At 46.2% G+C, this 57671-nt stretch carries 37 protein-coding genes (1 of these 37 running past the window's edge); 27 read left to right on the top strand and 10 right to left on the bottom strand.

Annotation, left to right across the window (positions count from 1 at the left end; genetic code table 11):
• A protein-coding gene (locus ABW391_RS08505; protein WP_353481421.1) for a T9SS type B sorting domain-containing protein crosses the window boundary here: on the top strand, window positions 1-2532 show its 3' portion. It extends 3141 nt beyond the left edge of the window; the window shows 2532 of its 5673 coding nt (coding positions 3142-5673); its start codon lies beyond the left edge, outside the window; the stop codon is at window positions 2530-2532.
• A gap of 100 nt (window positions 2533-2632) precedes the next feature.
• On the opposite strand, the gene ABW391_RS08500 is transcribed toward ABW391_RS08505, so the two are convergent.
• The 5 genes from ABW391_RS08500 to ABW391_RS08480 all read right to left on the bottom strand — a co-directional run bounded on the left by ABW391_RS08500 (window position 2633) and on the right by ABW391_RS08480 (window position 7345).
• The gene (locus ABW391_RS08500) at window positions 2633-3421 is read right to left on the bottom strand and encodes a LytR/AlgR family response regulator transcription factor (RefSeq protein ID WP_353481420.1); all 789 of its coding nucleotides are present in this window, start codon (window positions 3419-3421) and stop codon (window positions 2633-2635) included.
• 106 nt (window positions 3422-3527) lie between these two features.
• On the bottom strand, window positions 3528-4166 hold the full coding sequence (locus tag ABW391_RS08495) for a hypothetical protein (protein ID WP_353481419.1): 639 nt from the start codon (window positions 4164-4166) through the stop codon (window positions 3528-3530).
• Between the two features lie 81 nt (window positions 4167-4247).
• The gene (locus ABW391_RS08490; protein WP_353481418.1) at window positions 4248-5177 is read right to left on the bottom strand and encodes an alpha/beta hydrolase; all 930 of its coding nucleotides are present in this window, start codon (window positions 5175-5177) and stop codon (window positions 4248-4250) included.
• 44 nt (window positions 5178-5221) lie between these two features.
• Window positions 5222-6148: an AraC family transcriptional regulator gene (locus ABW391_RS08485; protein ID WP_353481417.1), complete on the bottom strand. Its 927-nt coding sequence runs from the start codon at window positions 6146-6148 to the stop codon at window positions 5222-5224.
• A gap of 285 nt (window positions 6149-6433) precedes the next feature.
• On the bottom strand, window positions 6434-7345 hold the full coding sequence (locus ABW391_RS08480) for a hypothetical protein (protein ID WP_353481416.1): 912 nt from the start codon (window positions 7343-7345) through the stop codon (window positions 6434-6436).
• Between the two features lie 314 nt (window positions 7346-7659).
• Here ABW391_RS08480 and ABW391_RS08475 point away from each other — a divergent pair, with 314 nt between their 5' ends.
• The 9 genes from ABW391_RS08475 (at window position 7660) to ABW391_RS08435 (ending at window position 27578) form a co-directional block, all read left to right on the top strand.
• On the top strand, window positions 7660-8148 hold the full coding sequence (locus tag ABW391_RS08475; protein ID WP_353481415.1) for a cytochrome P460 family protein: 489 nt from the start codon (window positions 7660-7662) through the stop codon (window positions 8146-8148).
• A 262-nt stretch (window positions 8149-8410) separates the two neighbouring features.
• A complete protein-coding gene (locus ABW391_RS08470) occupies window positions 8411-8989 on the top strand; it encodes a YceI family protein (RefSeq protein WP_353481414.1) in 579 nt (192 codons plus the stop codon).
• Between the two features lie 4 nt (window positions 8990-8993).
• Window positions 8994-9914 carry a DUF5777 family beta-barrel protein gene (locus ABW391_RS08465; RefSeq protein ID WP_353481413.1) on the top strand — a complete coding sequence of 307 codons (921 nt, stop codon included), beginning with the start codon at window positions 8994-8996 and terminating at the stop codon, window positions 9912-9914.
• A 700-nt stretch (window positions 9915-10614) separates the two neighbouring features.
• Window positions 10615-13791: a TonB-dependent receptor gene (locus tag ABW391_RS08460; RefSeq protein ID WP_353481412.1), complete on the top strand. Its 3177-nt coding sequence runs from the start codon at window positions 10615-10617 to the stop codon at window positions 13789-13791.
• 185 nt (window positions 13792-13976) lie between these two features.
• Window positions 13977-16730, top strand: coding sequence for a ligand-binding sensor domain-containing protein (locus ABW391_RS08455; protein ID WP_353481411.1), 2754 nt, complete (start codon window positions 13977-13979; stop codon window positions 16728-16730).
• Between the two features lie 144 nt (window positions 16731-16874).
• Window positions 16875-19298, top strand: a complete 2424-nt coding sequence (locus tag ABW391_RS08450; protein ID WP_353481410.1) for a glucoamylase family protein — start codon at window positions 16875-16877, stop codon at window positions 19296-19298.
• 30 nt (window positions 19299-19328) lie between these two features.
• The gene (locus ABW391_RS08445) at window positions 19329-22988 is read left to right on the top strand and encodes a T9SS type A sorting domain-containing protein (protein ID WP_353481409.1); all 3660 of its coding nucleotides are present in this window, start codon (window positions 19329-19331) and stop codon (window positions 22986-22988) included.
• A 120-nt stretch (window positions 22989-23108) separates the two neighbouring features.
• Entirely contained in the window at window positions 23109-26072 is a 2964-nt protein-coding gene (locus ABW391_RS08440) for a SusC/RagA family TonB-linked outer membrane protein (protein ID WP_353481408.1), read from the top strand.
• A gap of 12 nt (window positions 26073-26084) precedes the next feature.
• Window positions 26085-27578 (top strand): RagB/SusD family nutrient uptake outer membrane protein, encoded by a 1494-nt coding sequence (locus ABW391_RS08435; RefSeq protein WP_353481407.1) that lies wholly within the window; start codon window positions 26085-26087, stop codon window positions 27576-27578.
• Between the two features lie 49 nt (window positions 27579-27627).
• Here the strand turns inward: ABW391_RS08435 and ABW391_RS08430 are convergent, their stop codons facing one another.
• Window positions 27628-28725, bottom strand: coding sequence for a DUF3298 and DUF4163 domain-containing protein (locus ABW391_RS08430; RefSeq protein WP_353481406.1), 1098 nt, complete (start codon window positions 28723-28725; stop codon window positions 27628-27630).
• Window positions 28726-28854: 129 nt separating this feature from the next.
• Here ABW391_RS08430 and ABW391_RS08425 point away from each other — a divergent pair, with 129 nt between their 5' ends.
• The 14 genes from ABW391_RS08425 (at window position 28855) to ABW391_RS08360 (ending at window position 49312) form a co-directional block, all read left to right on the top strand.
• On the top strand, window positions 28855-29715 hold the full coding sequence (locus tag ABW391_RS08425) for an FKBP-type peptidyl-prolyl cis-trans isomerase (protein ID WP_353481405.1): 861 nt from the start codon (window positions 28855-28857) through the stop codon (window positions 29713-29715).
• Window positions 29716-29887: 172 nt separating this feature from the next.
• A complete protein-coding gene (locus ABW391_RS08420) occupies window positions 29888-30370 on the top strand; it encodes a pyridoxamine 5'-phosphate oxidase family protein (protein WP_353481404.1) in 483 nt (160 codons plus the stop codon).
• A gap of 197 nt (window positions 30371-30567) precedes the next feature.
• Window positions 30568-34338, top strand: coding sequence for a ThuA domain-containing protein (locus ABW391_RS08415; RefSeq protein ID WP_353481403.1), 3771 nt, complete (start codon window positions 30568-30570; stop codon window positions 34336-34338).
• 159 nt (window positions 34339-34497) lie between these two features.
• The gene (locus ABW391_RS08410; RefSeq protein WP_353481402.1) at window positions 34498-36027 is read left to right on the top strand and encodes a flavin monoamine oxidase family protein; all 1530 of its coding nucleotides are present in this window, start codon (window positions 34498-34500) and stop codon (window positions 36025-36027) included.
• Between the two features lie 18 nt (window positions 36028-36045).
• A complete protein-coding gene (locus tag ABW391_RS08405; RefSeq protein ID WP_353481401.1) occupies window positions 36046-39123 on the top strand; it encodes a SusC/RagA family TonB-linked outer membrane protein in 3078 nt (1025 codons plus the stop codon).
• Window positions 39124-39142: 19 nt separating this feature from the next.
• The gene (locus ABW391_RS08400) at window positions 39143-40522 is read left to right on the top strand and encodes a RagB/SusD family nutrient uptake outer membrane protein (protein ID WP_353481400.1); all 1380 of its coding nucleotides are present in this window, start codon (window positions 39143-39145) and stop codon (window positions 40520-40522) included.
• A gap of 90 nt (window positions 40523-40612) precedes the next feature.
• Window positions 40613-41890, top strand: coding sequence for an agmatine deiminase family protein (locus tag ABW391_RS08395; RefSeq protein ID WP_353481399.1), 1278 nt, complete (start codon window positions 40613-40615; stop codon window positions 41888-41890).
• Window positions 41890-43044, top strand: coding sequence for an MFS transporter (locus tag ABW391_RS08390; protein WP_353481398.1), 1155 nt, complete (start codon window positions 41890-41892; stop codon window positions 43042-43044). Before ABW391_RS08395 ends, ABW391_RS08390 begins: the two co-directional genes overlap by 1 nt.
• A 165-nt stretch (window positions 43045-43209) precedes the next feature.
• Window positions 43210-44775: a SulP family inorganic anion transporter gene (locus ABW391_RS08385; protein ID WP_353481397.1), complete on the top strand. Its 1566-nt coding sequence runs from the start codon at window positions 43210-43212 to the stop codon at window positions 44773-44775.
• 2 nt (window positions 44776-44777) lie between these two features.
• On the top strand, window positions 44778-45410 hold the full coding sequence (gene can, locus ABW391_RS08380; protein ID WP_353481396.1) for a carbonate dehydratase: 633 nt from the start codon (window positions 44778-44780) through the stop codon (window positions 45408-45410).
• 182 nt (window positions 45411-45592) lie between these two features.
• Window positions 45593-46591, top strand: a complete 999-nt coding sequence (locus tag ABW391_RS08375) for a phytanoyl-CoA dioxygenase family protein (protein WP_353481395.1) — start codon at window positions 45593-45595, stop codon at window positions 46589-46591.
• Entirely contained in the window at window positions 46582-47427 is an 846-nt protein-coding gene (locus tag ABW391_RS08370) for an aldo/keto reductase (protein WP_353481394.1), read from the top strand. The genes ABW391_RS08375 and ABW391_RS08370 overlap by 10 nt, the downstream gene beginning before the upstream one ends.
• A gap of 69 nt (window positions 47428-47496) precedes the next feature.
• The gene (locus tag ABW391_RS08365) at window positions 47497-47889 is read left to right on the top strand and encodes a Dabb family protein (protein WP_502916318.1); all 393 of its coding nucleotides are present in this window, start codon (window positions 47497-47499) and stop codon (window positions 47887-47889) included.
• A gap of 7 nt (window positions 47890-47896) precedes the next feature.
• Window positions 47897-49312, top strand: coding sequence for an MFS transporter (locus ABW391_RS08360; RefSeq protein ID WP_353481393.1), 1416 nt, complete (start codon window positions 47897-47899; stop codon window positions 49310-49312).
• Between the two features lie 108 nt (window positions 49313-49420).
• Here ABW391_RS08360 and ABW391_RS08355 read toward each other — a convergent pair whose 3' ends face one another.
• Window positions 49421-50632: a hypothetical protein gene (locus ABW391_RS08355; protein ID WP_353481392.1), complete on the bottom strand. Its 1212-nt coding sequence runs from the start codon at window positions 50630-50632 to the stop codon at window positions 49421-49423.
• A 144-nt stretch (window positions 50633-50776) separates the two neighbouring features.
• Here ABW391_RS08355 and hpf point away from each other — a divergent pair, with 144 nt between their 5' ends.
• Window positions 50777-51070 (top strand): ribosome hibernation-promoting factor, HPF/YfiA family, encoded by a 294-nt coding sequence (gene hpf, locus ABW391_RS08350; protein WP_353481391.1) that lies wholly within the window; start codon window positions 50777-50779, stop codon window positions 51068-51070.
• Window positions 51071-51121: 51 nt separating this feature from the next.
• Here the strand turns inward: hpf and ABW391_RS08345 are convergent, their stop codons facing one another.
• Window positions 51122-51904: an enoyl-CoA hydratase/isomerase family protein gene (locus ABW391_RS08345; RefSeq protein ID WP_353481390.1), complete on the bottom strand. Its 783-nt coding sequence runs from the start codon at window positions 51902-51904 to the stop codon at window positions 51122-51124.
• Window positions 51905-52031: 127 nt separating this feature from the next.
• Here ABW391_RS08345 and ABW391_RS08340 point away from each other — a divergent pair, with 127 nt between their 5' ends.
• A complete protein-coding gene (locus ABW391_RS08340; protein WP_353481389.1) occupies window positions 52032-52610 on the top strand; it encodes a Uma2 family endonuclease in 579 nt (192 codons plus the stop codon).
• 53 nt (window positions 52611-52663) lie between these two features.
• Here ABW391_RS08340 and ABW391_RS08335 read toward each other — a convergent pair whose 3' ends face one another.
• The gene (locus tag ABW391_RS08335) at window positions 52664-55426 is read right to left on the bottom strand and encodes a glycoside hydrolase family 2 protein (protein WP_353481388.1); all 2763 of its coding nucleotides are present in this window, start codon (window positions 55424-55426) and stop codon (window positions 52664-52666) included.
• A 129-nt stretch (window positions 55427-55555) separates the two neighbouring features.
• Entirely contained in the window at window positions 55556-57178 is a 1623-nt protein-coding gene (locus tag ABW391_RS08330; protein WP_353481387.1) for an ABC-F family ATP-binding cassette domain-containing protein, read from the bottom strand.
• Window positions 57179-57366: 188 nt separating this feature from the next.
• Between ABW391_RS08330 and ABW391_RS08325 the strand changes: the two genes are divergently transcribed.
• A complete protein-coding gene (locus ABW391_RS08325) occupies window positions 57367-57603 on the top strand; it encodes a hypothetical protein (RefSeq protein ID WP_353481386.1) in 237 nt (78 codons plus the stop codon).
• Window positions 57604-57671 lie beyond the last annotated feature (68 nt).

Below are 57671 nucleotides of genomic sequence, written 5' to 3'. Positions count from 1 at the left end.
GTCACGCTTGATGCAACCAAGTCTAAGAACAATTCTCCTGCTGTGATTTACGAATGGTTGGATTCAAAGAATACCATCATTAGTCGGGCACAGAAATTTGACGTAAAGGATTTGGGAACTTATGTTTTGCGCATTGTTGATGAAGCGAATGGCTGTTTGGATTTGGATACGGTACTGGTGAAACCAAGTTTGGATTATCCAACCATCAAAGGATCAAAAGATGTAGACATCTCCTGCAAAACCGACAAACCAATCCTCACCACCAGTGTAAGCAATGCAGCCAAATTCAAGGCCAGATGGACTACAACTGGTGGACAATTTCAAGCCGGAACAGATACCATCCTGAATGCTGTGGTAACAGCGCCAGGTACCTTTGTTCTCGCTGTTACCAATACGGTGAGTAGTTGTGTGTCCAGAGATACAGTGGTTGTAAAAATCAATAAAACAACTCCTACCGTAGATGTAAGTGCGGGTGGAACATTGACCTGTAAAGCGCCTAGCCTGTCTTTAACCAGTACATCCGGAGGAAGTCAAAACCTAGTGCGGACTTGGTCAAGAGCGGGTCAGGTAGTTGCCAAGGATTCTACCAAACTTCGAATCACTAATGCAGGTACGTATCGTTTGGTGGCATTGGATACCCTTAGCGGATGTTCAGCTGTTGATTCTGCTGTGATTTTGCAGGATGCCAACTTACCTCAGGTCATCATCAACAATACCGCAAAGATCAGTTGTAAGGCACCAGATCTAACCCTAACTGGAACGGTTACACCTGCAAGCAATAGCTACACATTTGCCTGGACGACCACTGGAGGAAATATTGTGGGCAACAACGCCGCAATTAGTTCCAAAGTGAATAAGGCGGGTTCTTATTCCTTAAAAGTCACCAATCCAACTTCGGGTTGTGTGGGCGAAGGTTTGGCACAGATTGTGGCGGATACCATTAAGCCAATTGCTCAAGCAGGACCTGATCAGACCTTGACCTGTAAAGCCGATACATTGACCTTAAATGGTACTGGGTCTGGCACGGGTTCAAAAATTACCTACCTGTGGACTGCAAAAGGCGGGGGAATTACACCATCTCCTGCAAATGCCATCAATGCAAAAATTACCCAGGCAGGAATTTATGTTTTAACGGTAAGAGATACATCCAATGGATGTTTCCGGGCAGATAGTGCAAGCATCAAAGCGGATAAAGCCGCTCCTACGGCGTCAATCGCTCAAGCTCCCGCCCTCACTTGTAAAACACCTTCCGTTCAGATAACCGCTACGGGTTCGCAAGGAGCAAACTTCCAAATCAGTTGGAAAGGCCCAGATGGGCCTTTGACTGCGGGCACAAATCCTTTGCAGGTTACGGCAACCAAGAGCGGCAGCTACGAGTTGACCATTTTGAATACAACCAATAGTTGTTCTATCAAGTCAACCACCACCATTGCCGACAATTCTCAAAAGCCAACCGTAAGTGCTGTTACTCCGGTGCCCATCGCTTGTGCTGGAGTAAAAGTATCGCTAAATGGTGCAGGCACGGCTACTGGAGCTGGAATCACCTACAAGTGGACAGTGGGCACGGGCAACGGTGCCATTACCTCAGACAATACACTTACTCCTCAAATAAATGCGCCTGGAACATACAAATTGGTAGTAACCAATACCGAAAACGGTTGTGCAAATGAAGCTTCTGTAACCGTTTCACTGGATAACTCATTGGCTCGCGCTTCTGCTGGAAAAGATACTTCCACTTGTAACGACGAAGCACCACTAATTGGAAACCTTCCAAAGGGTACTACCGGTCAATGGACAAGTGCGGCTGGAATCACCATTGAAATGGCTAACCTGGCAAACACCATGGCGATGGGTTTGAAAGATGGAGACAACCGCTTTATTTGGTCGCTTTCAACTACTGATTGTGCCAATTACAGTAGGGATACACTGAAAATTGTTCGGGAGTCTGCTCCGGTAGCCAACAATGACAAGCTGGATAATTTTACGGCAAGTTCAAGCAAACCCACCGCTACAATCAATGTTGTTTCCAATGACGAAAAACTCAGTAAAACTGCAGGTTTTGTCGTGAGCATCGCCAAAGATCCCACCTTGGGATTGATTGATGGAATCAACGGAGGCAATGTAGTTTACCGTGGATTACCTGGACGCGCTGGCGTAGATGAATTCAAATACAAAGTCTGCAATAAGGTCTGCGTAGACCTTTGTGATACAGCAACAGTGAAAATCCAGGTTAAATCTGACAATTCTTTCCAGTTTGCCGTACCGACAGGGATAACCCCCAACGGAGATGGAGCAAACGATGAAATGCGCTTTGAAATTCTGGAAGTTCAACCAGAGCAATACAAAGACAATGAAATGATCATTTTCAACCGTTGGGGAGATATCGTGTACCGCGCTAAACCTTACCTCAACAATTGGAAAGGAACCAATGCAACCGGACAAGATCTACCAACTGGAACTTACTACTACATTTTGCGCTTGGACATCCCCAATGGTGTCATCATTAAAGGGGACATCACCATCGTAAAATAAGAAATCGTTGGAGAAATACCGCCGATAAAAAAGACCCGCAAGAGATGGAATGCTCTTGTGGGTCTTCTTTTTTTAGGGACAGAAATAAAATTAGGTGATCCTATACAAATCCTAAAACTTTGGCTACTTCACTTTTGTAACTGCGTCCAATGGGCAATTCCTGACTATTGATTTCGACATGATTGGGTGAAAAGGCGTGGATTTTGTTTAACGCCACTAAAAACGAACGATGAATGCGTAAGAATTTCCCGTCGGGTAATTTTTGTTCCAGATAACTGATCTTTTGTTTGGTCACTATTCTTCGGCCTCCTACATGAATGATTACATAATCCTTGAGACTTTCAATGTATTGAATGTCATCCAAAGGCACCTTGATCATTTTTTTATCCGCTCTTACAATGATGCTGTCTGCCGTTTGAAGGGGAAGCGGTTCTTCCGTTAGCGTAGAAAGGTTAGTCATCCCTGGAGCAATGATAATAGAAGTACCCAATCCATTTTGAGGAGATTCTGAAGCAGCATTCGATGCTGTTTGTTGAAATTGAGAATATGCCTTGCTCAATGCTTTTAAGAACCGGCTGAATGGAATCGGTTTCAACAAATAATCCACCGCATCCATTTCGAAGGCTTCTATGGCGTAGTCGCGGTAAGCCGTAGTAAAAATAATTTTTGGCCTTTGTTGCAGGGTTTTCAGAAATTCAATGCCATCCAGTTTGGGCATTTGAATATCCAAAAAGAGCAGATCTATGCTCTGTTCTTGCATTAATGAAAAAGCTTGCAATGCATTTTCGCAGCGTCCAACCAGTTCCAGGCCTTCAATACGGGTGATGTAGGCATTGAGTACATCCAGCGCTAAAGGTTCATCATCAACAATCAAACATCTTATTCTCATTTTTCAATGGCTTATGGATATACGAATAACATGCGCATCTGCGGAAAATTAACCACGAGACAGCACAAAACAATTTGACAGAATACTGGACAAAAAAAATTATATTCTAAAGTCGTACATTGATCACCTTCACAACAATCTTTTTCGCATCTATTTCAGGAGCCAAAGATGAAATTTCTCGTTCTCCCAACAACGATTCTGGCGTATTCCTGCGGGTATCGTCGAGTACAATCATCAATCCGGGATCAATTTTTCCTCCATTCCAATTGCTGACGGCTCCACCGTAATCCCAACCAAAGCCCCAAAAAGTAATTGGTTTTCCATTGATGCGAACCAATTCTTCCAGCGTGGTACCAACCGTAATTCCATGTTTCGACTCCCAGTCCGTACCTTCTTCACTAATGCGGAGCAGTGCCGGGCGGTCTTTAACAATGCTGGTATCGTAATACACTTCCACAGCATTGCGGGTATCTCCAAAAATCACAAACCCCGGTGCGGCATTTCCCTCTCCTAAATAGATTTCCTGGCGTTTTACATTTTGAGCGCCGAAGGTCTGCACCAAATCATTTTCCAGGCTGTGTTGGGCATAAAGCGGACCAATCCTTTCTCCAGGCACCAGCAGAAAATCGCCACCTGCTTTTTGGCGCCCATCAATTAGCGCTTCTGCATGGGGAGATTTGCCGGCTGGCTTACAAGCACCACACAACACAGACAACAGCACAATTGAAAGACATGAAAACTTCATCGATATAGACATTGACCCAGTTCGAGCACTAAATTTAGAAAAGTTTGTCTTCATCGTTCTAAAGAGCCGGTTTAATTATTTTCAAACCCATCTCCAACGTTCCTCAACCTGACGAAATGCCTGAAGCTTTTCCTCATTTTCCATAAAATCTGCAATGCGATCAAGGTGATCAAACATGGGTTTGTCGGCCCAACCATGTCCACCAACCGTACCTGTGATGAGAATGTATGGTTTATTGAAAATTTTGAGCCGTTGAGCGATTGCTCCCGCACCGTACAAAGGCAAATAACCTGGTTGATCAGGGGTACAATGGTGATGGGAGGCTTCGGCATATGGCACCAATGGATCATTTTCGCCATGAAACATCATGGTCGGCAGAGCATTCTCGGAAGAAATCCAATTGATGTCCAAAATTGCTCCCGCCATCATCAATAGACCAGCATATCGAAACCCTATCGGAAGATCACGTTTTATTACGCCCAAATCTCCCTCTTTCCAGTAGGCAGCGTTGACCACCGCTTCTGCACCAGCGCTGCTACCGGCCAAAATAATTCGGGAAGGAGAAACCCCCAACTCATCTGCGTGATCGAGAACATACTGGGTGGCCGACCATACATCCTCGGCAGCACTGCGAAATGCTGCAATTTTGACCGATTGTGCCTGGTCACAGCTCATTGAGCGCCCACGCATGGTGAGGCGATAGGCGCAGGGAATGGCCACCAAACCCAAACGAGCCAGCTTTTCGGCAAACTGAACATATCGCGCTTCATTGCGGCTGCCTTCCGAAAAACCGCCGCCGTGAAAGTACAATACAGCTGCCCGACCTTTAAGGTTGACCTCTTCAGCCAGTTGATAGACATCCAGTTTTAGGGTTTGCTTGTCTTTTTCAGCATAAGAATAAGTTACCTGGTGCAACACCTGACCAGCAGCTTTTGACTTCGGGTTGTTTTTTCTCGAAAAAACCTCAGAAACACGTCGCCAAGTTTTATTGATCCAGTTTGGGTTGGCCATTGGTTATTTGAAGATTTGCTGGGAGCGAAGGTAGGAAAGCTGAATTAGAAAACAAAAAACAAGGTTATCCACCAACTAAGGAACGGAAACAAAACAATGACGTGAAATGCAACAAGTTTTTCTCTAAAATGAGCAGGGCTAACCCCGGTTGCATTTTTGAAATACCGGCTAAAATGGTATTCATCGTCAAAACCGACCTCCGCTCCGATCTGTTTAACGGATTTTTCAGTAAGATACAGCTCTCGTTGGGCCTCGATGATGATGCGTTCGGAGATGAGTCCAGTAAGGGTTTTATTGCAATACATTTTGGTGATTCTCCCAAGGGTTTTAGCCGTGATATTGAGCATCAAAGCATAATCCCTTGGCGAGTGTTTTTCTCTAAAGTGGACTTCAATTAATTCTTTAAAGGTTTGCAAAACAGAAGGATGATTGTCCACTAAAGGTTGCTTTTCATGCTCTTTTTCCTGCTTCTTTTTGAGGCGTGCAGCATGGATGAGAAAAATTTTAAGGTAAGCAACCAGCATTTCTTGTTTGGAAGAATCAAAAGTGTTCATTTCAGCTTTAATCTTTTCAAGCAGCCTTAAAAATTCATTACTATATCCGGCATTTTCGATAAAAACAAAAGGAGGGTTGAACAGGTTGTTAAATAGTAATCCATTACAATTTGTTTCTTTATCGTGTTTGTAAATGCAAAAAAAATCAGCCTGGAATTGAATTAATTCACCAACTATTTCAGTGGAAGAACTCAAGATAAATGGCTGATAAGGAGAAAAAAACATCATAGTCTCCTGCCTCAATTCATATTCATTACAATTTGTTTTGAGCGTTGCACTACCTTTTTTAAGCCAAAGAATAGAATAGTGATATTGCCTTTGTATTTGACTAAATGAATCTTGATTAAACGGCTTGATCAGTAACGCAGCAGCTGTATTGTTCTCGAAAATATGGGTATGTTGTCCAGTTGGAGCCATGGTTAAGCAAGCTTTTGGGTTGAGGGTATCACCTTTTACTCCGTCAAATTTTGGGCATAGTGTCAACTCCTACAGGAGCTTAGTTGGAGCGTACTGTCATGCACAAAGCTAGGAATAGCAGAGTATACCTTAATAATTCAAAATTAGTCTTTGTACTTGAACAGTATTCATTTGTGTTGGCTTGCTGACGGACAGTTTCGCGTTTTGGCCATTATTTTCAAACATAAAAAATGCGCTGCCTATACAATAAGCAACGCATCCAATTAAAAATAAATTTCACAGGTTCTATTGTTGGCTAACCACCGGACAGTTTACGTTTGCTACGCCGGCACCAAGAATTTTGGCAGCTTTTGCCGTAGCCAAATTGCTGACTTTGTTAAAATCAGCATTGTCAAAAACATTCACCAGCCACAAAGGGGAGTAACTCGCGTCTGCGGGAAGAGTTGCTAGTACGTTGTGGGTCAGTCCAGCTCCATTGTCAATAAACCCAGATGAAGGTCCACCACCTGGTTTGTCCGGGTTGATTTTGAAAGAAACATAAATAGGAGAAAGGGGGACAGTACTTCCGGTAAGGGCCTTTTCTTCAAAAGTAAAATAAAATACAATTTTGCCTTTGTACCAACCACGTACGAGGCCTTTTCCTCCACTACCCAATCGTTTCGTTGCGGTAGAGCCTTCAGGTACGACCGGGCAATTGACCAAATTAGTAGTGGGTTTGACCGTATACCCTTTGGCCTTAATATCTGCCAATGAAGTAACACTATTGGCAACAAAATCCGTAGGCACTTCAACTGCGTTGACCACCCAAAAGTCATTGTATCCTGCATCACCTGGGATTTGTTCAATGATGTTTAATTGCCCATCAATGGTTTTGCCATTGTTCATCGGAACATAAATTGGGGCAGGGACGGTCGATTGTACATCAAAATTGTAGTAGTCTACGATGTTGCCTGATGGGCCAAAACCCTTGGTAATAAATGGAGTCTTGTCAAAATCAATTGCAGCGTTCGCCGCCGGTAGGCCATTGGTAGCACTTCTTACCATTAGCATTCCTGCACTAGCTGAAAAACGATCTACTGCTTGTTTTGCGGCAGTATCAGGATTGACGCCAGTGGGTTTTGCGTTATCATCATCACAACTTGTAAAGATAATTGCCACTGAAAGCAGCAGTAAATTCAGGAAAAAATTAGATTTCATGTGATTCGTTGATTTAAAGTAAACAATTAATTAAAGCAAAGATCAACGAATAGAGTGCTCTTGATAATGGATGAAAAGGGCAATATAATGGACGATTTTCCTAAAAAAAAAGAATGCAAAACCAAGACAAATATTAGAGATAATTTTTTAAAATAGATGGAAATCACTAAGGCACTATCTATATGATTTCCAAAACATTATAGCTTTTGATGAAATCAGTTAAAATGCAATTCTAATGACATTTTCATTAACACAACATGTCTTTTCACGGACAGCTCTGTACCAAACCTCTTTGTTTTTTTGTAAAAAAAATCATGGCAAAACCAATGTTTTTCATTTGTTCCATTCTGCTTGGTATACTGGTATTTTTCAACTCATGTGGAAATGAGAAAGAAGACAGCAATACGCCGCCAACGTCGACCGTAGAAGAATTCATCGCGAAGGACGCTGACTTCGATGGTTTTAGAAACTGGGAAGTAGTTGCAATTTTGGACAAAGCACTTTCTGCCGAAGGTAGAGCTCATACCGATGCAGCAAGAACCATCTGGATCAAACCACCAAATACCAAACGGGGTACCAATGGGCAATACCCAATTGGTACGATCCTTATCAAAGAAGTAAAAGGAGGCTACGGGATTGTTGCCATGGTAAAACGTGGCGGCTCATTCAATCCGGCTCACAATGGTTGGGAATGGTTCCAAATCGATGCAGCTAGTAAAATAACTTCTCGCAGCGCTTCAAATACCTGCAACAACTGTCACTCATTGGTTAAAAATCAAGACTATGCTTTTTCGAAAAATTAGTCTACAATAGCATCCTCAGGGGCGATAAAAATATAATTGTTCATTTTGCCAAAGAATTAGATAATTAAACGGTTCATTTTAAGTACTTTCTCTAATCCTTTGGCTCAGAGAAATGAACACTTATTCTTGCCTCACTACTCAGCGTTGGAGCTCGTTTAAATAATTTTGCCTTAAACTAAAAAAAATATTTAGACCAGTTCCTATACCCTGAATGGGTAAATCACATTCCGGTTTCTCTTCATTTCCAATCAAAAACTTTATCATGAATACATCACGCATGTATCTCCTGCTGACAGCATTGTTGAGCGTCAGTGGACTCGTCCAAGGGCAATCAAAATACTATTCCAAATCAGGTTCAGTCATCTTTGATGCAGAAGGCAAACTTGATGACGTCGAGGATATTAAGGCTCAAAACAATAGCGCTTTCTGCGTAATTGATTCAAATACAGGGCAAATGGAATGGTCAGTAAACATCAACAAGTTTGTCTTTAGGAATTCATTGATGCAGAAACATTTTAATGAAAACTACTTGGAAAGCGAAAAATATCCCAAAGCCACCTTTAAGGGCAAGATTAATGAAATCAGTAAGGTTGATTTCACAAAAGATGGTACCTACCCAGTTAATGTAACGGGTATGCTGAGCTTACATGGTGTAGTAAAGGAATCAAATTTCAAAGGGGTCATCACCATCGAGAAAGGTAAAGTTCGGGTAAATTCTAGCTTTGAAGTTTTGTTGAAGGACTATAAAATTGATATCCCAACCGTGGTCTTTTTAAAAGTTGCTGAAAGTGCCAAAGTTACAGTCAGTACCCAGCTTGAAATTTTAAACACAAAAAAATAACACGATGAAACAAAGTTATCGATTTTTCATAAGCTCGATCATGCTTCTCGGTATGTCCTGGCAAGCAATTATGGCCCAAGAGGATAACCTTATTGGCTTATTGGGTGAAGAAACAGAAAAAGAGCAAGTAGTGAATGCCTTCAAATCTCCTCGAGTTGTCAACAGCCATAGTATTGAAATGCTGGGGGCAGGAGCCCTTGATTTTCGCATATTGCACCGATTCGGTAAAATTAGCGATGGCTTTTACAATCTTTTTGGCCTTGATAATGCCTCCATGCGAATGAGTTTTGATTATGGTATCTCTTCTAATTTAAGCATAGGGATTGGACGGAGTACCAATCGAAAAGAAATGGATGGATTTGCTAAATACCGCTTACTCTCACAAACCAGAGGGAGTAAACCTATACCCATTTCCCTTGTTTTGGTTGGAGGAGCTGCCTACAATGGTTTGCGGGCCCCGTTCAGCAACCCTGAAATTGAGCCTACGTTTAAACGCAGGTTGGCTTACTACACGCAGCTCATTATTGGTCGAAAGTTCAATGAAAAAATTTCCTTGCAATTGGCACCAACCTGGCTTCATCGGAATATTGTTGAGCAACAACAAATTGACAACGACTTAATGGCAATCGAGCTCGGCGCTCGTTACAAACTTGTCAAACGAGTCGCATTGATTATCGACTATTCCTATATCCTGAATCCACCGTTTCCCAATTCAGGTCACAATCCACTTTCGATTGGTTTTGATATTGATACTGGCGGGCATGTTTTTCAATTGCACTTCTCTAATGCCGTTGGTATGAATGAAAGAGCATTGTTGAGCGAAGCTAATGGAGATTGGCTAAACGGAGACATCCAATTTGGGTTTAACCTATCGCGGGTTTTTCAATTAAAAAAAATAAAGAAGGCTGATCAACTAGTGCATTAAATAATTCACGGAATCGGTCTTTATACTAAATTTGAAATCCGGCTGGCCGATGGTCCATCCGGGTTTCTTTTGCATCACGATATTTTAAAGCAGTTTTTGCCCCTTTGTATTAAATTTGTTACTCAAAGCATAAATTTGGGACAGGCGTATGAAAATCATCTATTTTTTTACTGTTATTTGTATGTTCAAGCTTTAATACGAAAGCCGCCGACGTCCATTTGATCCTCAATTTTCCTGCAAAAACTTACCAGGCCTCCAATCAAATTTGGTCCATTACCCAGGATCAACACGGGATCAACTATGCAGGCAACAAAGATGGCCTACTGGTATTTGACGGAGCCAACTGGGAGCTGCACCCCTTGCGCAGGAGCGGATGATCTCGAATTGCCTCTTCGAGAAAACACCTTAGAAACGCGTTGCCAAGATGAGTTGATCCAGTTTGAGTTGATCCAGTTTGGGTTGGCCATTGGTTATTTGAAGATTTGCTGGGAGCGAAGGTAGGAAAGCTGACGTAGAAAACAAAAATGCAGCATCGCCATTCGTTCTTTTACCTGGGTTTCATCGTTCCTAAGCGTGTGTTTGAATGAAATTAATCTTGTGCTAAAAACTTGTTGTATTGTTAACCTTGAGCTAAACTGCATTTAATCTCTCTCCAATATTTTCGCACTAATAAATTTTACATTCACTCAATTACCCAAACATGAATCGTTCTTATTGTTTTTTATGGACAGTGCTTGCGCTGTCCCTGGCTTTGCCGTGCATATTGCTAAGTCAAGCCACCAATGCCTCTTTCAAAGGCTTAATCAGCGATACCAAAGGGGAAGCCCTGGTAGGCGCTACCGTGCAAGTGCGCAATGAATCTACAGGATTTTACACGGGTACCACAACCCAATTGGATGGCCGTTATCAGTTGCGGCAGTTGCCATTGGGCGGTCCGTACACATTGACTATTTCTTACACTGGCTATGCAGAGCAACAACTCAAGGGCTACAACCTGAATCAAGGAGATGTTATAAGTGTTGACATCAAATTGCAGGAGCAAACCCTGGAATTGGAAGCAGTAGAGATTTCAGCCAACAAGTTGATCAACGATGTGAACAGTTTCGGTGCAGGAACATCGGTATCAGCCAACCAAATCAAGGCATTACCCCTCGAAGGTCGCAACTTCAGCGGTCTAGTAGCCTTGTCTCCCCTACAAGGAAACGGCGCGGCCAACATCGGTGGCCATCGCTCTGGTTCTACCAACATTACCATCGATGGAGGTAACTTTCGCAGTCCACTTTGGGCCGGTGCAAGTGGTGGAGGTCCACAGCAAATTTCACAGGAAGCCATCCGTGAGTTTGAAGTATCCACCAATGACTACGGGGTAAACCAAGGTCGTCAGGGTGGTGGCGCGGTAAACGCAGTGACCAAAAACGGTACCAACGAGCTAAAAGGAACGCTGTTCTTCTACAACCGTGCCGATGAGTTGGCTAGCAAGAACGACATCCGTGGGCAGAAACGCGTACTGGATTTCACAACCAACCAGTGGGGCTTTAGTTTGGGTGGACCCATCATCAAAGACAAGTTACACTTCTTTGTGGCCATCGACCGTCAGAACCAAACCGAACCGGTCAACAACTCCGACATTCAAACTGCCGATGATGAAATTAGGATTGGTATCCGCAAAGACACTTTGAACAAATTCATTGACATTGCTCGCCGTGTGTATGGGGTAGGTTCTGGCCCTCAGGTAGGTATTTTTGAACGCCAAACAGTGTCGAACGTTATTTTCGCTCGTTTTGATTATACCTTGAATGCCAAGCACAAGCTTACTTTCCGCAACAACTTTACAACCTGGAATAACCCGCTGAACTCCAACGATAACTCCAACATCAACCTGCGTGAGGTATGGAACAAACAGGAATCTCGCTCTTACACCGGTTTGGTGTCATTGCGTTCCAACTTCAGCTCTAATTTCTTGAATGAACTGAAGGTACAATTCCAATCTGAATACACTGCTCAAGTGCCTAGTGATGAAATTCCAGCCTTGAACATTCCACGCGCCATCGTCAACGTTCGTTCTCCTATCCCCACTGCTACCAATCCCAACGCAGTTTCTACTCGTACTGTACAGTTAGGTGGACAACGTTTTACGCCTGAAAAAACCATTTACAACCAAATTCATCTGGTCAACACTTCTTATGTTTCTGCGGGGAAATATGATTTCACCTTCGGAACCGACAATTTCTTCACTCGCTTGGAAGATGTGTTTACTTCTGAGTTGAATGGCCGTTTCTTTTTCAACTCGATGCAAGATTTTGAATTACAGCGCCCCTCTCGCTATGTGCGCGAGGTATACCTTGGTGAAGGCGAGCCTTGGGTGCGTTACAACGTAATCGATGCTTCACTTTTTGCTCAAGTTGATTTTGAATTGGCTAAAAACATTGACGCGATGGTTGGGGTACGTTGGGATGGTACTGCTTTTTTGACTAAGCCTGCACCAAATGCCAAAGCTGCCGAAAGTTTGAAAATTTATACAGATACTGCACCGGTGGATTTTGACAACTTCCAACCACGTTTCCAATTGACCTGGAATGTAGGCGGCAAAAACAAAAACATCGTCAAGTTAGGGGGAGGTGGTTTTTCCAACATGGCGATGTACTACAACCTGGCCAACAACATGCTCTTCGACGGCAACAAGGTGGCTTCGATTGACGTATCTACGGGTGTCCCTTTCCCAGATTTCAAAGCTTACCGCGAAGATCCTACCAAAGCCCCGGGTGTACAACCAGGCCAGCCAGTGGTTTCTACCATCAACTCGATCGGACGCGAGTTCGAAATTCCATTTACCTGGAAAGCCAACCTGAGCTATAACCGCTTGTTGCTCAACGACAAACTTCGAGTAGGTGTTAACTTTCTTTTGGCCCATACCTACAACAACTACGTATACCAGGAAGTCAACTTGGTGGATCAGCCTTACTTCCGTTTGGCCAATGAAGACAATCGGGGTGTATTTGTACCTGCTGACAAAATTGGTACCAATGGTGTACTCAGATGGCAAGATAGCCGCAAAGATCCCAACATCGGACGGGTACTGGAATTGAACCCTGACGGCATTTTGGATCAAACTGCGGTAATCGTTGATGCAGAACTACGCATCGGTAAAGGTGGTTATGTGTCTGCGAGCTACACCAACAACAGCACCAAAGACAACTCTTCCTACAACTGTTGTGTAGCCAATACGTCTACCTTTCTCCCTGTTAAAGATGACCCACGGGCACTAAACTACGGCTACTCTGAATCTCAATTCCGTCACAAAGTACTGGTCAGTGGAGCAACTCCGGTAATCGCCGGTTTCCAGTTGGGTGCAACCTTCAACGGTCAGGGCGGATATCCGTTCTCTTTTCACGCTTATCGTGCCGGTACCAGTCTCAATGGGGACTTCAACGAGCAGAATGACCTGGCCTACTTGTTCGACCCAAATAATCCCAAAACTGACCCGGCACTGGCAACTGCCATCAAAGCTTGGTTGGACAATCCATTGGTTGCCGATGCAGCCAAGGAATACTACCGCGACAACATGGGTAAAATTGCGCCACGCAACGAAGGTAAAAACCCCTTCTTCTATACCATCGACCTGCGTTTGACCAAACAAATCAAAACCTTTGGCAAACAATCTCTGGAACTGAGTGCGGACTTGTTCAACTTTGTAAACCTTTTAGACAAAAACAAAGGGAATAACGTCAACCTGGCGCGCGAATCTCGTTTGTTGAATATTTCTGGCTTTGACAAAACCAAGCAGGAATACAAGTATACCCTTAATGCCAACACCGGTGTTGGTGTTCTGGGCGGTACTCCTTGGCGCTTGCAGCTAGGGCTGAGATACAATTTCTAATTAGCCGTTTCATACATTATTTTTGCCCAGTTGACGATGTTGTCAACTGGGCATTTTTATGCCCAAAATTCACTTCACACCACAAATAAAAACCCAAAAACCCTGTTTAATTTCTATTTTTTCTTTCAGTACCTTTATCCCTTGAAACGCATACTTAAGCCAGCTCTTTACCTAACCACTTGCATGTGGAGAACAAAATCACGGTATTGGTTTTATTGCTCTATTTGAGTATTCAAGCCCTTGCAGCCGACAGCCCCTTGTTGCTCAATTTCACCTCCAGCCAATACCAGGCTGCCAATCAAAATTGGTCGATCTCCCAGGATCAAAATGGTATCTTGTATTTTGGCAACCACAATGGCCTCTTGGAATACGACGGCAGCAATTGGGAATTGCATCCCTTACCCAATGGCCAGGTTGCCCGTTCCGTTGCTGTTGATCAAAAAGGACGAATCTATTGCGGCAGCTACGGCGAATTTGGATACTGGCAACGCGACCTGCTCGGTAAATTGAATTACACTTCGCTCAGCAAGCAAATTGCAAAAAAAGTGATCGGCAAAGAAGAGTTTTGGCATATCCTGGTCAGCAAGCAGGGCGTGTACTTCCAATCATTTGGATTGATGTTTCACTTCGATGGAAAATCGGTCAAACGAGTACCCTCCTACTTTCCGCTGATGTTTTTGAAAGAAATCAATGGCCGATTGCTGCTTCCCTCCATTCAGGGTCCCATTTATGAGATCGACCAACACAACAAAATCTCGGTACTCAAAGGCAGTGAATTTTTTGAAGGTTTCACCATTACCGCCATCCTCCCAGACCCCAAAGGTATCCTGGTAGGTACAAGTAATCAGGGAATGTTCCGGCAAAAAGGGAATCAGTTTGTGCCCTGGGAACACCCCGCCAACGCCGATTTAAAACGATTTCAACTCAACAAAGCCATCCGTTTGAAAGATGGCCGCCTGGCATTGGGTACCATTCTAAGTGGTGTTTTTATCACCAAAGGTTCAAAGACCCTGTACCACCTCAGCAAGAACAATGGTTTACAAAACAATACTACACTTTCTCTTTTTGAAGACAAAGATCAAAACTTGTGGATGGGGCTGGACAATGGAATTGACCTCGTGGCACTTCACGATCCCATGCTGTACTACACCGATCGGGAAGGGGTGACTGGTGCTGTTTTTGCGGCAGCTGTTCACGCCAATCGCTTGTTTATTGGCACCAATCAGGGCGTTTTTTTTCGTTCCTGGCCACTTAAAAAAGATGAAGCTTTCCAATTATTGCCGGGCTCGCAGGGACAAGTTTGGCAATTGGCTGTTTTTGACAATCAATTGATTTGTGGCCACAATGAAGGAACATTTTTGATTGAAGGCAATCAATTTCAGCAGATTTCCAAGATTACTGGTGGCTGGTACTTTAAAAAGTTTCCCCAAAATCCCGATTACCTGCTGGAGGGAACCTACACTGGATTTGTCGTTTTTAAACGATCCTCGGATGGCAAATGGAAATTTAGTCACTCGATTGAAGGTTTCAAAGAACCCATTCAAAAATTTGTTTTCGAATCGAAAAATCGACTTTGGGCTGTAAATCCTTACGAGAACATCTACTGCTTTGATTTGGATTCCACTTTCCAAAAGGTTGTGTCCGTTGATACCATCAACGCTGTTGATGGGCTGCTCAGCAATTTCAATCTGGATGTTTTCATCAAAAACAAACAAGTCAGAATTTGGTCAAGTGGCAAACAATTCGCCTATCACCCCGACAAAAAACGCTGCTTACCCTTAAAATTGGAAGGAGATGTGCATCCAAAATTTTTGGTTACCTCTTATGGGGATGAATTGGAAATTAAGCCCCAGCAGATTCGCTTTCATCGCTTAAACCAACCTAAACCTTTGGTTAAAATTTCTTTAGCCAATCGTTTTGAACCCATTATCGCACTGCAAAAAGATACTTACCTGCTTTGTCTTGAAAATGGATACGCCCTATTGAATGACCTGAAAACCCTCAAAAAAGACCGAGAACCCAAATTGATGGTGAAATGGATTGAATGTCTCAATTTCAAAAATAGGGATAAAATTTATCAAAAAAACGCAACCCTCTATTTTCCCTCAGGCAGCAATCACCTGCGTTTTGTCTTTGCCTTGACCTCATTTACCCGCTCTAAACAGTTCCGTTACCGCCTCAATGGCATCCAAAATCAATGGTCACCCTGGAGCAGAATTGCCGAACACGAATTCAGCAATTTATCTCCAGGAGCATACAAGCTGGAATTGCAAAGTGATGAAGCAAACAACATCATTACTCGCTCATTTTATATCGCCCCACATTGGTACCAAAGTGTCTGGATGAATCTCGTTTACGCATTGGGGTTTCTTGGATTTTTTGGATTGTTAAACACTATCCACCAAAAAAGACTTGAAACCCAACGACGCAAACTCTTACTGGAAAAAGAGCGGGAACTCCACCAACAACGCATTCAAACCCGCAATATTCAGCTTCAGGACGATGTACTCAACAAATCCAAAGAACTGGCCAGCTCTACCTTTCACCTGATTCGAAAAAATGAAGCCCTTTTACAAATTAAAGAAGAACTGATTCGATTTAAAGCAGAAAATGCCGACCGTCCTGCGGCCAAGCACTACCAAAAAATGTTGCGTCTGGTAGATGAACATCTGGGGAACGAACAAGATTGGCAAGTTTTTGAAGACAATTTTAATCAGGTGCACGATGAGTTTTTTAAAAAACTCAAAACAATGTTCCCCACCATTACACCCGGTGATTTGAGACTGGCCGCCTACCTGCGCATGAACCTTAGTTCAAAAGAAATAGCTCCCCTACTCCACCTCTCTATCCGGGGTATCGAAAACAAAAGGTATCGCTTGCGCCGAAAATTGGAATTAGATGGCGATGACAACCTGGTAGAATTCCTGATGGGACTTTAATTCATTTAACCACCTGATTTTTAACTACAAAAAGAATACGCAGACGGTGACTTTTACCCATGGAGTAGTAATGGTGAGGTATCAATACTAGACTTTATCCTAAAAATAAGGTTAGATTGCATAACAATATTTTAGATCGCAAGCATGAAGCAACTTTACCTCCTATTTCTAGCATTTACATTTTTATTACTCTTGGCCTTTTCTCCCCTGCAATGCCAAGAGGTTTCCTTTTTTAGCGATAGCAACAATCCAGGCTATTACGATACAGGGCTGGCCTTCAAGTCAGGCAACAGTTTCCTAGAACAAACGGGCAGTAGTGGAGACAAGATCCCCACCGATGCAACTGCATTCCAAGGACGCAACAGTTTACGCTTGCGTTGGATTTCACGCAGTGGAGGAGATTGGTCAGCTTTGGTGATTGCACCTGGTTTTCCATTTTTGGACATCAGCAACACAGATACACTTGCATTTTGGGCTTACGCGCCCAATGGGTTAAACAAAAGCGATTGGCCAAATTTATTTTTGGAGGGTGCTCCCGGAGCCACCAAATCCAGAAAATACAACCTGGCTACTTTCGCTCCAGGATTGGAGGCCAAAGTATGGACACAAATCAAGATGCCGCTCAGCATTTTCTTTAATGATCCAAACCAAACGGGGATTAATTTTAAACAAATCAAGGCCATTATTTTTGGTCAAAATGGAGCAGATGCACAAGAGCATACACTATTGATTGACGAAGTACGCACGTTCAAAGCTTCCAGTACAAGCACTTTGCTAGCGCCTGAGTTGTTTCGTGTAAAGGGTTATGATAGCCATATTGAACTGAATTGGAAAAATACGGGTAATTCAGGAGGTACCGCATTTCGGGTTTACCGTTCATTGGATGAAGGCAAGACCTTTAGTTTGATTGGCCAGGCGGGCAAGAATGACAGCACTTATCTCGATTTTGTGCGGCCACTGGGGCTCAATGTCAAGGCGAGTTACCGCATCACTACAGCCACAGGCAGTGGTCAGGAGAGTCAGCCTAGTGCCATTGCGAGTACCGCAAGTTTCCCCATGAGCGATGACCAATTGCTCGACATGGTGCAATCCTATACGTTTCGCTATTTTTGGGATTTTGCCCACCCCAGTTCAGGGCTGATCCGCGAGCGCAACACATCTGGCGACATCGTGACCATCGGTGGCACTGGATTTGGGGTTATGGCTCTTTTGGTAGGAATCAAGCGTGGTTTCATCACCAGAGATCAAGGCCGTGAACGTTTATTGAAAATGATTGTTTTCCTGGAAAAAGCAGATCGATTTAAAGGAGTTTTCCCGCATTGGATGAACGGGGTTACCGGAAAAACCATTCCATTCAGTACCCGCGATGATGGTGGAGATTTGGTGGAAACCTCCTTTTTATTTGAAGGCCTGCTTACTGCTCGCGAGTATTTCTCTGGAAGAGGAACCATTGAGGAGAAACAATTGCGCGACAAAATAACCGGGCTTTGGGAAGCCATTGAATGGGATTGGTACCGTCAATATTACCAAAATTTTCTGTTTTGGCACTGGTCCCCAAATTACCAGTTTGCCATGAATTTCCCGGTAAGGGGCTGGAACGAAGGCATGATGGTGTATTTGCTAGGCATCGCCTCCCCTACCCACGGTGTTCCTGAAGGGCTTTATGAAAAAGGATGGGCTGGCAACAGCAATTACGTCAATAAGAATCAGTATTACAGTGTTCTATTACCCTTGGGGCCCGTATTGGGCGGGCCCCTGTTTTTTGCCCATTACTCCTTTATGGGTTTCGATCCTCGTAACATCATTGATAGGTACACCAATTATTTTCGTCAAAACCGCAACCATACCCTGATCAACCGGGCGTATTGCATTGCCAACCCCAAGGGATTCAAGGGATACGGTGAAAACTGTTGGGGGCTGACCGCCAGTGACGATCCCATCCAGGGTTATTTGGCGCATGAGCCCAACTCTGGGCCGCAAGACAATGGCACCATTGCTCCTACCGCAGCACTGGGCTCATTTCCCTACACGCCTACTGAATCGTTGGCAGCACTGAAACATTTTTACCGCCAGTATGGGGCTGAATTGTGGGGACCAATGGGATTTTACGATGCCTTCAACCCTCAACTCAATTGGTATGCCGACAGCTACCTTGCCATCGACCAAGGCCCCATTATCAACATGATTGAGAACCAACGCAGTGGCCTGTTATGGCAGCATTTCATGTATAACCCAGAAATCCTAACAGCTTTGAGTAAAATGGGTTTTTCGCGGGATGTGAGCAGTGTCCGTACGTTAAATCCAACTGCATTAAAAATAAACATTCACCCTAATCCGGTAAGAAATAACATAAATCTGGATTTTATCCAACCTGCTTCAGAAAACGTAACGATTGATTTATCCGACTCGGCTGGCCGGGTTGTACATCGATTATTGAGACCTACCCGTCTAAGTCCCGGGCTACAAAATAAACAGTTTTCGCTACCTGTGCTCCCAGGGGGCACTTACTTTCTGCAAATCAGTTCACCAACGTATAAGACTGCTTATCCACTGGTCATTTCGCAATAGGTTCTAAACATGAACCCAAAATCTAAAAAAATGAAAAAACATCTGCTCTTTTTCACAATGCTTTTGCTACCCCTCTTGGGTATGACACAGGTAGTACTCGAAGATTTCGAGGGCGGCGCCAAGTTGCCCTGGAATGCCCTCGATGGTCAATTCTCTGTCGTTAACAACGCTCCTGGAGGTGACATCCTGAAAGTCAACAGCAGTGCCAAAGCCGGATCTTACACCAAAAAGGCGGGATCTGCTTACAGTCTGTTCCTCGCAGAATTGCCAACTGCATTGGATTTAACTACCAATAACCAGTTCAAAATCCAGGTAAAAGCCACCGTACCCTCAGCCTTTATTTTGAAACTGGAAGGCACCAGCGGTAACATCGAAATAACGAAAAACATCGCCGTTACGGGGCAATGGATTGAGTACTCCTTTGATTTCAGCAAAGCTGCAGCTACACCTAACCTGAAAAAAATCATCCTATTCTTCGATCCAGGGGTAGATGCCAGCGCAGACACGTACTTGTTTGACAATTTGACTGTAAGCGCCGCAGGCCCTTGTGCTGGGGTTGCACCCAGCGCCAAAATCCTAGATGATTTTGAATGTCAGCGCAACATTACTTACGGACTTCCAGGGCTTGACGAAGTCTCTGTTGTTGATAATCCAGACAAAACTGGCATCAACACCAGTACAAAAGTTGCCCGTTACAAAGACAGCGGCAGCGAATACAATGCCATTGTGTTGGATTGGGGCGGCGCAATTCCTTTGAAAGACCGCAACATATTCAAAATCAAGGTTTGGGCTCCTGTTGCAGGCAATCTATTGGTTAAACTGGAAGGTGGAACTTCCCCCTTTAAAGAAATCCCAGTTCCAATAACCGAACTGAACAAATGGGTGGAGTACACAGTAAATTTTAGTGATCAAGCTACTACCAACCAGACCAGGTTGGTGTTGTTCTTTAATGCAGGTGTTTTGCCCGGCGCAAACGACATCTACTATTTTGACGACATTGCCCTTGATCCAGCGCCAACATCTTTCGTTTACGAAGATTTTCAAGGGGGTGCCAAATTGACTTGGAAGCCCCTCGATGGGTCATTTGTGGTGGTGCCCAACCCTCCTGGTGGAGATACGCTGAAAATCAATGGCAGTACCCAAGTGGGTGCTTATACCAAAAAAGCAGGGGCTGGATATAGCCTTTTTCTGACTGAATTAGCGAAACCCATCGATTTGTCGATCTACAACGTATTCAAAATCCAGGTAAAAACTGCGGCTCCCACTGCTTTTATCCTGAAATTGGAAGGCCCCAATGGCGCAGTTGAAGAACTTAAAAACATTGCCGTAAAAGATCAATGGGTAGAATATACTTTCAACTTCAGCAAATCTGCGGCATTGAAAGGGTTGAATAAAATCATCCTGTTCTTTGATCCAGGGGTAGACGCTAGCTCGGATACCTATTTGTTTGACAACCTCGTTGCGGTTCCCGCAGGTGCTTGTTTAGCAGTAGAAAAAGATCCCAAAATTCTGGACGATTTTGAATGCCAGCGCAACGCTGCTTATGGCCAGCCTGGTTTTGACGACATCACTGCGGTAGACAACCCCGATAAATTCGGTGCCAACCTCAGCGCCAAAGTAGGTCGTTACAAAGATACAGGTGGGGAATTCCACGCCTTGGTGATCGATTGGGGCGGAAGCATTCCACTCAAAGACCGCAACCAATTGAAATTGAAAGTATGGGCGCCAGTTGCTGGCAATTTGTTGCTCAAATTGGAAGGCGGCACATCTGGTGGCATTGAAATCCCTGTTGCCGTTACCCAATTGAACAAATGGGTGGAATACACTGCCGATTTTAAGAGTCAGGAAAACGCCAACCATACCAAAATTGTCATTTTCTTCAACGCAGGCAAATTGCCAGGCGCAAATGACATTTACTACGTAGACGACATTAGCCTGGTTGCCCCTGAAAAGAGCAGCGCTCTGGAAGATTTCGAAGGTGGCGCCAAATTGGGTTGGGAGTCTCTAGGTGCCGTAGGTGTATTTGGCAAGTACAATGGTGAAATTGCCAACCCGGATAAGGTAGGCAACCCTTCTGCTACCATTGGTTCCTATACCAAAGGCAGTTCCAAACTGGGTGGTTTGAAAGCGCTTTTGCCACAAGGCTTTACGCTGGCTGCTTTCCCTCAAGTCAACCTGCAAGTATGGGCACCTGCTGGAGCTAAGAACCTGACCCTGCGTTTGGTTTCTACTACCGCAGGCCTGAAAGAAATCACTCGCCCCATTGCGGAAACGGGCAAATGGCAAGACCTGAATTTCAACTTCAGCAACTTCAAAACCGTTATCGATTTTGAACGCGTAGAAATTGTCTTTGATGCCGATTTGGCTTCTACTGCAACCTGGTACTACGACAACCTGACCCAAACCATTTCTACGGTCAATGTTTGTGAAGGCGTCGTTGCCGTTACTGGTCAAGTAGATGATTTTGAATGCCAGCGCAACTACACCAAAGTATCTACTACGGGTGGCGACTTCCTCAAGGTGATCAACAACCCTGATCCAAGTGGCATCAATTCTTCAGCCAGCGATAAAGTTGGGGAGTACACAGATCCCAAGGATGAATATTCTGCGATTGTTTACGAGTTCAGTAAAGCCATCGATTTGTCGGTATTGAATCAATTGCAGATTAAAATCTGGTCACCCAAAGCAGTGCCACTTTTGTTCAAACTCGAAGGAGGCACAGGTCAAGCACCTGAAATATTTTCTGAGGTGACTGCCGCCAATACCCGCAAGTGGGTACAATACTCCATCGACTTCAGTGCTGCTGCCGGCAAAGGCCATACCAAATTGGTCATTTTCTTCAATGTAGCCAAATTGCCCACGGAAAATGATGTGTACTACATCGATGATGTTGAATTGCGCAGAGCACCTTATACTTCTTGCATCTCCAACTTTGAAACTGCACTGGACGACCTGGGTGGCTGGCAGTATTTTGCCAACGGAAGTTTGGATGGCAAAAAATCTGGCATCGTCATCGACAACCCTAAGAAGAGCGGCATCAACACCAGCAACAAGGTAGCCGAATTCATCGAACGTCCAGGTGGTGAGGTTTTCGCCGGGTACTTCAACGATGCTCTTCCTGCTCAGGTTTCATTGGGCAAGAATAAGAAAGTCAGCATGAAAGTGCTGATGGATCACGAAGCCAACGTGGTATTCAAGTTGGAGCGCAGCCCCAATGGAGCACCAAATACCGGCGATACCAAGGTGAAGTACACGACGCCAAACCAGTGGCAAGAGCTTACCTGGGATTTCACTACCTTGAACATTCCAGATGGAGCTATTTACAGCACCTTGTCCATGATCATGGATTTTGATGCAGTTCCTACTGCTGAAAAGCGCTACTACTTTGACGACCTTTCCATCGGCGACAAATCTTGTAGTGCCACTTCGGTAGGGGTACGCGATCTGGCTTTGGCCAACCTCAAGGTGTATCCAAACCCGGTAACGACTGAATTGATCATTGAAAATGGCGATGAGCTGTACGGCTTTGATGTATTCAACACCGTAGGGCAAAAAGTGTACACGATCCGCACCAGCGGTCAAAATTTTGTAAATTTGAATACTGCCAACTTCGGTCCAGGCATGTACATCCTGGCTGGTTACGATAAGAACGGCTTGATGAAAGCCAAAACGAAGTTTGTAAAACAGTAATTTTTGATTTTCAAGGTTTTAAGTTTTAGGGTTTTGAGTTTTAAGTTCATCCAATTTTAACCACATACTTGATTTTGTGTGAACTTAAAACTCAAACCCTAAACCTTTAAAATAATCGATATGCGTTTCCTATCCACTCTGCTCCTCTTGGGCGCGGCTTGCTTTACTTCACTATCCGCCCAGGTTACGATCACCGGAAAAGTGACCGATGAAAAAAAAGAGGCGCTAATCGGCGTCAACATTCAAATAAAGAACTCCACTCAGGGAGGGATTACCGATCTGGAAGGCAATTACGCGTTGGAAATCCCAGATGCAGAAGCAATTCTGGTTTTTTCCTATACTGGTTTTCAAACCCAAGAAATTTCAGTCAAAGGCCGTACTACCGTTGACGTAGTAATGAGCGACGCCACTTTGATGATCAACGAAGTAGTAGTGGTAGGCTATGGTACCCAACGCAAAAGCGACTTGACAGGCTCGGTGGGTTCCATTAAATCCACGGAACTCCAAAAAGTAGCCGCCTCCAACGTAACCCAGGCACTGCAAGGTAAAATTGCAGGGGTAAATGTAAGTTCTGCCTCAGGCCGACCTGGCGAAGGCCCGGTCATCCGCATCCGGGGTACAGGCACTTTGAACAATGCCAACCCCATCTACGTTGTCGACGGCCTCATTCTCGACAACATTGACTTTCTCAATTCCAGCGACATCGAGAACATCGAAGTCCTTAAAGATGCGTCCTCGGCTGCTATTTATGGTACTCGGGGTGCCAATGGCGTGGTGCTGATCACCACCCGCAAAGGAATTCGTGGCCAAAAAGCCCGCTTTAGTTTCAACGCCTACAATGGCATTCAGCAGGTTGCAAAAAAAATCGATTTGTCCACCGGTGCGGAATATGCACGCTTGGTCAATGAATTTTACACCAATTCTGGTGGCAAGCCGCCTTACGCCAATCCCGACGCTTTTGGCACCGGTACCGATTGGCAGAATGAAATATTTCGCGATGCGAGCATCCAAAATTACAACCTCAACGTAAGTGGCGGTTCTGAAGCTATGACCTACAGCATCAGTGGCGATGCCTTTTTGCAAAACGGGATCATCAAATCCTCTTATTTCAACCGTTATTCCTTGAGGGTAAACAACGAGTACAACCTCATCAAAGGGGTAAAACTGGGACACAACCTATCCTTCATCTCCAGCAACAACAACCGCGAACCCGGCGGGATTGTATTTAACTCCTACGCTGCCGATCCTACTGTGATTGCCATCAATGAAAATGGAAAATTTGGAAGTACTTCCACCAATTCCAACGTGAGCAACCCCGCAGCCCAATTGCGCTACAACAGTTACAACCGGGGTTACGGCCAGCAAATCAACGGCAATGCATACGTAGAGATCTACCCCATCAAAAACCTGACCGCACGCAGCAGTTTTGGTTTCAACAGCATCAACAGCCGGGGCAAAAGTTATGAGCCTCAATTTGAAGTAGACGACAAACAACGCAACCCCCAAAGCCGCATCAACGCTGAGTTTTCGCGTTACAACGACTGGCAATGGGAAAACACCCTCAATTACTCTCGTCAGGTTGGCGTACATCGTTTCAGTATTTTGGCGGGTTATACCCAACAAGCTCGTGGTGGCGAGCGCATTGGCGGTTCTCGCCAGCGCCTGATTGGCGATACCGAAGAGTTTTTTTATCTCGATGCTGGCGACGTAGAAACCGCAACCAATTACAACATCGGCAACAACCCGGAACGCTACCAATCGTACCTGTTTCGCGCCAATTACAACTTCAAAGAGCGTTACCTTTTCACCGCTACTTTCCGCCGTGATGGGTCTTCTAAATTCGGATCAGAAAGGCGGTATGGAAATTTCCCAGCCTTTGCCGTGGCCTGGCGGGTGAAAGAAGAACCCTTTTTGAAAAAAGTAGAATTCATCGACAACCTCAAACTGCGCGCCAGCTGGGGGCGTTTGGGCAATGACAAATTTCCTTCTGACGCAGCCATTCCTACCGTTACCAATAACTTGAGTGCAGTATTTGGTGGCACTGAAACCTTGAATTTTGGGGCGTCGCTCATTTCCTTGGCCAACCCATTTTTGCAATGGGAACAAACCTCCAGCACCGATTTAGGTGCGGAATTGGGGTTCATCGACAATCGTTTGACCCTGGAAGTGGAGTATTACTCCCGCAATACCAATAAGATCCTCGTTCCTGTACCGATTCCAGATTATGTTGGTTCTGCCTCCAATCCTTACGTAAACGCAGCCAATGTGCGCAACTCGGGTTTGGATCTCACTTTGAATTACCGCAGTACCATAGGCAAATTCAATTACCATGTTGGTGTTTTGGGGTCTACCCTCAAAAACGAAGTGCGCTCCCTAGGCACTGGCAATGAAGCCTTGTTTGCCACCGCTACCCGCACCACGGTTGGCCGCCCCATCGGTTCATTCTATGGATACAAAGTTGTCGGCGTATACCAAAATGCTGAAGAAATTGCCCAGCATCCTGCCCGAGAAGCGGTTGTACCTGGCGATCTTCGTTTTGAAGACACCAACGGAGACGGCATCATCGACTCACAGGATCGTACCTGGCTGGGTAGCCCGATCCCCAATTTGGTGTATGGCTTCAATCTAGGGTTTGATGCATACGGGTTCGATTTCTCTGTAGATTTCAACGGCGTGAGTGGCAACAAAATTTACAATGGCAAACGCGCTGCTCGGGGATTCGGCATTCCCAACTATGAAGCTTCTTTTTTGAACCGTTGGACGGGGCCAGGCACTTCCAATACTGAACCAAGAATCACCAATGGTGGTTATAACTACCAAATATCCGATCGCTTTTTGGAAAATGGCTCCTATTTCCGCCTGCGGAGTGCAGTGTTGGGTTTTAGTCTTCCCAAAAAACTTTTGGAACACATCAAATTGAACAGTTTACGGGTTTACGCCAGCGGCAACAACATTTTCACCTGGACAAAATACAGTGGGTTTACCCCCGAAATTTCCAGTGAAAACGTTTTGCAAGTAGGCATCGATGGTGGCGTTTATCCACTGTCCCGCACCTGGTTGGCTGGCATAAACATCACCTTCTAAACAACTCGAATCATGCGCAATCAAGACCTTTTTCGGATAACGGCAAGCGTGATGCTGGTTTTCATGCTCGGCAATTCCTGCCAAAACGGGAATTTTCTGGATGTAAAGCCTCAGGGCGTCATCAACGCCAACAACTATTTTCAGACCAAAGATCACGGCGTTTGGGCGGTAAATGCGGTCTACAATTCCTTGCGGGATTGGAACCTGACCTCTTTCCCGTGGTTGGCCATGACTGATATCGTTAGCGACGATGCGGTCAAAGGCAGTTTTCCTGCCGATGCCCAACGCCTGACGGCTTTTGATGATTTCACCTGGGATCCCGGATTTCCTGAAGACACCCGTGGCTCCTGGCGGGGCCATTACCAGGGCATTTTCCGCGCCAATGTGGCGATTGATGGCATTCCAAAAATTCCGTTAATGGATGAAACGTTGCGCAAGCGCTTGATTGGCGAAGCCAAGTTCCTGCGGGCTTATTTCTACTTCAACCTGGTGCGCTGGTTTGGCGATTTGCCGTTGATTACGCGGCCACTTACCCAAGCGGAGTTTTACACCCAAACGCGGGCTTCTAGTGGCGAAATTTACAAGCTCATCGCGAGCGACCTTACTGAGGCCATCGCCAATTTGCCCGAAAAATCAGCTTATGCCCCCGAAGATTTGGGAAGGGCAACCAAGGGTTCTGCGCGTGGTCTTTTAGCAAAGGTTTACTTGACGGTGAAAGATTACCCCAATGCCGAAAAATTCGCCTTGGAAGTCATCAATTCCAAGGAATATGCCCTACTAGCTGACTTCAGCAAAATCTTTTTGCCAGAAGGCGAAAACTCCAGTGAGTCGGTTTTTGAAGTACAAGCTACCGCCTTGGAAGCATCTTATGCCGGTGCAACGCCCTGGAACATGGTTCAAGGCGTACGCGGAACACCCAACCTGGGCTGGGGCTTCAATCTGCCTTCGGACGACCTGGTTAAAGCGTTTGAATTTGGTGATCCTCGCCGCGATGCCACGGTATTGTTGGTTGGCGAAGCACTTCCCGACGGTTCAGCAGTAATTGAAGACAATCTACAAATTGACAACGAGCGCTACAACCAAAAAGCTTGGACCCCGTCTCATGCGCTTTTGCAAGACAATGGGCCCAGCAATATCCGCATGTTGCGCTATGCAGATGTATTGCTTATTGCTGCCGAGGCTTTGAATGAAAATGGCAAGGCACAACAAGCCCTCCCCTACCTGAACGCCGTGCGTGCACGCGCTCGGGGTACACGCAAGAACATCCTGCCCGACGTAACCGTAACCGACAAAGACGCCCTGCGCCAACGCATCTGGCAAGAACGCCGCGTAGAATTGGCCATGGAACAACAGCGTTGGTTTGATTTACTGCGCACGGGGCAAGCGGAAGCAAAAATGAAAGCCCTGGGCAAAAAATTCATCAAAGGGCGGCACGAATTGTTCCCGATCCCTCAAACGGAGATCGACTTGAGTGGTGGAAATGTGAAGCAGAATCAGGGGTATTAACAATTTTTGGGTTCACACAATTTGAAATGAATTGTGTGAACCCAAATACTTACTTCAAAACCCCTTTCAACTCCGCAAACGGCACAAAAATCCTTTGTTCTCCTTGCGCATAAGACGCAATTTCATAAGGCGTGTAATTGAAGCAGATGCCTTTTCCTGTCACGAAAAAATTCCCGTTGGGTTCTACCTTGTCCACAAACAGCACCTCATCCAACTTTTTTACGCCGTATTTTTTCCTGGCAGCTGCATTGAGCGCATCTGTCAAAGTCTTTTCATAACCTGGTTTAAAAAGGTCTTCGAGCGTGATTTTCTTTTGTTTGGTCAAATCAAAAGAAGCACAGGAGGAGCCGTAATTGCCGTGGGCGCCACCACTGTAGCTGTAATCCACTACGGCAATGCTCAACAGGTTGTCTTGATTGAACAGGACATCCATGCTCTTTTCGGATTCATAATTCAAAAAGCTAGGGTTGAAATCCGAATCTTCGCCAATTTGAGCTTTAGCTTCTTCCAGATAGGAATCAAAGAAGGGCTTTTGCTCCTGAATATAAGCATTCTCAATGGTTTTGTAAACCTGAGCCAGCGAATCGCCTACCACTTCACCCAAGAGCACGAATCGTAACCAATCCTGCTTAGGTTTCACGAATTCGTAGCGGAAAGTTGCTTTGGGAGAGTCTTTCAGCTTTTCATCTGCTTTTTTGGAAACTTCTACCCGCACCGTGGTAAACTTCAAGCTGCCTTCCGGATAAGAAAAATCAAGCGCAAAGGGCAATTCTTTCCCTTCCTTGCTCGTAAAGGTTCCGGTGAAAGAACCATCGGTTAATTTGCCCTTAAACTCGCCAACTTTATCATCGGGGGTTCCCATTTCATCCAGGATCAAAAGGTCTTGGCCAGTAGTATCGCTTATGGTGTAAATACCAATGGGTTCCTGGATGTCATCTATGGTATAACTTCCATTGTACCAAGGCTTTCCATCGTAATCTTGATCCTGAATAAGGTTCATGTGTAGGGGCGCATCACCAAGTTTGCCCACCAAATGCAGGTATCCAAATGCTTTGGCATCTGGCAATTTTTCTTTGGAGTTTGTTTCTTTGGGCTTACAAGCCATAACAGTTGAAAGTACCAACAGACAGATAATTGTGTTTTTCATAAAAGCTAATTTAACCGTTTAACAGATGTACGACCAAAATAAAGGAATAATTGCCTTATTTTTCGCCCCAAATGAATAGTTGTTGAGTACAACAGACCCTATTTGGGTTTTTGATTAAAACAAAGCACGATGAGACAAAGAATTTTAAGCTTTTTTCTACTCCTGGGTTTGATCCTAACCAGTGCCTGCGTCAATCTGAATTCCAAAGAGGAAGACCGATTGAACGATCAGATTGCGACCATTGAGAAGTACGTGAGTGACAAGGGGCTTAAAGCAACGAAGGATGCTTCAGGTCTATTTTACGCCAGTACGGTAGAAGGCACAGGAAGATCCATTCGTTTCGATTCAACCCGATTAGTGACCTTTAACTATAGAGGGTACTTTCTGGACGGTACAGAATTTGACAAATCAGAAGTGGGTAAACCTATTACCGCTCCTTTGCTTAACCTGATTCCAGGATTTCAGATTGGCATTGGCAAGATGAAAAAAGGAGGCAAAGCCACCATTATTATTCCTTCTTCTCTGGCCTACGGAAATACTGCTCAAAACGGAATTCCGGCCAATTCCATTCTTGTTTTCGACATTGAATTGGTAGATTTTGGCACCCAGGAAGAATACGATGACGCAACGATTCAGAAATACCTGAAAGACAACAACCTGAAAGCCGACAAGCATTCCTCAGGCATGTACTATGTGATCGTTGAACCAGGAACTGGCGACAACCCAAGTTCCAGCTCTACCGTTACCGTAAAATACAAGGGTTACTTGACCGACAAAAAAGTGTTTGACCAAACCAAAGTGGATGAAACCAGACAGTTTGCTTTATCCAATTTGATTGAAGGCTGGAAAATTGCAATTCCACTCTTGAAAAAAGGAGGCAAGGGCATCTTTTTATTGCCTTCAAAATTGGGCTATGGCAGCACAGGGAGTCAGGGTGGCGTACCTGCCAATACCGTGATTATTTTTGATATTGAGTTGGTGAGTTTTTAGGATACCTCCGCAGTATACGTTTAAAATTTCGCCATCTTCAAAACTGTGAGATGGCGAAATTTTTATGCAAAAATATGTTTCTTGCTTTCCCAAAAATTTCCGGAAATGTTTCCTAAGCTAACCTTCCCCAAAACCAATACCCCCCTACCTTGTTTCCTCCAAAAACACCCTCATGCCTTCACCCATCAACTCTGAAAATTGGCCAATCATCCGCCAAAACTTCCGCCACGGTTTTGCTACCAACCTGCACGTTTCCATTGCAACAGTGGATGCCGAGGGGCAACCCAACGTCACGCCCATCGGTTCGTTCTTTCTCAATCGGGACGATTTTTCGGGATTTTACTTTGAAATTTTCACCCAAAACATCCCCCGCAATGCCGGAACCAACCCCAAAGTGTGCATCATGGCCGTGAATAGCGGAAAGTGGTACTGGCTGAGCAGCCTGTTTTTCGGCAAGTTCAGAACGCCACCAATGACCAAAATCTATGGCACAATCGGTGAACGCAGAGTACCCACCCCAGCCGAAATAGAACGGGGAAACCGGAGACTCGGTCGCATGAAAGCCCTGCCTGGAGGCAAAAAATTGTTCGGCAATATGGGCTTTGTACGGGACTTGCATTTTCATGCTTTCGAAGTAGCGAAAATACCGATGTGAGGGATTTGAACAAGACTCCAAAGTAAAAAACCATAATCAACAATTCTAAATCATTCCACCCCACAAAGTCAACCCAACCATCCAATTATTTTCCCCATCCGTCGAATTCCCTCTGTCAGAATTTTGTAAAAACCTGCCAATTCCTTATCATTGTGTAATTTTAACACAATGAACTTTTGATTTCTTAAACCTACATCATGCACCCAACTATATTGTCCTTCTTCCAACGGACAACTGCACTTTTGATGCTGTTGCTTATCGGAGGGTTTCTTTTTGCACAAACACCACGTATTTTGGTGTTTAGCAAAACAACTGTATATCGCCACTCTTCCATCGATCCTGGCAAAACTGCCCTCATCAAGATGGGCCAAAGCAAAGGCTTTGCCGTAGACACCACCGAAAATTCCGCCAAATTCAACGAAGCGAACCTGAAGCAATATGCTGCGGTAGTGTTTCTTTGTACCACTGGTGACGTACTCGACGCAACTCAGCAAAATGCTTTTGAGCGCTACATCCAGGCGGGTGGTGGCTACGTAGGCATCCACTCGGCCACCGATACCGAATACGACTGGCCCTGGTACGGCAAATTAGCTGGCGGGTACTTTACCAGTCACCCCAGCACGCCCAGCAACGTCCAAAAAGGAATTTTCCACGTGGAGGACAAGACTCATGCTTCAACCTCATTCCTGCCCGATCCTTGGGAGCGCACCGATGAATTTTACGATTTCCGCGACATCAACCCGGAAGCTAAAGTTTTGGTTAGCATCGATGAAAAATCTTACTCGGGTGCCAAAATGGGCTCATCCAAGCACCCCATGAGCTGGTACCACGATTATGACGGTGGTCGTGCTTTTTACACCGCAATGGGCCACACCAACGAGAGTTTTTCTGAAGACCTGTTCCTGCGCCACCTGAGCGAAGGATTAAAATACGCCATAGGCACCAAACCACTGGATTATTCCAAGGTACACTCCAAGATGATGCCAGAAGAAAACCGCTTCACCAAAGTTGTATTGGAAGAAAAACTAGAAGAACCCGTCGAACTGACCATGCTCGACAACAACCGGGTGCTGTTCATCCAGCGTAGAGGTACAGTGAAACTGTACGACCCTAAAGTCGGCAAATCTAAAACCATTGCCACTATTCCGGTGAGCACCAAATACCTGCCCGATGCCAAAGGCAACCAGGCCGAGGCAGAAGATGGCCTTTTGGGTCTGGCTAAGGATCCTAACTTTGCTCAAAACCACTGGATTTACTTGTATTACTCCCCTGCCGGAAACGAACCCAAAAACATCCTGACCCGCTACGAATTGCGCGGCGAGGAATTGGTGATGGATTCTAAAAAAGTACTGCTGGAAATCCCCGTTCAACGCGATCAATGTTGCCACACCGGCGGATCTATTGCTTTTGATGCCAAAGGCAATCTCTTCCTTTCCACCGGCGACAATACCAATCCGCACGGCTCAGACGGGATGAACCCTATCGACGAGCGTCCAGGACGTGGCCCTTGGGATGCCCAGAAATCTTCTGGCAATACCAATGACCTCCGGGGCAAAATCATCCGCATCAAGCCACAGCCAGATGGTACGTATACCATTCCAGAAGGCAACCTGTTTGCGCCTGGAACACCCAAAACGCGCCCAGAGATCTATACCATGGGCCACCGCAACCCTTACCGCATTTCCGTTGACCCAAAGACTGGATTCGTGTACTGGGGCGATGTTGGTCCTGACGGCAACAAGCCTCTGGAAAACCGCGGTCCTGAGGGATTTGACGAGGTTGGACAGGCGCGTAAAGCGGGCAACTTTGGTTGGCCTTACTTCATTGGCGACAACAAACCTTACTACTACTACGATTTTGAGGCGAAAAAATCAGGGCCACTTTACGATGTAAATGCGCCCATCAACAAATCGCCCAACAATACCGGTTTGACTCAATTGCCACCCGCTCAAAAAGCTTTTGTGTGGTATCCTTATGCCGAATCCAAAGACTTCCCACTGCTAGGAACTGGTGGCAGAAATGCCATGGCCGGCCCTGTTTATTACGCCAGCGATTTCAAAAATGCCAAGCGGGCATTCCCGGATTATTACGACGGTAAATTCCTGGAGTACGAATGGATGCGCGGCTGGATCATGGCCGTTACTATGGACAAAGAAGGCAATTTTGTGTCAATGGAACGCTTTATGCCCAGTCATAAATTCAGCAATCCGATCGACATGGAATTCAATTCCGATGGCGATTTGTACATGCTGGAATACGGTACAGGCTGGTTTCAAGGCAACGACGATGCACGCCTGATCCGCATCGAATACAATGGCGGCAACCGCAAACCAGTAGTCGAAGTAGTGGCAGACAAACCTGCTGGCGCAAAACCATTGACCGTTCAGCTTTCTTCCGCAGGTACCAAAGATTACGACAGCGATCCACTTACCTATGAGTGGAAAGTAGCCCTCAAAGCAGGTGGCGGCACTCCATTGCTGTTCAAAGAAGCCAACCCTAAGCTGACCCTCAAAACAGCTGGGGTTTACACTGCAACCTTGACGGTAAAAGACGGCAAAGGGGAAAGCGCAACCCGCTCGCTGGACTTGGTTGTGGGCAACGAACCACCGAAACTCGATTTCACCTTGACCAAAGGAAACAAGACTTTCTTTTTCCCCAATAAGGACATCGCCTACAACGTAGCTGTAACCGACAAAGAAGACGGAAGCATTGCCAATGGTAAGATTGATCCAACCGAAGTGGCGGTAAGCATCGATTACTTGCCCGAAGGCTACGACAAAGTAGCCATTGCACAAGGCCACCGCAGCGCCGACCAGAACAGCCGTTTTGCCCGCGCCATCAAATTGATTGACGGTACCGATTGCAAAGCTTGCCACAAAAGTGCCGAAAAATCTATCGGCCCAAGCTTCCGCGATATTGCCTTGCGTTACCGCGGTCAGGCCGATGCAGTTGGCGTTTTGGCTACTCGGGTCATCAACGGCAGCAGCGGAATTTGGGGACAAACGGCCATGGCTGCCCACCCTGCCCTGAGCAAAGACGACGCAGAAGTGATCGTACGCTACATCCTGCGCCACGAAGACGCTTCTGCTGTGCCACTGAGCTTGCCCGCTGAAGGTACTTTTACTACTACGGTTCCATCTCGTGGAGACAAAGGAGTGGGGGTATACATCCTGCGCGCTGCCTACAAAGACCATGGCGTAAAAGGCTTACCCGCCTTGAGTTCTGAGCAAACCTACGTACTGCGCAACCCCAATGTGGACATGGCAGATATCGACGACATGAAAGGGGTGATGAAAATGAAATTTGGCGGCAATAACCTGGCCATCGTGCAAGAAAGCGGCGCTCATGTAGGTTTTAAACAAGTTGACCTGACCGGAATCGTCGAAATTAGCGTGCGCGCCTCTGCTCCAGTGCAAATGAACGCTGCCGGAGGATTCATCGAAATTCACCTGGACAGTCCAACGGGTGCCTTGTTGGGAACTTCAACGAACATTGGAACAGGCGAAGCGTCAAGCTCTGGATTTGCTCCCCCCCCACCATTGGCCGTTAAGATTACGCCGACTAGCGGAGTTCACGACTTGTACTTGGTAGCCAAAAACCCTAAAGCAGAAGTGGGGAAAGCCTTGTTTGTAATTCTGGGGTTGAGTTACAATGCGGAACTCACTCCTGCTGCTGCAACCAAAACCATTGCGGCACCTGCTGCGGGCAATGCACTGGATCAGTATGCTGGCAAATACAAAATGACTGGCTTGCCGTTCGAAAACATCGAAATCAGTGTAAAAGAAGGCAAACTACAGATTACCGCGGGCGATCAATCTGGGGAAATTACCGCTTTGCCAGAACCGGACAAGTTTGATGCGGCTGGACAAGCTACCATTCAGTTTGTACGAGACACCCAGGGTAAAGTAACCCAGGTCAAGCTTATCGCCTCAGGCTTTAGTTTTGATGGACAAAAAATCATGCCATAAGGAATTTGATATTTGTTGAAAAATAGGTTGCAGGGTTGCAAAGGTGAGTTTCACTTTTGCAACCCTTTTTCAATTTTATTTCCCTTGAGAAAAAAGATTTTATATTTTTAGTGGCAGAGGGCATTTGACACAATATCTCTATTACACTAACTGCCGTAAATGAAACCACACCTGACCAAAATGCTTCAGCGCAGCTTTAGCAATGCTTTACGCCGTGCCGACCCTGAATACTACCACCTTCGCAGATCATTCATGCGACAATTCGCAGGCTTGTCTGCCGGAGTGTTCATGGGGCAATCGCTACTGCCAGCTTCTCTGTCCAAATCCAAAACCATCATTGTAGGCGCTGGTATTGCGGGGCTGAGTGCAGCCCATCATTTGAAAAAAGCAGGTATCAATGCCCCCATTTACGAAGCATCCAACCGCTACGGCGGGCGCATGATGACGCTGCGCAATTTTTTTGGCCCCGGCCTGACCACCGAAGTGGGCGGTGAATTCATCGATGCCAATCATACCGACATGCTGGATCTGGCCAAAGCTTACCATCTGGACATATACGACCTCCGCAAAGACGATTCTCAATTGCAGGAATCCCTCTATTTTGATGGTTACAACCGCAGCGACGAAGAGCTGACCGAAGCCATTCGTCCCTTTATTCCCAAATTTCGGGCAAGTCTAGAGCAATTGCCCCAGGATCTGGAGCAGCTTTCCTACCGTGATTGCGCAAGCTGGAAAGACATTGACCAATTGTCCATTCCCGAATACCTCGACAGCATTGGCATGCAGGGATGGCTGAAAAAATTTTACCACAGCAACATGTCGGGGTACTACACCATGGATGCATCGGAGCAGTCGGCGATTAATTTGTTTTTGTTACTGGGATTGCCAGAGCCAGGGGAGGAACCCGCAGAGCAGGAAGATTTGACCGAAATCTTCAAAATCCAGGGGGGCAGTCAGGCGCTGACCGATGCCATGGGCAAAACAATGGAAGCTCAAATCAGCCTGGGTTACGCCTTAACCGAAATCATCAAACACCCCAAAGGCAAGTATTCCGCAGTGTTTGAACACCTGGGAAAATTCAAAACCGTTCAGGCAGATCAACTGATCCTCACTCTACCCTTCACCAAATTGCGGGAAGTAAAAACCACGGGATTCAGCTGGACGCCAGCCAAAGGCCAATGCATTCGAGAATTGGGCTACGGCAATGGCGGTAAAATCTTGTTTGGCCTCAACGAGCGGATCTGGCGCAAGCACGGCTCACACGGTGGTTTCAATACCGATTTTCCAGCATACAGCGGTTGGGACAGCAGTCGCTTGCAAGCGGGCGATTTGGCCAGCCTCACTGTATTCGGCGGCGGCAATATCGGGCATGATGCGGCACAGTTGAGCATGGAGGAAATCCGGGAAAAATACCTGCCCGGCCTTGAAACCCTCTGGCCCGGCTTCAAAGCAGCGACCAATGGCAAACTGCACAAATTCTCCTGGGAAACCTACCTGTTCAATCTGGGATCCTACACGGCTTATAAAACGGGGCAATGGTCGGCGTTTGGGGGCGTGGAGAAAGAACCCGAGGGCAATATCTACTTTGCTGGTGAGCATTGCAGTGTGATTTTTCAGGGGTATATGAATGGGGGCGCGTACTCAGGTCGGGTTGCAGCGGAGCAAGTCGTCCAGAAATTGAAGAATTAATACTGAAATACCACAAATATGCAAAAACAGCGACTTAAGAATGTACTCCTCTGGATTTGGGCCTTCATTCCTTTTGGTTTGTTGAGCGCCCAAACCACCATCAAAGGGAAAGTAAGCGACACCAACCAAGAACCACTGATTGGCGCTACCATTTTGATTAAAGGAACCACCAAAGGAACAGTAACCGACTTTAGCGGCGATTTTTCCATGGAAGTTCGCCCCAATACCACACTCGAAGTGTCCTATACCGGATTTAAACAACTAGAGGTAGTAGTTGGGAACCAAACCCAACTGGACATCACCCTGGAGGCAGAAAATCAACGCCTCGATGAAGTGGTAGTGGTGGGTTATGGCTCTCAACGCAAAAGTCAGATCACTGGCGCCATTTCATCCATCAATGCCAGCGAGATCAAGGATCAGCCCGTATCCAATTTGGCCAATAGCATGCAAGGGCGCGTAGCCGGACTCAATGTGATGAGTACCTCGGGAACTCCCGGGGCAGGGCTTTTGGTCAACGTGCGGGGCAACAATGCTCCTTTGTATGTCGTGGACGGCATTCCCTTACTCAGCGAGAACAACTCGGCACTGTCTACCTCCTTCAACCTGCAAGGACAAAACGTGGGCTCGGGCCAGTCCCTCAGTTCTATTTCCGACATTAACCCCAACGACATCGAGTCCATTGAAGTACTAAAAGATGCTTCTGCCGCGTCGATTTATGGTGCCAGAGCGGCCAATGGGGTCATTCTGGTGACCACTAAACGCGGCAAAAAAGGCGCACAAGAGGCCAATTTCAATGTATACACCGGGCTGCAAAGCATTGCTCGCCCAATTGAATTTATGAATTCTGGCGAAATGGTCGATTTGATCGAAGAAGCCCGCAAAAACGATCTGGCTGTTTATGAGCGAGATCCCAATGCCTTTGGTGCCGATTTTGATCCCTCAGTTTTGACCGATCCTTTGGAAAACTTTGACCTTTCAACCGGTCAAAATACCAACTGGCTCGATGAGGTTTCGCGCACTGCCCCCATCCGCAACTACGAACTGTCTTTCCGGGCGGGCAATGACAAAACCCGCTATTTCACCAGTTTGGGCTATTTTGATCAGCAAGGGGTGATCATTGAAAACTTTTACAAGCGCTTCAATTTTCGCCTCAACCTGGACCAGACCATCAACAGTCGGTTCAATGTGGGTGTAACCCTCAATACCTCGGTGACCCGCAACCGCCGCAGTTTCAACGACAATACCTATACCGGCATCATCACCAATGCACTGGGTGCCTCCCCCCTGATGCCTGTATATGAAGACGACGGTACCTATGCAAGCTTTGAAGATTATCAGGCCAACTGGCTGTCCGACAATCCGGTAAAATCTGCCAAAGAAATCCGTGCCTTCACGAATGGATTCCGCGCCCTGGGTACCATTTATGGAGAGTACAAACTCAGCAGCAAACTGAGCCTGCGCACTGCCTGGTCGGGAGATGTCAGTTTCATGTTCGACAATCAGTTCAAATCCCCGCTTACCGCCGATGCAGAAGCGTTTGGGGGAGAAGCGTTTGAGGGCAATTTTCGCAACACGACCTGGCTGAATGAAAACACCCTCAATTACACCCATGCTACTGGAAAGAGTACCTTCAGCGTGCTGGGTGGCGTTACCCTGCAACGTACCCTGATTGAACGCGCGGGTGCTACTGGCCAAGGTTTTCCTCCCGGAAAACTGGAGCGCTTGTCGAGTGCGGCCAACATCATTCGGGCAACTTCAGAAGGGACTTCCTTCTCGATTCTATCGTTTTTGAGTCGAATCAATTACGACTATAAAAACCGTTTCTTGTTTACCCTCACCGCTCGGGCCGATGGTTCGTCCCGCTTTTCCAAAGACAACCGGTTTGGCTTTTTTCCATCGGGTGCTGTGGCTTGGCGCATGACCAGTGAAAAGTTTTTCAACGGGCTTAAACAAGTCTTCAGTGATTTGAAAGTACGGGTAAGCTACGGGCTGACTGGTGACCAGGAAATTGGCGATTTTGAAAACGTTACCTTTTATACCGCATCTCGGTACGCCGGGCGAGCAGGCATTCAATTGCGTAATTTGGCCGACCCGAAATTGAGCTGGCAAACCAACCGCATGTTCAACCTGGGACTGGATTACGAAATCAATGGTGGGCGTTTCAATGGATCAGTTGAGTTTTTCAATTCCGTTAAATCTCGCCTTTTAAGTCAGGACATCATCCCTGCTACCACTGGTTTCTCTACCGTTACCCGCAACGGCGGCGAAGTACAAAACCTGGGACTGGAGTTCAACCTCAACGCGGCAGTGCTGCGTTCAGAAAAACTGCGCTGGAACATCAATTTCAATACCACCTGGATTCACAACGAGATCAAAAGCCTGACCAGCGACGGCGTATACCTCAATGCTTATGACGATCTCGAAGCTACCCATATCCTGCAAGTTGGCCAACCCTTGGGGTCTTTCATCGGTTTGCGCTATACTGGTGTAGACCCACAAACTGGAGATGTGCAGTTTGAAGATACCAATGGTGATGGCATCATCGACTACGACGATGCTCAAATCATCGGTAAAGCCATGCCCGATTTATTCGGAGGTCTGACCAATACCTTCAACTTTGGTCGTTTCGATCTGAGTATTTTCACGCGCTTTTCGGTAGGCAACAAGGTGTACAACCTCATTCGGGGTACAACTGAAAACCTGGGTTGGAGCAACGACGGAGGCCTGAGCTCCATTTACGCCAACAATACCACCAATGTGCGCAACCGCTGGCGCAAACCTGGTGATCAAGCCGAATACGGACGTGCCTCTTTCATCAACTTGAATTTGGCGCTGAATTCTTCGCAAATGGTAGAAGATGGCGCTTTTGTCAAGGTCCAAAACGTGAATTTGGGCTACACTTTCCCTAAAGTTGGCAAATTCAAAGGCCTGCGGGTGTATGCAGAAGGCCAAAACCTGCTGATTTTCTCCAAATACAAAGGTTTTGATCCCGAAGTTTCTTCCAATGGAGGTCTGGCCGATCGCACCGCAGGAGTCGACTATGGTGCCTATCCATCCGCCCGTACCATTTTGCTGGGCGCCAATTTGAAGTTTTGATCAGGAAAAAAAGCAAACCATGAAAAAAATCAGCATACTCTTCTTTATATCTTTATTGATGTTGGCAAGCTCTTGTCAATTTCTGGATGAAAGTTCACCCAACAACATTGCCGCCGATGAAGCCATCAACGATGCGGCAAGTGCTGAAGCGGCGGTATTGGGACTCTACAGTGCCATGCAGCAGCCTGGCTATTACGGAGAATCGTACCTCCTGGCCAGTGAGGGGCATACCGACAACGGGGTAACAGGTGGCTACCAAAGCTTGTCGCTGACGCAATTGGGCGATCGGGCAGTAACGGGAGCCAACGTCATTACTGGCGACATCTGGACTGCCATCTTCCGGGTCATTGCCAATTCCAATTACCTCCTGGAGGGTTTAAAACAAGTTACGGACTTGACAACTGAGCAAAAGAATCAGTTGGAAGGACAGGCACGGGCAATTCGGGCAATGGCGCATTTTGATTTGTTGCGTTACTTTGGCGAACACTGGAACAACAATTCAGCTTTTGGCATTCCCCTCATCCAATCGGTACAAAGTATTACCGATCGTCCCAATCGCGCAACCGTTGCTGCCACTTATCAGTTCATCATCGATGAATTGACCAAAGCAGCAACCCAACTGGATGCCAATGAAAAAGACATCCAGTTTGTGAACCTAAACACAGTCAACGCGCTGCTGGCCAGGGTATACCTGTACCGCAAGGATCTGAGTAAAGCTACAACTTTTGCAAGCAAGGTAATTGATTCCAGAGATTTCGCCCTGCTAAGTGCCGATGCTTACGGAGAGGTATTTCAAACCCGACTCAGTGCAGAATCTATTTTTGAACTGGCCTTCGACAATCAAAACCGCAGTGGTTACAATGGTGCAACCTATAGTCGGGACGATGCCATTCGGTCAGAATTAAGTTACCTGGCAGCCAAAGACTTGCAAGATTTTTTTGCTGCCCGTCCGGGCGATGTACGCAGCAACTTGCTGAATTTTGACCCCGGCGAAAATGACCCCACGATCATACCCAATGGGCGTACCCAAAAATACCGAGGGGAAGAATCCCGCGACAATCCGGCGTATGTGTTGCGCCTGGCTGAAATGTACCTGATCCGGGCGGAGGCACTAGGCCGAAGCAATGGCCTGGCAGACCTGAATACGCTCCGTACCCAAAGAGGCTTGGCCGCGATAAGTCCGGCTGAATTGCCCAACGATGCAGCTTACCGCCAAGCCATCCTGGGTGAACGGCGGGCTGAATTCAATTTTGAAGGCCACCGCTATTTTGACCTGGCCCGAACCCAACAAATCAAGGCGGTACTGGGCGTAGACGAATTTCACGGGATCATGCCCATTCCGAACCGCGAACTGACCGTTAATACTGGTTTGAAGCAAAATCCAGGGTATGTGAATTGAGTACCCAATGATGCGATTGATGGGCAAACTGTTCGTCATTCGCATCTAACAACTTATCCTCACAATAATGTATTTTTCGCAAAATTCGCCATGCAAAAGTTCATCTTTCTTATTGCACTCTTCGCCTTTGAGGCTTGCCAGCAGGCCAAGCCATCTGAGCAGGTTTCGCACTACCATCAAGCCGCAGAGTTTGAACCCAGTGAAGCCATCTGGCTATTGTGGTCCAACTACAACCACCGGGCCGACCTGCCCAATGAGCAGGCTACGCTTGACATCATCAATGCCCTGGTGCCGCACGTGAAAGTCAAGTTGATAGTGGCCAATGATTCGGTGTATCAATATGCCCGGCAGAAAATCCGACCCGATTTATTGGAAAAACAGCAAGTCAGCATTTTCAAATTGCCTTATCAGGAATTTTGGGCAAGGGACATGGGGCCTTCTTTTGTGCTGAACCAGGCTGGACAACTCGCTATGGCCGATTTTAATTTCAATGCCTGGGGCACGGGCAGCCTGCAAGATGCAGTGGTAAAGATGGACGAAACCCTGGACGAAAGAGTGGCAAAATTGATGAAACTGCCCATCATTTCAACCCCCTTGGTCACTGAAGGAGGCAACCATGAAGTAAACGGGAAGGGAGTGTTGATGCTCACCGAAACGGTGGAACGAGGACGCAATCCCAAGCTGAGTTTGGCTCAAATCGAAAAAGAATACCAGCGGGTACTGGGCATCAAAAAGGTAATTTGGCTCAAAGAGGGCTTGCATGAAGACGACCACACCCATCGCGGTACACTCGAAGGCGCTCATGGTGAAAAATTGTACAATCTGCTCACCACCAATGGCCACGTCGACGAGATGGCGCGCTTTGTAGATGCCCATACCATCTTGTTGGCTCAGGTCGATTCCATGGATCTGGCAGAGCCCATCGGGCGCGAAAACCACCGCCGGATGAGCGAGAACCTGCGCATTTTGCGCCGTGCCCGTGATCAGGATGGACAACCTTTTTGCATCATTCCGATGCCTTTGCCCAAGTTGATCGTAGATACTCTGCGCCCGGGAGATGGAACCTACGACCTCATCAGTACCCTCAACTACGAAGATGGGTCAAAATTTCCGGTTGGCAAGCCGGTTTTGGGCATTGCTGCGGCCAGTTACCTCAATTTTTTGATTGCCAATGACTGTGTATTAATGCCCAGTTATTACAAAAAAGGGGGTGATCCGGAGGTAAAAAGGCGGGATGCACAGGCTCAGGCTATTCTCCGCTCCGTTTTTCCTCAGAAAAAAATTATACCAATTGACGCCTTGGCTGTAAATTTCGGCGGTGGGGGCATTCATTGCATCACCATTAACGAACCGAAATCAAAGCAATAATGTACAATCGCAAGTTGGTCTTTGCTTCTGCCTGCGCAGGGCTTTTCCTTTTTGGAGTGGGTGCCATCACTTTAGGCTCCATTGCCCCCGATTTAAGGTCCAAATTCAACCTGGACGAACTCCAAATTGGAGGGTTATTTTCACTCTTTCCTGTGGGTATTTTATGCGGTTCATTGGGTTTTGGGCCTATTACCGATCGCTTTGGTTACAAGTTGCTGTTGGCCATTTGTAGTATCCTCCTGGCCTTGGGTTTTGCGGGTATTGGATTGGCCAATTCCATTTGGTTGATTCAAATCTGCATTTTGCTGATCGGCATTGGCGGCGGAGCGATCAATGGCGCAACCAGTGCCCTGGTAGCCGACATCAGCACAGAAAACAAAGGAGCTAGCCTAGCCCTGTTCAGTGTATTTTTTGGATTGGGCGCCCTGACGATGCCCTTTGTACTGGGATTGCTGCGCGATTTGGTGGCATTTGAAAGCATTGTTACCGCAATCGGAGGGCTTACTTTTTTGCTTTCCCTGGCCTACTTTGGGCTACAATTCCCGGCAGCCAAACACAACGAGGGCATTTCAATGGCCCAATTGGGTCAAATGCTCAAAGATCCTTTGCTGTTGATGATTGGCTTTTTTCTTTTTTGGCAAAGTGCATGTGAGGCTTTGATCAACAATTGGACAACTACTTTTTTGCTCGATACCTTGCAGGTCAATGGCCGTTGGACACTGTTTGCGCTTTCTACCTATGTGGCGGGCATGAGTGTGATGCGTTTGCTGACCGGAAGTGTGTTCAGCAAAATACCTGCCTCGCGGATGCTTGGCTTTGGGATGGGATTTTTGATAGTAGGGGCGATTGTACTGGGTTGGATGCCTGGATTGAATTGGGTCATCTTTGGGTTGGTGCTGATCGGCTTTGGGTTGGCGTTGGGGTTTCCAGTCATGTTTGGAATGAGCAGTTCTTTGTACAGCAAAAACAGCGGCACCGCCATCGGAATCATTTTGGTCATTTCTTTGGTTGGCAATTTGTTGACGAATTTCGCAATGGGCTACTTGGCCAAATCCTGGGGAATTGGGATTTTTTCGGTGGGTTTGCTTATTGCAGCAGTGGTTCAGGCACTGTTTTGTTTTCTGGTCTTTAGAAACAGTAAGATGGTGAATTAATTTTTTAAAAAAAATAGTTATACTATTGAGAAAAAATAGCGAAACTTGTCAATAATTTTGTGAATCAAATTTCTTTCCAGGATATTTACCAATTCTGAAATGGTTTGATTTTACACCCAAATAAGTGCTTGCTTCATCTTGGCGCAAGTATAAAAGTATGAATGAATGAACCGGATTCTCTCCAATGCAGGAAGCGATATATCTGCATCTATCGTCGTTTTTTTAGTAGCTCTTCCCTTGTGCCTTGGAGTAGCACTCGCCTCAGGAGCACCGTTGATCAGCGGTATTGTGTCCGGAATAGTTGGGGGTATTGTGATAGGCTTCCTCAGTGGCTCGCAATTGAGCGTAAGTGGCCCTGCAGCTGGCTTGACCGCCATTGTAGCCAGCGCACTGACAGAGCTTCCGACTTTTGAAATCTTTCTCCTCAGTGTCATTATCGCAGGTATTCTCCAGATCATATTGGGCTACCTCAAAGCTGGACTAATCGGAGACTTTATACCCAATGCGGTAATCAAAGGGATGCTGGCTGCCATTGGTTTGATTTTGATCCTCAAACAATTGCCTCACCTTGTGGGCTTTGATACCGACCCTGAAGGAGACGAGTCTTTTTTCCAGATTGATGGTGGCAACACCTTTTCTGAGATTTTCACCGCATTAAATCATCTTGCTCCGGTTGCAATCATTATCGGGGTTGTCTCTTTACTGATACTGGTAGTTTTTGAATTGAAGTTTTTCAAGCAAAATCGAATCTTTCAGTTGATTCCTGGCCCACTCATTGTGGTGTTGGTAGGATCGCTTATCAATGCCTATTTTCAAAGCATTGATTCCCGCTTGTTTTTGAATGGAGACCATGTCGTCACCCTCCCCATCACTAAAAATCCGGTAGATTTTTTTTCACAACTCCATCGCCCGGATTGGAGCGGGATATGGAATAAACAAGTATGGATTACGGGTCTTACCTTGGCAATTGTAGCCAGTTTGGAGACCTTGCTGAGTTTAGAAGCCATCGATAAGCTGGATCCCGAAAAACGCCTGTCGCCAACCAACCGCGAATTGAAAGCCCAGGGAGTAGGCAACCTGATATCCGGTTTGCTAGGTGGGCTACCAGTCACCTCGGTTATTGTGCGAAGCAGTGCCAACGTAAGTTCTGGGGCCAAGAGTAAGTTCTCTACGATTTTGCATGGGTTTCTAATCTTGCTTTCGGTGTTGTTCATTCCCGGTATCCTCAACCTTATCCCCAAAGCCGCACTGGCCGGGATTTTGATTTTCACAGGGTATAAATTGGCCAAAATTTCCATTTTTAAAGCATATTGGGAGAAAGGACTGAATCAATTTTTGCCATTTATCATCACAGTGGTAGCGATCTTATTTACTGATTTGCTGATCGGTATTTGTGTAGGCATCACCGTAGGATTGTATTTCATTTTGCGCAGCAACTTCCGCGCTTCAATCTTGATAATTAAAGATGAACATCGGTATTTGATCCGTTTTGGCAAGGATGTGTCTTTTTTGAACAAAGGCTACCTTAAAACCACATTGGAAAAAATCCCAAACAATCAGGCGGTATTGATCGATGCTTCCAAGTCAAATTTTATTGATCAAGACATTGTTGATTTGATCAACGATTTTATCATCAATGCCGAATTGCGCAATGTGCGCATCTACATCAAACGTAAATCAGGAGACAACAAAGAATTTTTTAACGATCCGGTTAACCGGGTAATGCAATAACTATGAAGGCTTTTGAAAAACTGTTGTTGGAGAACAAAGCTTGGGCACGTGAAAAGATCAAAGATGATCCGAATTATTTCAAACATTTAGCGCAAATCCAGACTCCCGATTTTCTGTGGATTGGATGCAGCGATAGCCGAGTGCCTGCCAATGAAATTACCGGGACAGATCCCGGTGAAATTTTTGTTCAGCGCAATATCGCAAACATGGTCGTGCATACCGACCTCAATTTGCTGAGTGTTTTGGAATACGCGGTTGTACACTTGAAGGTAAAACACATCATTGTGTGCGGACATTACGGGTGTGGCGGAGTCAAAGCAGCCATCAGCCATACCAATCTGGGCATCATCAACAAGTGGGTTCGCAACATCAAGGATGTTTACCGCATCCATGAAGAAGAACTGAGTGCCATTGAAAATGAGGAAGAGCAAGTGAATCGATTGGTAGAATTGAACGTAGAAGAGCAAGTATACAACCTGGCCAAAACCTCTATTGTCCAAAAAGCGTGGAAAGATCGTCAAGCACCCCACCTGCATGGATGGGTTTATGGCTTGAACAACGGCATACTCAAACCCATTATAGATCTGGCTCCTGGTTCAAAATTGGACCACATTTATGAATACCATGACCTCTGATTCAATCGCCAGTTCCAAAATTCAGTAATTTTGTCCATTGTTGTTGTTGAACATCAATATTTGGGGTCATTGGTGCAAATGGAGAACAAAAAAATGCAAATAGAGGTGTAGCTGGAAGAAAAAATCGGTCTTAGTTTTGTATCCGTTCCGATTCATTCTTTTTCACCTCTAAATCAAAAGCGATGCAACCTGAAACGCCCACCATGACACCAGCTATGGTTCCAACGATGGTACCAAAGTTTGACCACGACCACAATGATATTCCTGGCAACCCCTCTACGGCCAAAAGTAGCCAAGCCAAGTTGAGTGACCGCTCCAATGGCCAGCCATTGCGGGTACTTTCTGAAGAAGACTGGCAGTTTTGGGCGCACAATGGCTACATCGTAATCAAGGGTGCGGTCTCCAAAGAAAACTGTGCCAAAACAGCTGCCCTGCTATGGGAGTTTGAAGAAAAAGACCCTCAAGACCCTGAAACCTGGTATGCTCCGCCACGCGCAGAAATGCGCATGAAAGAGTTGACCAATAGCGGAATGGTGGAAATTTACAACCACCAATACCTCTGGGAAAACCGCCAGTCAGAGCGTTTGTACAATGCATTTGTAGACATTTGGGGCAGCGAAAAACTTTGGGTGACCATAGACCGCGCCAATTTGAATTTTCCTTCTCGCCCGGATCATCCGTTCAAAGGCTTTATCCACTGGGATTACGATCCTGAAACCAAGCCGCAAAATGTACAGGGGGTATTGGCATTGGTAGACCAGACCGACGAAAACATGGGCGGCTTCCAGTGTGTACCTGAGCTCTTTCGCACTTACGACACCTGGAAGCTCACCCAGCCCGAAGACCGCGATCATTTCAAACCGGACATTACGGGTTTTGAATTGGTGAAAGTAAAAATGGAAGCAGGCGATTTGTTGATTTTCAACTCTAGTCTCGCACATGGCATTCGTCCCAATCTGAGTCAAAACAAAGTGCGCATTGCCCAATACATCTCCATGATGCCTGCTCAGGAAGGAGATCAGCCGTTGCTGGATTGGCGCATCACCTCATGGCGCGACCGGGTTGCTCCTGAGGGCTACGCATTCCCTGGAGATCCGCGCAAATGGGAACAAACCCGTTACTCTACTGCCGAGTTGAGTCCACTCGGAAAAAAATTGCTGGGCTTAGAAAAATGGCAATAGATATTATGCACCCACAAACGTATGGTGACTTTTACGCTGGGCTCAACAACGGCATTCGCATGCCGTTGTTGGGCTTGGGCGTTTATGATATGTACAATGCGGAAGCCGAAACGGCCATTCACCAGGCCATCGAAATCGGCTACCGCCTGATCGATACTGCGGCGATGTATGGCAATGAAGTTGAAGTTGGCAATGCCATTCGACAGGCTGGAATACCACGCAGTGAGCTTTTTGTAACCACCAAGGTCAATGACATCGATCAGGGTTACGATTCTACGCTGCGGGCTTTTGAAGTCAGTCAAAAGAAGCTCAACTGTGATTACATCGATCTTTACCTGATACATTGGCCCATCAAAAACCAGCGCCAGGATACCTGGAAAGCACTGGAACGCTTGTACGCTGAGAAGCAAGTGCGCGCCATTGGTGTGGCCAATTACCTGATTCCATTTTTGGATGAGTTATTGCCCAATGCAAATTTTGTGCCCGTAGTCAACCAGGTTGAATTTAGTCCTTATTTATTTTTAAAGGATTTGCTGCAACGCTGCCAAACTGAGGGAATCATACTGCAAGCCTATACCCCGCTGGTACGCGGAGAAAAATTTCAGGACCCTAAACTCATCGGATTGGCTCAAAAGTACGGTAAGTCTCCGGCACAAATCATTCTGCGCTGGGCATTGCAATTGGGTGTTTCTACCATTCCCAAGTCAGCCAACCCAATACGCTTACAGGAAAATTTCAATGTCTTTGATTTTGTCATTTCGGAAGCAGATATGGCATTTATGGCTACCTTTAACGAAGACTATCGGGTGATACCCAGTCCGATGTCGATGCTTTAAATGACGATACAAATCACCTTTTTTTAGCACAGCAACCAAATAATTGTTGCTTTGAGTAAAATTTATTGCATGAAACTTACACTTCTTACGATCGCCTTGTTACTTTGTGGCTTCACTGTTGCAGTGCAGGCCCAAACACCTAATTCGGGAAAAAAAATGCTCCTACGTCACGCCGTATTGTTCAAATTCAAGGATTCCAGTAGTCCAGCTGAGGTGAAACAGGTAGAGGATGCCTTTCGGGCGCTGCCCCAACAGATTAAAGAAATCAAAAGCTTTGAGTGGGGAACCAACAACAGTCCCGAAAACCTCAATCAAGGTTTTACGCACCTGTTTTTTGTAAGTTTTGCTTCGGAGAAGGATCGGGAGGTTTACTTGCCACACCCTGCCCACCAAGCTTTTGTAGAAGTACTCAAGCCCCACTTAGACAAAGTTTTGGTATTGGATTATTGGTCAAAAAAATAACACCACAATGAACAACCGTACTGCGTTATACACCCTGATGACCGTTTGGTTTTTCTGGGGTTTCATCGCTGCCTCCAATGGGATTTTGATTCCGATGTTTAAGGAAACATTTAACCTGTTGCAATGGCAGTCACAATTGGTAGACTTTGCATTTTATGCAGCCTATTTTGTAGGCTCTATCCTTTATTTTCTGGTCTCTGCGGCCTTAAAAGGAGATATTCTCAACCGCATTGGTTACCGTCAGGGGATCATGTATGGATTTATCATCTCTGCTATCGGTACGTTGCTGTTTATACCTGCGGCTTCTCTACAATCCTTTCCTTTGCTGCTGGCAGGATTGTTTGTAGTGGGTTTGGGATTTTCATTGCAACAAACTTCTACCCAACCTTTTATGATTGCCCTGGGTGATCCGGCTACTGGCGCACAACGCATCAATCTGGGTGGCGCTGTCAACAACCTGGGTACCACCATTGGTCCGGTGTTGATCAGCTATGTGATTTTTGGATCAGTAGGCGAAGCGGCAGCCAAAGGTGTCGGCATCGAAGCGGTAAAAATTCCGTTTTTGGTCATCGGCGTGATCTTCTTGTTGTTTGCAGTGTTTTTCCGTTTTTCCAAGTTGCCCACCATTACCAATGATGAAGAGGTCGAGATTGGAACAGGAGTACTGAAATATCCTCAATTGGTATTGGGCATGATTGCCATTTTTTGCTACGTAGGTGCGGAAGTAACCATCGGTAGCAACCTGGGAGAGTACTTGAAAATCACCCAAAACCTGGATTCTTCTCAGATATCTGAATACATCTCCTTGTTTTGGGGCAGTATGATGATGGGTCGCTGGACAGCTGCATTGGCCAACTTCAAGTTCAAACCTGGCATCAAAATTCTGCTGACCATCGTTACGCCTTTCCTGGCCTTTGGTGTAGTGCTGTTTGTAAACGCATTGCGTGGTTCGGATGTATCCCCATTGTTTACTTATGCACTCTGTGTGTTGGTGATGATCGCGGCCTATTTTGCCTCTCAGGAAAAGCCCATTCGCACCATGTTGCTGTACTCCCTTTTGGGCGGCGCGGCGATGTTGATTGGCATCTTCACTACCGGAAAGATAGCGTTGTTTGCCTTTATCAGTGGCGGCCTTTTCTGCTCAGTATTGTGGCCTTGTATTTTCTCGTTGGCTACGGCTGGTTTGGGCAAATACACCAACCAGGGTTCTGCCTACCTGATTATGATGATCCTTGGCGGAGCGGTAATCCCGGTTATTCAAGGCAGCTTATCAGATGTTCCTTCGATTGGCATCAAACTGTCTTATATCGTGCCATTGGCATGTTTTGCTTATCTTTTCTTCTTCGGCGCTCGCGTACAAACCATCCTGAAGCATCAGGGATTGGATTTTGACCGAGATGTTGCGTTGAAGGCGGGGCATTAATCAGCGGTCAGCAATCAGCAGTCAGCAATCAGCTATCAGCACATTTTGCTGAAAGCTGATCGCTCACTGCTGATCGCTGAAAGCTGATTGCTGAAGGCTGACCGCTCACTAATACTCAATTTTTCGAATCAGCACTGCGCCATTTTCTTCCAGATCCGAGCTGATGACTAGCGTTTGTTCCGTTTCGCCATCGTGGATAGAAACCGCTACTGTATTGGGTTTGATGGTGCCCAAATCATCGGCTTGCACCATCAAAAAATTGTCAGTGCCGTTGAGTTTTACTTTGTAGGTCAATTTATTTTTGGAGATGCGTTGCTGATTGGCCAAGCGACGGCCATTAAAAAATACCGTAACGATGTCTCCATCCTCGGTACCATTGTCCCACACACTGATGGTCAAATCCGTGGCATTGACTTGAATGGTGCGCTGCAATTTCAGCTTTCGGGCATGCTCCCCTAGTCCGGTTTGGGTTTGGAGATTGCGGATTTTCGACTTTTCATCGTTGTTCAAAATCGGTTTTTCCACGTATACTTGCCCTGGGGCGCAGGCTCCTGCCCGTTGGGTTTCGGTGGCTTCTATTCTGCCCGCCCAGGTGCCGTTGAACCCGAACCGATTTTCGTTTTGATCCAATCCAAACCGCAAGGACTTGATGCACCAGCGCCAATTGGGGTCGGTTTTCTCCAAAATTTTCATTTCCTGAACGATCAATGAATCTCTGGCGTCATTGAGTTTCCATTCCAGAGAATGCTTGGCGCTGCCTCCATTCTCTTCAGACATGATTCTGGCGAATCCCTTGCCTTCGGGCTGAAGATTGAGTTCGTAATAAAACTCATAAGCCCGATCGGTTTGTGAAAGGTGACCAGTCCAGATTCCTTCTGGTACAAACACATCGTCGCCAGCATCGAGTTGAGTAGCCTCAGATTCCTTGACCAGCCGCATGGTACCAGGCGAGCAATTGTCAGCGATCCAGTCGCCTTTCAGCGTCCAAATTCCCTCTCCGGTAGTACCCAATAGCAGGGTAGCATACTTGAGGCACCAACCACTTGATTTGGGGGTGGTTACTTGACTCAATTCCTGTAGAATCAATCGTCCACCCTGCCAAATTCCAGTTACCGTAAATTCAGATTTGGCAGAGCCATCTTCGGTTACGGAAACCGCTTTGCCGGTGAGGGTATTTCCATCCTGCTGCAAATCCAGTTGATAGGAATATACATTGGGGCGGCCATTTTGCATAACCGTTCCCACCCAAAAACCGCTTAAATCCTGGGCTTGGAGGCCAAATCCGCAAAGCAACAATAGAAACGTAAAGTTCTTTCTCATAGGTATCAAAAACTGGGGATGATGAAGATCAATGAATACGATAACAAATGTCAAAGGTGCGTTGTAAGTCAGCACTTACTTTTGACACGTGTTCATGTTTAATAAACGTGAATAACTGAATTTTTTACATAAATTTCCCTAAAAATGAAAATCGATATTCAAGCTCCATTTCCAGTCTTCGAACACATTCAAACATTGATCGAAGAAAAGGTAAACAAAATGAGTACTTTTTATGATCAAATTCTTGGTGCAAAAGTGTTTCTGAAAGATGACGTGAATCCATTGCGTCACAAACCCAGTCGCGTTGCGGAGATACAGCTGGATGTACCTGGGAGTACCCTATTCGCGGAAGCTACCGAAGAGACCTTTGAGCAAGCCATCGCGAGTGCCGCTGAGAAAATAAAAAAACAGATCCTAAAATACAAGGAGATGCTATGAAATTTGGGTAGCACCTGATCTTGCTTGCAATGCAAGATCGGGTGCTGCCTACTATTTCCCTTCAAATTTCGGTGTTCTTTTTTCTGTAAACGCAGTTGCGCCTTCTCTAAAATCGGTCGTATTAGTTGTTTCTCCAAAAGCTTTGATTTCATAGGCGAACCCGTCTACGCCATCTTCAAAAAAGGCATTGACCGATTCGATTACCTTGGCTATCGCGATTGGGCCTTTGGTGGCGGTTTTTTCAATCAAATTGATGGCCATAATGACTTCTTCGCCGGCAGGAACCACGTAATTGGCCAAACCCAAGCGGTGCGCTTCGGTCGCATCTATCATTTCTCCGGTCATACAGAGTTCGAGTGACTTTGCCTTTCCAACCAACTGCGTCAAGCGCTGGGTACCTCCATATCCGGGGATGATGCCTAGATTGACTTCGGGTTGTCCAAAACGGGCTTTTTCGCCCGCCACGCGCAGGTGACAGGCCATGGCCAATTCGCAACCGCCGCCGAGGGCAAATCCATTTACCGCTGCCACTACGGGCTTGGAAAACCGTTCGATCAAGAAAAGGGTGTCCTGGCCATATTGCGCCATATTCTGGCCTTTTTCGCCTTCCATCTCCAGAAACTCCTTGATGTCGGCACCCGCTACAAAAGCCCGATCCCCAGCTCCGGTCAGGACAATGCCTTTCAGATTGGTACGAGCCGGGGCATCCTCGGAAAATAGGTGATTGAGCTCCAACATGGTGCGTCGATTCAGCGCATTGAGCGCTTTCTCCCGGTTGAAGGTCACAATCAGAATGTTGTTTTCTTCGGAGAGGAGGAGATTTTCGTAAGTCATGGTCTGATTTGGTTTTGGGTTGTAAAATAGGGGAAATGAAAGGATTTTTGCTAGATTTTGAGTATAAGTCTAATTGTGGCTTGCCTCAAATCCTAAAATCGGCTATCTTACAGCATAAATTACGCATATGCCTGCATTTGCCGAAGCAAAAAAGACCTGGACGGTTGCCGAATATTTGATCTTTGAGCAACAACAGGGAGAAAGGTATGAATTCAGAAACGGAAACCTTATAATGATGGCCGGAGGTAGCATCAACCACAATCGTATTGCCCAAAATTTGAGTAAATATCTGGACAACGCGCTGGAGGATATGCCTCAATTTCAGGTATTTGGCAGTGATCAAAAAATTTATCTTCCCAAATTCAACTTTTACGTTTATGCGGACGCCTTGGTGGTCACTGAAACTCCCTTAGTGGCCAAAGAAGAAGCTCAGGCCATCACCAACCCTATACTAATTGTTGAAATTTTGTCCAAAACGACAGAACAATACGACCGAAATCAGAAGTTTTTGGAGTACCGTAGTTTACCTTCTTTCAAAGAATATGTGCTGGTAAGACAGGATGCACCAGAGGTACTTACTTTCTACAAGGTTAACAGCAACATGTGGCAAGAAGAGGAGTTTATTGGATTGGAGGGTAATGTTCCATTAAAATCATTGGGAATTGAACTGAGTTTAGGAGATATTTATCGGAGGGTGGAGTTTTAATACAAGATCGCTGACTGGCTATTTTACCAATCAGCGACCTATATTTAGCATCCTTATTCCTTCACCAACACTACCGTCGGGTTCAACGGATACCGCCCAAATTTATCTCCATACACCGCCAAGCCACCGGGCATCGATTCTTGCACTTCCAAACGCACAATCAATTCACCACTTACTTTGGCGATGTTCAGTGCCTGAGGAGGGATATTGACCGCTACCCGGTAACCATAAGAACCTGCCTCTTGCAATTTGCGCACTTTGGGCTGGTAATGCCAGGACAATACACCCCGGTGGTCGGCAGGATCATCGGCCAGGTCTACCCTTCCGGCGAAAATGCCATTGACCGTTACATTGACCGTACTGGGAGCGAGGTATTCGTCGGTCATGGGATAGGAATTTGGGTTTGAGCTGGGATCTACGCGTCCACCCAACATGTAGTCTACATTGACATTGGTGGCTTTATCGTAGTCTTTGACAAACAATTGCTTGGCGCCCAATTCTGCAATAAAGGTAGCCGACTCGGTGCCGGTAGGCTTTTTGGCCATTTTGAAGGTGTACTCAAAAAAACCGCTTCCTGCCCCGTTGACTTTAAGGCCATCCAGCACATTCCATTGTTTTTTCGACCACTTGGCTGCACTGAAATCTTTGGGTGCTACCGTCAATACCTGAGCCAACTTGCCGTTGGGCAAGGTCATGCTTGCAGGAGCTGGGGTTTCGACTACAAAACTCATCACGTTGTGGTGCAAGTCATTGCCGAGGGCGTCCTGGAGGGTCAGTGACAAATTGGCTACGCATTTTTCATTGGGCAATTGCAGCCTCAATGAATCGAGCTGTTTTTGCATCCAGGGCGTGTAAGGCACACTGCGTTGGGTAGTCATCCAGGTTTTCTTTTGCCCGAGGGCGTCGTAGCCAGAAAGTTTGATTTGCAGGGTTAAGGTTTTGCCCAGATCGGTTCGATTGGTGTAAAATGAAGCATAAAGTGGAATTTTCACACTTTCTCCAGGCTGCACCGTTTTGCTGATTTCGTTGCCTGTTGAGATGTAAATCATGGAGTGTAAGTCTTTGATTGACATGCCGTCGGCCATTTCCTCCAGCCCGGTAAACTTGTTGGAACGGTCAAATTTCCAGTAGCCGTTCCACTCGTTGATCACGTCGTGGTGTTCCGTGTACAGCCAGCCAGCTACTTTGGGGTACTTGCGAAAGGTGTTCATCATGCGGTGGTAATCCCAACTCCAATCCACATCTCCGGTGCTGCCGTCGTAACCCCACACGTTGCCACATTCAGAGTTAATGTTGGGTTGGCGGCCCTGAGTATAGCCCGCTTCCATGTGGTTTTTGCTCCCAGGAAAAGTATTGGCGTCGATGTTTTTGAGGTGCTCTTCCCAGGCCCAGCCGGGCAGGTATTCGTGCCAGGAGTTGATATCGGTTTCGGTGTGGCCGCGTCCGCAGCAGATGGAGTTGTCTTCTACCAAACGGGTAGGATCGAGTTGTTTGGCCAATTTATACATCGATACTACCCATTTTTGGGTTTCGGGGAGGTACTTGTTTTGTTTCTTGCCATTTTCTTCCACTTTGGTTGTCAAGCCCCAGGTTTCGTTGAAGGTGATCCAGGAAAAAATGGCCGGGTGGTTGTAATCCCGCTTGATCATTTCCCGCAGAGTATAATCAGATTCCTTGCGGGCAGATGCATCTGGTTCGCCCCAAAAGTTGGGCAAATCCGACATGACCAAAACGCCCAATTTGTCGGCCCAATACAGTTTACGAGGGATGTCCACCTTGATGTGGGTGCGAATGCCGTTGAGGCCAATGCCCCGCGCCAGCAGAATTTCTTCTTTCATAAATTCATCGCTGGGGAAAGTGTAAAAACCTTCAGGATGATAGGATTGATCCAGCGTGAGTTGCAGGTAAATCGGTTCGTTGTTGAGCGCGATGTAGGGATAAGCAGTACCAGGCAAGTCCACTACCGAGATCTTGCGCATGCCAAAGTAGGATTTCAACACATCTGGCGCATTTTTACCATCGCTGAGCTGGGCTTCCACTTCATAGAGGTAAGGATCATCCAAAGTCCACAGGTGCTGGTTCTGAATGGCCACATCAAAAGTGAGGCTGCTGCTGCCAGCGGCAATCTTCTGAGTACTGGTTTTGCCCGCTATTTTGACCTCCAATTGCAATTCCTGGGTGGCTGGCGCAGGTAAGTAGGCCGTTACGCTGACTTTTTGGTTGTCGATATCGGGGGAAAAATGCAAGGCGTCGAGGTAATTTTGGCCCCGGGCATCCAAATAGATGGTTTGCCAAATGCCTCTAGCGTTGCCATACCCTTGCTTGCCGTAGAGGGTAAACTCGCGGCGCTTGTCGTCCACCCGAATGCTGAGGCGTTGGGGGCTGTCGTATTTCAACAAAGGAGTGAGGTCAAAAGAAAATGGCGTGTATCCGCCCTGGTGCTTACCGAGTTCTTTGCCATCGAGGTACACCGTCGTTTCCCAGTCACTGGCTCCGATGGTCAGGAAAGTGCGCTTGCCTTTCCAAGCGGCGGGTACTTTGATCTCGTGCTGGTACCAGGCAATATCGGCTTCATCCGTTACGCCCGACAGGGGTGCACCCCAAGGAAAAGGGACTTGAATGGCTTTGCTGAACTTGCGCGCCCCATTCATCCATTTTTGGGCTACGCCCTGGTCGTTTTTGTCAAACTCGAAAGCCCAGGTTCCGTTGAGGTTGACCCAGTCCGGGCGCTCAAAGTCGGGGCGTGGATGTTCCGGAAGGGGGATGGATTGGGCGGAAAGGAAAATGGGAAAGTGTACAAGTGTTGTGAGAACCATCACGCAAAAGCGCTTCAGGCATTGATGTAGTGTGTAGGAAACCATGCTTTGTTTTGTTTGTTTTGGCCAAAACTAAGCATTGTTTCCAAGGAACTACTCAACAAATGGAAAAATTGACAACAGGTTTTCTCACTTATACAACTTCTCCCGATCCGCTCTAATTTTATCCGAAACCAGGTACTCGTCAAAGTCCATCAAACTATCGATAACGCCCCGAGGGGTGATTTCGATGATGCGATTGGCCACGGAGGCCGTCAATGCATGGTCATGCGAACTAAAGATCAGGTTGCCCTTGAAGTTTTGCATGGCGGTGTTGAGCGCAGTGATGGATTCCAGATCCAGGTGGTTGGTGGGTTCGTCCATCAGCACAAAATTGGGGTGACCCAACATGGCTTTGGCCAGCATGCAACGCACCTTTTCTCCTCCCGACAATACGCTGGAGTGCTTGTGTACCTCTTCACCTGAAAACAACATCCGACCAAGGAAACTGCGGATAAATTGTTCGTCTTTGTTTTCAGAATATTGGCGCAGCCAGTTGATCAAGTCGGTATCGTTGCCCGCTTTGAAAAACTCCTGGTTTTCGTTGGGCATGTACCCCACGGTGATGGTTTGACCAAACTCGATGGTCCCCGCATCAGGCTTTTGTTTGCCTCCCAGGATTTGGTAAAAAGCGGTGATCGCGGTAGCGTCCCGGCTCAAGACGGTGATTTTTTCACCCTGGTTTACCGTAAACGATACGTTGGAAAACAGGAGTGTGCCATCGGAAGCGGTCGCTTTTAGGTCACGAACTGCCAGAAGTTGATCGCCAGGTTCGCGTTCCATTTGGAAATGGATGTAGGGATATTTGCGGCTGGAAGGTTTGATTTCTTCCAGGTTGAGTTTTTCCAGGGCTTTTTTGCGCGAAGTGGCCTGACGAGATTTAGAAGCGTTGGCGCTGAATCGCTGGATAAATTCCATCATTTCCTGGCGCTTCTGCTCGATTTTCTTGTTCTTGTTGGCCGCTTGCTGAAGCATCAACTGACTGGATTCGTACCAGAAAGAGTAGTTGCCCGTAAAGGTGTTGATCTTTTGAAAGTCGATGTCGGAGATGTGTGTACACACCATATCCAGGAAGTAACGGTCGTGGGAAACGACAATTACGGTGTTTTTAAAGTCTGCCAGGAAGTCGGCCAACCAAGTGATGGTTTCCGCGTCCAGGTCGTTGGTAGGTTCGTCGAGCAACAGGATATCTGGCTCGCCAAACAAGGCTTGGGCCAAAAGTACCTTTACTTTTTCGGAACCGCTGATGTCTTTCATCAGGCGGTAGTGCAAATCTTCTTTTACGCCCAGGTTGCTCAGCAGGGTGGCAGCATCGCTTTCGGCAGTCCAGCCGCCCATTTCACCATACAAGTTTTCCAGGTCTGCTGCACGGAGTCCATCGGCTTCTGTAGCGTCAGGATCCATGTAAATGGCGTTTTTTTCTTGCATGATGGCATACATCTGCTTGTGGCCCATCATGACGGTATCGAGCACACTTACTTCCTCAAATTCAAAGTGGTTCTGCTTGAGAACCGCCATGCGGTTGTTGGGTTCCAAGGAAATAGAACCACGATTGGGGTTGATCTCTCCAGAGAGGATTTTCAAAAACGTAGATTTCCCCGCGCCATTGGCACCAATTACCCCGTAACAGTTGCCACGGGTAAATTTGATGTTTACTTCATTGAATAAAACGCGCTTGCCGTACTGCAAGGAAACATCGCTAACTGTTAGCATGGTAGAGAAGGTATTTTTTTGCGGGGGCGAAGGTAAGAAAAAAAGTGGAGAGCTTTTTGAGGAAAAATGAAATGACAACAAACAATCGACTCTACCTTCATGGGTATCTTAAACCTTCAAGAAAAATCAATCCCAGTTGCTTGTTTGATTCAAAAATTATTAGGTCTATATTTGTACAAAGCAATAACATGACAAAGATCATTATTCAAATCGAAAGAAGTGCTGATGCCAAACTTTTGGAAGCTTTTGCCCAAAAACTGGGTCTAATGTATTCTTATCAAACAGAATCAACTGATGCTATTTCTGACGATGAATGGATCAATGACATGAATGGCAGTTGGAATGATTTTCCGGAAACTGCCGAAGAGTTGAACGCCCAAATTGAAGAAAACAGAACCCTTGGAAGGCCAATAGAAATGTTATGAATTATTTACTGGATACCAACATCATTATTTTTTGGTTAAAAGGTCGATTTAATATTTCTGAAAAAATA

It is taken from the genome of Haliscomenobacter sp. (assembly GCF_040403615.1).
Classification (GTDB): domain Bacteria; phylum Bacteroidota; class Bacteroidia; order Chitinophagales; family Saprospiraceae; genus Haliscomenobacter.
The sequence above is the reverse complement of the archived record's forward strand: the minus strand, read 5'-3'. Positions and strand labels throughout refer to the sequence as shown.

What these genes read in the sequence shown, in the direction of transcription:
- ABW391_RS08500 (WP_353481420.1), bottom strand. Translation starts at nt 3,421, where the DNA reads ATGAGAATAAGATGTTTGATTGTTGATGATGAACCTTTAGCGCTGGAT.
- ABW391_RS08495 (WP_353481419.1), bottom strand. Translation starts at nt 4,166, where the DNA reads ATGAAGTTTTCATGTCTTTCAATTGTGCTGTTGTCTGTGTTGTGTGGT.
- ABW391_RS08490 (WP_353481418.1), bottom strand. Translation starts at nt 5,177, where the DNA reads ATGGCCAACCCAAACTGGATCAATAAAACTTGGCGACGTGTTTCTGAG.
- ABW391_RS08485 (WP_353481417.1), bottom strand. Translation starts at nt 6,148, where the DNA reads ATGGCTCCAACTGGACAACATACCCATATTTTCGAGAACAATACAGCT.
- ABW391_RS08480 (WP_353481416.1), bottom strand. Translation starts at nt 7,345, where the DNA reads ATGAAATCTAATTTTTTCCTGAATTTACTGCTGCTTTCAGTGGCAATT.
- ABW391_RS08475 (WP_353481415.1), top strand. Translation starts at nt 7,660, where the DNA reads ATGGCAAAACCAATGTTTTTCATTTGTTCCATTCTGCTTGGTATACTG.
- ABW391_RS08470 (WP_353481414.1), top strand. Translation starts at nt 8,411, where the DNA reads ATGAATACATCACGCATGTATCTCCTGCTGACAGCATTGTTGAGCGTC.
- ABW391_RS08465 (WP_353481413.1), top strand. Translation starts at nt 8,994, where the DNA reads ATGAAACAAAGTTATCGATTTTTCATAAGCTCGATCATGCTTCTCGGT.
- ABW391_RS08460 (WP_353481412.1), top strand. Translation starts at nt 10,615, where the DNA reads ATGAATCGTTCTTATTGTTTTTTATGGACAGTGCTTGCGCTGTCCCTG.
- ABW391_RS08450 (WP_353481410.1), top strand. Translation starts at nt 16,875, where the DNA reads ATGAAGCAACTTTACCTCCTATTTCTAGCATTTACATTTTTATTACTC.
- ABW391_RS08445 (WP_353481409.1), top strand. Translation starts at nt 19,329, where the DNA reads ATGAAAAAACATCTGCTCTTTTTCACAATGCTTTTGCTACCCCTCTTG.
- ABW391_RS08440 (WP_353481408.1), top strand. Translation starts at nt 23,109, where the DNA reads ATGCGTTTCCTATCCACTCTGCTCCTCTTGGGCGCGGCTTGCTTTACT.
- ABW391_RS08435 (WP_353481407.1), top strand. Translation starts at nt 26,085, where the DNA reads ATGCGCAATCAAGACCTTTTTCGGATAACGGCAAGCGTGATGCTGGTT.
- ABW391_RS08430 (WP_353481406.1), bottom strand. Translation starts at nt 28,725, where the DNA reads ATGAAAAACACAATTATCTGTCTGTTGGTACTTTCAACTGTTATGGCT.
- ABW391_RS08425 (WP_353481405.1), top strand. Translation starts at nt 28,855, where the DNA reads ATGAGACAAAGAATTTTAAGCTTTTTTCTACTCCTGGGTTTGATCCTA.
- ABW391_RS08420 (WP_353481404.1), top strand. Translation starts at nt 29,888, where the DNA reads ATGCCTTCACCCATCAACTCTGAAAATTGGCCAATCATCCGCCAAAAC.
- ABW391_RS08415 (WP_353481403.1), top strand. Translation starts at nt 30,568, where the DNA reads ATGCACCCAACTATATTGTCCTTCTTCCAACGGACAACTGCACTTTTG.
- ABW391_RS08410 (WP_353481402.1), top strand. Translation starts at nt 34,498, where the DNA reads ATGAAACCACACCTGACCAAAATGCTTCAGCGCAGCTTTAGCAATGCT.
- ABW391_RS08405 (WP_353481401.1), top strand. Translation starts at nt 36,046, where the DNA reads ATGCAAAAACAGCGACTTAAGAATGTACTCCTCTGGATTTGGGCCTTC.
- ABW391_RS08400 (WP_353481400.1), top strand. Translation starts at nt 39,143, where the DNA reads ATGAAAAAAATCAGCATACTCTTCTTTATATCTTTATTGATGTTGGCA.
- ABW391_RS08395 (WP_353481399.1), top strand. Translation starts at nt 40,613, where the DNA reads ATGCAAAAGTTCATCTTTCTTATTGCACTCTTCGCCTTTGAGGCTTGC.
- ABW391_RS08390 (WP_353481398.1), top strand. Translation starts at nt 41,890, where the DNA reads ATGTACAATCGCAAGTTGGTCTTTGCTTCTGCCTGCGCAGGGCTTTTC.
- ABW391_RS08385 (WP_353481397.1), top strand. Translation starts at nt 43,210, where the DNA reads ATGAACCGGATTCTCTCCAATGCAGGAAGCGATATATCTGCATCTATC.
- can (WP_353481396.1), top strand. Translation starts at nt 44,778, where the DNA reads ATGAAGGCTTTTGAAAAACTGTTGTTGGAGAACAAAGCTTGGGCACGT.
- ABW391_RS08375 (WP_353481395.1), top strand. Translation starts at nt 45,593, where the DNA reads ATGCAACCTGAAACGCCCACCATGACACCAGCTATGGTTCCAACGATG.
- ABW391_RS08370 (WP_353481394.1), top strand. Translation starts at nt 46,582, where the DNA reads ATGGCAATAGATATTATGCACCCACAAACGTATGGTGACTTTTACGCT.
- ABW391_RS08365 (WP_502916318.1), top strand. Translation starts at nt 47,497, where the DNA reads ATGAAACTTACACTTCTTACGATCGCCTTGTTACTTTGTGGCTTCACT.
- ABW391_RS08360 (WP_353481393.1), top strand. Translation starts at nt 47,897, where the DNA reads ATGAACAACCGTACTGCGTTATACACCCTGATGACCGTTTGGTTTTTC.
- ABW391_RS08355 (WP_353481392.1), bottom strand. Translation starts at nt 50,632, where the DNA reads ATGAGAAAGAACTTTACGTTTCTATTGTTGCTTTGCGGATTTGGCCTC.
- hpf (WP_353481391.1), top strand. Translation starts at nt 50,777, where the DNA reads ATGAAAATCGATATTCAAGCTCCATTTCCAGTCTTCGAACACATTCAA.
- ABW391_RS08345 (WP_353481390.1), bottom strand. Translation starts at nt 51,904, where the DNA reads ATGACTTACGAAAATCTCCTCCTCTCCGAAGAAAACAACATTCTGATT.
- ABW391_RS08340 (WP_353481389.1), top strand. Translation starts at nt 52,032, where the DNA reads ATGCCTGCATTTGCCGAAGCAAAAAAGACCTGGACGGTTGCCGAATAT.
- ABW391_RS08335 (WP_353481388.1), bottom strand. Translation starts at nt 55,426, where the DNA reads ATGGTTCTCACAACACTTGTACACTTTCCCATTTTCCTTTCCGCCCAA.
- ABW391_RS08330 (WP_353481387.1), bottom strand. Translation starts at nt 57,178, where the DNA reads ATGCTAACAGTTAGCGATGTTTCCTTGCAGTACGGCAAGCGCGTTTTA.
- ABW391_RS08325 (WP_353481386.1), top strand. Translation starts at nt 57,367, where the DNA reads ATGACAAAGATCATTATTCAAATCGAAAGAAGTGCTGATGCCAAACTT.